We start from the raw sequence: 56,790 nt of genomic DNA on the forward strand, positions 1-56,790 counted from the left end.
GGGATGCCCGACGTGATCGTGCCGCGCAAGGCCGTGGGCGAGCTTCGCAAGCTGCTCGAAGAAGCGCTCGACGGCAACGTGCTGATCGACCTTTCAGCCAGCAAGATCCGCTTCACGCTGGGCGGTGAAGGCGGCGTGGTGCTGACCAGCAAGCTGATCGACGGGACTTTCCCCGATTACAGCCGCGTCATTCCGACCGCGAATGACAAGCTGCTGAAGGTCGATCCCAAGCTGTTCTTCTCCGGCGTCGACCGCGTGGCGACCATCGCCACCGAAAAGACCCGCGCGGTGAAGATCGGTCTGGATCAGGACCGCGTGACGCTGTCCGTGACCTCGCCCGACAACGGCACCGCCGCCGAGGAACTGGCCGCCGAATATCGGGCCGAAGGGCTGGAGATCGGCTTCAACGCCAATTACCTCAAGGACATCCTCGGCCAGATCGACAGCGACACGGTCGAACTGCACCTCGCCGATGCCGGCGCGCCGACGCTGATCCGCCAGACCGAGAATAGCCCGGCGCTTTATGTACTGATGCCGATGCGGGTGTGATCCCCGCCTCACACGGAGGGGAATGCCCATGAATGCCGTTCAGGTCCACGTCCGCAAGGACGCGCTTACCGATGCCGCGCTGGTGGAAGTGCAGCTTGCTCCGCTGGCCGATGGCGCGGTGCGGCTTGCGGTGGAGAGCTTCTCGGTCACCGCCAACAATATCACCTATGCGGTGGTGGGCGACGGGTTCAAATACTGGGATTTCTTCCCTGCGCCTGCCGGCCTGGGCATCGTGCCGATGTGGGGCCATGCGCAGGTGATCGAGAGCCGCCATCCCGATATTGCCGCAGGCGAGCGGGTCTATGGCTATCTGCCGATGGCGAGCCACCTTGATGTGCGGCCCGGCAAGGTCAGCCCCGGCGGCTTCATCGATACGACCGATTATCGCCAGCCGATGAGCCCGGTCTACAACAGCTACACCCGCCTTGCCGCCGATCCCGAGCACGATCCTGCGCGCGAGGCCGAACGTATGATCTTCGGCCCGCTGTTCCGTACCGGCTTCCTGATCGAATACTTCCTGCGCGGGGAAGGCTGGTTCGGCGCGGAGCAGCTGATCGTCACCAGCGCCTCGTCCAAGACCGCGATGGGGCTGGCGAGTGTGGCGCGGCAGAATTCTCCGGATGTGAAGCGCATCGGGCTGACATCAAAGGGCAATGTCGGGTTTGTCGAAGCAAGCGGGCTTTATGACGAAGTCGCCTGCTATGACGATCTTGAACGCCTGTCGGTGCTGCGCAGCGTCAGCGTCGATTTCGCGGGGAATGCCGAACTGCTGGCACGCCTGCACCGCCATTTCGACGCCGCGCTCGTGCACTCTGCGCTGGTGGGCGTCACCCATATCGAAGCGCGTTCGACGCTGGGCGGGGGCGAACCGCTGCCGGGGGCGAGGCCGCAGCTGTTCTTCGCGCCCGACCATGCGGTGGCCTTCTTCAAGGCGCATGGTGTCGAAGAGGGCGGCCAGCTGGTGGCGGCAGCGTGGCGCGAATTTCTCAAGGCTACCGAGGGGACCATCGCGATCGAGCGCCTTGCCGGGCTCGACGCGGCGCGCGGCGTGTTCCTCGAAATGCTGGCGGGCAAGGTCGATCCGGCCAGAGGGATCGTGATCGAACCTTAAGCAAAGGGCGGCGGATTACTCCGCCGCCTGCGCCAGCGCCGCCTGCTGCGGACCGCGGATCAGCCCGCCGGGGACGGCGCCGGTCCATTCCCCGTTGCGGAAGGTCACGACCCCGCTCTTGATCGTGCAGACATAGCCATCGGCCTTTTGCAGCAGCCGCTTGCCGCCTGCCGGAAGATCGAAGGCGAGCCACGGCTTGCCGAGCTTCAGGTTTTCCATGTCGATCACGTTCAGGTCGCCGAGATAACCCGGCGCGATCACCCCGCGATCATCGAGGCCATAGAGCCGCGCCGTATCGCGGCACTGGCGCTTGATCGCCTGCTCCAGCCCGATCCTTGCCCCGCGACGGCGCGACTTCACCCAGTGTTCGAGCATGAAGGTGGGCGAGGCCGCGTCGCAGATCGTGCCGCAATGCGCGCCGCCATCCGACAGCGAGTTCACCGTGTCGTCAGCGTGCTGGAGGGGGTGCAGGAAATCGAGATTGCCGTCGGCGTAGTTCAGGATCGGCAGGTAGATGAAGCCCTTGCCATTATCGCGGCACAGCAGGTCATAGGCATATTCCTGCGGTGCCACGCCGGCCGCCGCAGCGCGGGCGTTGATGCTGGCATCGGCGGCGGGTTCGTAATCGAAATCGGGGTCCATTTCATATTGCAGCGACCAGCCCATGCTGATCGCCATCACCACCCCGCCGATATCCTTGGGCGCATCGCTGTAATCATTGGGTTCGGCGAGAAGCTGTGCCTTGAAGGCGGGATCGAGCAGCTTGGCGCGCTGCTGTTCCCACGGCAGATCGGCAATCGCCATCCAGCCCGGGCGGAAGCGGAAAGGGTGGACGGTGCCCTGCCACGCCATCACGATCCCGTTCCCGCGCAGCGCGATCTGGGCAACGATGTTCGCGCCATTGTCGTTTTCGGCGCGCATCATGGCGATCTGTTCGTCAAGCGGCATTTCCTTGGCGATGGATTGCAGCGCGGCGAAGGTGACGGGGATCTTGGCCTCGCGGCTCAGCTTGCCCATCCATTCGAACTCGTTCCATTCGCGCTTGAGATCGCTCGCCATCTCGAACACGGCATGTCCGCCTGCCGCAGTGGCCCGGCCCATGGCCTTGCCGATCGCGATCAGTTCCTCGGGCGTGGCAGTGGTGCCGGGCACCAGCTCGCCATCGACCGACTTGTGCAGCACCGTGCGCGAGGTCGAGAAGCCGAGCGCGCCTGCACGCACGCCTTCCTCGACGATCCGGCTCATTTCGGCGATGTCTTCGGCGGTGGGGACCGCGCCGGGCTGTTCGCGGTCACCCAGCACATAGGCGCGCACCGCCCCGTGCGGCACATGGGTGCCGATATCCACCGTGCGGGGGAGCTTTTCCAGCGCATCGAGATATTCGGGGAAGGTTTCCCAGTCCCATGTCATCCCTTCGGCCAGCGCGGTGCCGGGGATATCCTCCACCCCTTCCATCAGGCTGATCAGCCATTCGTGGCGGTCGGGCTTGGCGGGCGCGAAGCCGACGCCGCAATTGCCCATCACCACCGTGGTGACGCCGTGCCAGCTCGACGGGGCCATTTCCTGATCCCAGGTGGCCTGCCCGTCATAATGGGTGTGGATGTCGACAAAGCCGGGGGTGACAATCTTGCCGGTGGCGTCGATTTCCTCGGTGGCGGTGCCGCTGACCTGACCCACGGCGGCGATGATCCCGCCTCTGATCGCAACGTCGCCGGTAAAGGCCGCAGCCCCGGTGCCGTCCACGATTGTTCCGCCCCGGATGATCAGGTCATATTGCGCCATTCTGTCTCTCCCTTATGGGAAGGGATGATGTCGCAAAGCGGGCGGGCCGACAAGGGGCCTGCGCCGGAACTGTCAATCAAGGGATGTGAAGATGGGTCGCAATCGGATGTGGCGCTGTGCTGTGCTGGGGTGGGCGATGCTGGCGAGCCCGCTTGCCGCGCAGGATCAGGGCGCGTGGCGGCTCGTGCCCGAAAGCGACCTTTCGGCGATGCTCGATTGCCTTGAGGCTGCGGGGCAGACGCTTGTTTCCGCTCACCGCGGCGGGCCGACGCCGGGCCTGCCCGAAAACGCGATCCCGACGATGGACGCGCTGCTTGCCGCGCAGCCTGCGATCATGGAGGTCGATGTCGGCAAGAGCGCCGACGGGGTGCATTTCCTGCTCCACGACGACCGGCTCGACCGCACCACCACCGGCACGGGCGAGGCCGCGGCGCAAAGCTGGGCGGCGCTCAGCCAGCTGCGGCTCAAGGACAATTGGGGCTGGGTCACCCCCTATGCGATTCCCACGCTGGCCGAGGCGCTGGCATGGGCGAGGGGGCGCACCGTGCTCCAGATCGATTTCAAGCGCTCGGCCGATTACGGCGCGGTCGTCGCCGCTGTGCGCGAGGCGGGGATGGCCGGCAGCGTGATCCTGATCGCCTATTCGGCCGAGCAGGCCGCCACGCTGCATCGCCTTGCGCCCGAAATGCTGCTTTCGGTCTCGGTCGATACTCTGGAGGATGTCGCCGCGTTGAAGGCGGCAGGCATCCCCGAAAACCGCATGCTGGCCTTCACCGGAACCCGCCTGCCGCGCCCCGAACTCTACCGCGAGCTGGACAAGGCCGATATCGAGGTGATCTTCGGCACGCTGGGCCGCCCGCCGCGCTCTCTCGATGCGGTGATCGACCGTTACGGCATGGACGAACGCTATGCCGAGCTTGGCAGGGAAGGCGTCGATGTGCTCGCCACCGACCGCCCGCGCGAGGCGGCTGCCGCGCTAGCGGAAGCCGGGCGCCTGCCCAAGCCGGGGCAGTGCGGGGTGAGCAGGGGCTGAGGGCGCTTTCGCCTCAGGTGGCGGCCATCAACAGGAAGCCGCCCGCCGCGGCTGCTCCCAGTATCCGCAGCACCGGCCACTTCAGCCCGAAGGCAAGGGCAATCGCCAATCCTGCCAGCAGGCCTGCCCGCCAGTCGAAGCTGGCAAGGTCAGGCCAGTAAAGGCGCAGCGGGCCAAGCTGGCGCTGACCGACCTGCGTGAACAGCACGTGCAGCGCGAACCACGCTGTCAGGTTGGCGATCACGCCGACCACCGCGGCGGTCACCGCTGCCAGCCCGCCCTTGAGGCGCACGGCGTGGCTCAACCGGTCGATCCATGGTGCAAAGGCGAAGATCCACAGGAAGCACGGCGCAAAGGTCACCCAGCTGGTCAGCCCGGCGCCCAGCAATCCTGCCACCATGGGCGAAAACGGCTCCGGCGCGCGGAAGGCGGCGAGATAGCCGACGAACTGGGTCACCAGAATCAGCGGACCCGGCGTTGTCTCCGCCAGCCCCAGACCATCGGCCATTTCACCCGGTTGCAGCCAGCCAAAGCCCTGCACCGCTTCCTGCGCCATATAGGCGAGCACCGCGTAGGCGCCGCCAAAGGTGACGATCGCCAGCTGCGAGAAGAACGCGCCGATGTCCCACAGCACATGGCTCCGGCCCAGCGTCACCGCGATCAGCAGCATCGGCGCGGCCCATACCGCACCCCAGATGGCAATCGCCACGATCGTGCTGCGCCACGGGCGTGCGGGCAGGGCCGTGTCTGCTGCGGCGGAGGTGATCCCCAGCAGTTCCGGACGTCCGGCTGCGACCAGCACGCCGATCACGCCAGACCCCAGCACGATCACCGGGAAGGGCAGGTCGAGCAGAAACAGCCCTGCAAAGGCTGCCGCGGCAAGGGCGCGTTTGAGGCCGGTGTCGAGCGCGCGGCCTGCGATCCGCAGCAGGGCCTGCACCACGATGGCCAGCACTGCGGCCTTGATCCCCAGGAACAGCGCCTCGACCCACGCAAGGTTGGCCGCCAGCGCATAGAGCGCCGACAGCGCCAGAATGATCAAAGCGCCGGGGATAATGAACAGCAGCCCTGCTGCCAGACCGCCCCGCCATCCGTGCAGGCGCCAGCCGATCCACGTCGCAAGCTGCTGCGCTTCGGGACCGGGCAGCAGGTGGCAGAAATTGAGCGCGTGCAGAAAGTCCGCTTCGGCGATCCAGCCGCGGTCGTCCACCAGTTCGCGGTGCATCAGCGCGATTTGCCCCGCCGGCCCGCCAAAGCTGAGCAAGCCGATGCGGGTGAAGGCGCGCAGCAGATCGGCAAAGGGGACCGGAGCAGGCGGCACGCTGGCCATCAACGCGCCTGCCTGCCGGAATTTACGCTGCCGCAGCCCGCCGGGCTTCCTTGTCTGTCGCAGGCGCGTCGAGGAACTCGCGGATCGCCGCCACGCTTTCGTCGGCATGGGTCAGCAGAAACAGGTGCCCGCCGCCTGCGAAGGTCAGCAGCCGCGAATTGGGGATCATCGCCTTCAGGATGCGGCCATTGATGACCGGCACGATCTGGTCGTCCTCGCCCATCATGATCAGCGTTTCCTTGGTCATGAAGGGCAGGGCCGGCAGGCTGGTCCAGCCCAGCATGCACATCAGCTGATACATGTAGCCGCGCGGGGAAGGGGGCTTGAGGCGGCCGATATGGCTGTCCTTCTGATGCTCGGCCCCGTCCTTGTCGACCCCGCCATACAGCGTGGCGAAGTGTTCGTTCATGAATTCGGGGTCGATATAGCGGCGCGGGTCGGCCATCTTGGTGAAGGCGGCGGGGTTGCCCGGCACCATCAGCATCCCCGGCGTGGTCGCGATCAGCGTCAGGCGGCGGGTGCGGCCGGGATGCTGGAGCGCGAAGTGCTGCGCCATCGCACCGCCCCACGAAACGCCCATCACGTCGACTTCTTCCAGACCGTATTTTCCCAGCAACTGGGCAGCGGTCCAGCTCATGGTGAAGGGGTTGTAGGGGATCAGCGGATCGGGTGATTCGCCGGTCCCCGGCATGTCGAACATGATGAAGCCGCGTTCCGGCAGCGCCGCGGCCAGCGGGGCCACGGCCTCGATGTTCGCGCCGATCCCGTTGAAGAACAGAACCGGCAGATGATCGGAGGGCATATCGAGCCGCCAGGCCGCAGTCCGTAGCGTCCTGCCGCCCACTTGCTCCATCGAGACGACCGCGTCGTCCATGGGATTGGTCACCTATTCACGTCCTTTCATACGCCCCGCCAAGGGGGCGGGTTGGGCGCGCACACCGATCCCATAGCGCGCGCGCCCACAAGCTTTTGCATCGGGCGTCCGGCCTTCCGGATGCCGCAATGCAGCATTGCTGTATCAGACTTCTTCGACGACGTAGAGTCCCGGTGCCGGATCGCTCGCAGGATAGCTCGCATTGCCGAGCGCAGCGGGTGCGGGCTTTGTCTTGCCCGAACGCTTCTGCACCCATTCCATCCACAGCGGCCACCAGCTGCCCTTGACCTCTTCGACCCCCTGCAACCATTCGTCGGCGGTGGCGGGGAGCTTGCCCGCCTTCTTCTGGACGAAATACTTGGCCTTGGGGTTGGTCGGCGGGTTGAGGATCGCCTGCATGTGCCCGCTCTGCGACAGGACGTAGGTCACGTCCTTCGATCCGAACAGCTGGGTGGAACGATAGGTCGCCTTCCACGGGGTGATGTGATCGGTCACCCCGCCAAGGATGAACAGATCGGCGGTCACCTTGGACAGATCGACCTTGTGGCCCGCCATTTCGACTTCGCCCTGCTTGGTGAAGGCGAGCGTTTCGAACAGGGTGAGGAAATCGCCCATCAGGCTGGAGGAGAGGTTGGTGGCGTCGGCATTCCAGAACAGCACGTCGAAGGCCGGCGGGTCCTGCCCCAGCAGGTAGTTGTTGATGACGTAATTCCAGATCAGGTCGTTCGGCCGCAGCCAGGCAAAGCCGCGCGCCAGATCGTCGGCCTTGATCACCCCCTGCTTCATTGCGCGCTGGCGGGCGAGCTGCATCCCGTTCTCGGAGACAAGCGAGCCGGCTTCGATATCGGTCGGTTTGGGGTGGAGCACGCAGACCATCAGCGTCAGCGTGCCGAGGATCGGATTGCCGGTCGCTGCCAGCTTGGATGCCAGCACCGATGCCGTCTGCCCGCCGGAACACCCCGCCGAGACATTGACCTTTTTCGATCCGGTGATCGAGGCGACCACTTCCAGCGCCTTTTCGCAGGCCGCGATATATTCGGCCATGCCCCACTTGCCCTGTTCCTTGGTGGGGTTGCGCCACGAAATCACGAAGGTCTGGATGCCGTTATCGACCTGCCATTTGACGACCGACTTATCGGGCGACAAGTCGTTGATATACATCTTGTTGATCTGCGGCGGGATGGTCAGCTGCGGGATTTCGTAGACCTCTTCGGTGGAAGGGGCATACTGGATCAGCTCCATCATCTCGTCGCGATAGACGACATTGCCCTTGGACGTGGCGACATTCTCGCCCAGCTTGAACGGCCGCTTGTCCACCTGGCTGACCATGCCCTTGTTGTGGACGATGTCGTTGTAAGCGTTCTGGAGCCCCTTGATGAGGCTCAGCCCGCCCGAATTGATGATCTGCTTCTGCGCGGTCGGATTGCCCGCCAGCGTGTTGGTGGGCGCGAGGCCATCCAGGATGATGTTGGCGATGAAGTTGGCGCGGTTGCGTTCCAGTTCGTCGAGTTCCAGTTCCTCAAGCCAGTTCTTCATGCCTTTCTGGACCGCGAGATAATATTGCGCGCCGGCGCGGAAGAACGGGTTGTATTGCCACGCCGGGTCCATGAACCGCTTGTCCTTGGGATCGGGTGCCAGTTCGCTCTTGCCGGTCAGAATTTTAACCATGTCCTGCGCCATGGCGGTGGAATGGCGGATGAAGCGGGAGGGATCGGAGGCGGTTTCGCGCAGCAGCAGCGCCACGGCGCTGACGAAGTCCTCGCGCGCGACCCCGATCAGCGGGCCAAGCGCATTGGTGGACTGGGCTGCTTCATTCTCGAGCTTCACTTCGCTGCGTGCCATTCAGATCCCCTTTTGTCTCCGGCGTCTTGCGGCCTGTCGCTTCAGCGATGCCGCGATTGCGCCTGTCGGGCAAGAATGCAGCCTCGCCTGCCAAGTTGCAAGCCATTGAGGGGGCCGATCGGCGGTAACCGGGCGCAACATTTTTGCCTCGGCGGTTAACGCTTTTCTTAGCGGTTCTGGCGCATCTGGTGATCCATGTCCGGGGAACCTGTCAGAAAATTTGCAACGCCGAATCCGCGCGTGCCTGGCGGCTTGCGCGAACTTCGCGGTATTTCAGGGGGAAAGCCGTCCGAATCCGACGTGCGTGGCCGTTCGGAACGGCGGCGTCCCGATCGCAACCGCCCCGATGACATCGCCAGCCTCAAACAGGCGGTCGAGGATTCGGCCAGCGAACATGGCTTCTTCCTGCCACGTCAGGCCGGCGCAATGTCGGTCTTCATGCTGGCAGGTTATGTCATCGCGGTGGGCGTTTCGCAGGGGCTTCCTTCCGTGACGACGAGCGTTGCGGCGCTTGCCTCTGCGGTGCTGTTCGCCTGCGGCTCGCTGTTCGCCGCGACCGAGCGGACCGCCGAGACCTCGCGGGCGCTGCGGTTCCTGATGGTTGTGGTCGCAATTGTCCTGCCGATGGCCTGTGCGGGCTTCGCCATGGCGAGCTGGGTCAGCGAAGGCCTGCCCTGGCAATGGGCGATTGCGACGCTGGTGTGCTTCAACGCCGCGGCCGCTGCGGTGTTCGAGGTGCGGATCATCTCGCTGTTCTGCGCCAAGCTGGCCAGCTGGGCCGGATTTGCGGTGATTGCACCGGGCCCGATCACGATCTTCGCGCTGGTCGGCGCCGCCATCACGCTCGCGCTGGTCGGCAGGCTGGAGTGGAAGGCTGCCGAGCGTCGCCGGATCGCCCGCGAGGCGCGGGAACGCGTGGCCGCGCGTGCCGAGGACATTTTGCGCAGCTTCGAGGAAACCGGGCAGGGCTGGTTCTGGGAAACCGATCGCCGTGGCCTTCTGACCTACATCTCGCCCAAGGCGGCAACGGTGCTGGGCAAGACCACCGACGAGGTCTGCGGCAGTCCGCTGAGCGAGATCGTCGATCCCACGGCTGGTGCGAACGATGCCGAACGCACGCTCGCCTTCCATCTTTCGGCCCGTTCGGCGTTTCAGGATGTCGAAGTGCGCGCTGCCACGAGCGGCGATGAACGCTGGTGGGCGCTGGCGGGCCGCCCGGTGTATGACAGCTACAAGAATTTCTGCGGTTTCCGCGGGCACGGCACCGACCTCACCGAAAAGCGGCGCAGCGAACAGCAGGTCTCGCGCCTTGCCCACTATGATTCGCTGACCGGCCTCGCCAACCGCGTGCAGATGAGCCAGGCGCTCGAACAGATCCTTGCCGCCCCGAGCGGGCGCGAGCGGGCCTGCGCGGTGCTGATGCTCGATCTCGACCGGTTCAAGCACGTCAATGATACGCTTGGCCACCCGGCGGGCGATGCCCTGCTCAAGCAGGTCGCGCAGCGGCTGGAGCGTTCGATCGGCCAGGCCGGGCGCTGCGGGCGTCTGGGCGGTGACGAATTCCAGGTGATCGTGCCGGGGCATCAGGACCGTGCGACCCTCGGCCACATGGCGCGGGACATCATCGCCTCGCTGTCGCAGCCCTATTCGATCGAGGGGCAAAGCGTGGTGATCGGCGCGTCGGTCGGGATCGCGCTGGCCCCCGAACATGGCAGCACCAGCGACGAGCTGATCCGCAATGTCGACCTTGCGCTCTACGCCGCCAAGGATGCCGGGCGCGGGGTGTTCCGCTTCTATGCCGAGGATCTCCACGCGGCTGCCGAAGAGCGCGCCGAGCTGGAGCAGGACCTGCGCGATGCCATCGCCAAGGGCGAGCTGGAGCTTTATTATCAGCCGGTCGTCTATGCCGCGACCGAGAAGATCGTCGGCTTCGAAGCGCTGATGCGCTGGAAGCATCCCAAGCGCGGCTGGCTTTCGCCCGCCAAGTTCGTGCCGATTGCCGAGGATGCGGGCCTGATCGACCGGATGGGGCAATGGGCGCTGCGCACGGCCTGCGCCGATCTGGCGCGCTGGCCATCCTCGATCCGCTGCGCGGTGAACGTCTCGGCGCTGCAATTTGCCAACCCCGAACTGCCCAACATCGTCGCCAATGCCCTGGCCCACAGCGGGGTTTCGCCATCGCGGCTGGAACTGGAAATCACCGAAAGCGTGTTTCTGAACGACAATGCCGGCACCGATGCGATGTTCAAGGCGCTCAAGCGGGTCGGCGTGCGTCTGGCGCTCGACGATTTCGGCACCGGCTATTCCTCGCTCGGCTATCTGAAAAAGGCGCCGTTCGACAAGATCAAGATCGACCGCAGCTTCGTGCAGGGTGCCACTGAAGAGGGCAGCCGCAACGGCGCGATCATCGCCTCGATCACCTCGCTCGCCGAAGCGCTGCATATGGATACCACCGCAGAAGGTGTGGAGACGCTCGACGAACTGGAACTGGTGCGCCTGCTGGGGTGCAGCCATGTGCAGGGCTATATCTACTTCAAGCCGATGAACGCCTCGGATGCGACCGCGCTGGTTTCGGGCGATCTCGTGGCCGAGGCAGACGGGCCGCAATCCGCCCGCGCGCCGCGCCAGAATCTGCTGCGCCGCGTGGTGGTGGTGCACAACGGCAACCGCCTCAACGCCACGCTGCGCAACATCTCCGAAAGCGGCGCGATGATCGAAGGCCTGTGGAACATGCCGGCCGGCAGCGCGGTGCGGATCGAGTTCGGCGGCGACAAGTCGGTGACCGCGCAAGTGCGCTGGTCGCGGGAGAACCGGGTCGGGATCGAATTCCACGCCCCGCTCAAGCGCCGGGCCGACGGGGCCTTCGCGGTTCTCAAGGGTGCACAGGCCCAGCCAGCGTCCGGCCATAGCTGGTAGCTCCCAAGAATTATCGTCGGCTTTAGCCCGCAATTTAGCATAAAAATAACCATCGGACTTTACCTCTGCTCAGGACCGGTGCGCTGCCATTGATGGTGCCAGCGACCGATGTCTGGAGGATGTGAACGAGATGTCCCTCAAGGGTCTCTTGTCATCTCGCGGCAGCGCCGCCTCGCGCATGCTGCGCAAGACCCCCGCCTCGGCCCTGTCCGATGGCGAGCGGCTTGCCATGCTTGACGAGCTGGAACAGTCCGGCCTCGGCTGGTTCTGGGCGAGCGATGCTGCAGGCAACCTGACCTACCTTTCCGGCGCGATCGCCGCGCGGCTCGATCTGGAACTCGGCGATCTGCTGGGCCAGCCGCTGAATGCGATCTTCACCGCCGCCGACCGCGAAGGGCGCGGCAAGTCGCTTTCGCTGATGCTGGGCGCGCACAAGGCATTTTCGGGGCTCGCGGTGCGGGCCGCGCGCAAGCCTGATGCCGGGGTGCTGCGGCTTGCCGGGCAACCGCTGTTCAAGCCCGACGGCACCTTTGCCGGCTTTCGCGGCACGGGCGCGGACATCACCGACGAATATCACCGCGAGGTCGAGACCGAGCGGCTGGCGCGCTATGATTCCCTCACCGGCCTCAGCAACCGCCATCGCATGGCGCACCAGCTTGAAGCCACGCTGACTGCCTTCAGGGCCGCGCGTCGCAGCTGCGCGGTGATGATGCTCGATCTCGACCGGTTCAAGCATGTCAACGACACGCTCGGCCATGCGGCGGGCGACGAATTGCTCAAGCAGGTTGCGAGCCGACTGCAGCGGGCGATCGACCGCGAGTGCGAGATCGGGCGTCTGGGCGGCGACGAATTCCAGGTGATCCTGCCCGATATCGACGATCGCGGGGTGCTGGGCGAGATCGCGATGAAAATCATTACGATGCTGCGCCAGCCCTATAGTCTGGAAGAGGGGCGCTGCGTGATCGGGGCGTCGGTCGGCATTGCGATTGCCCCGCATGACGGGGTGACACGGGACGATATCGTGCGGTCGGCAGACCTTGCGCTCTATGCCTCCAAGAACGGCGGGCGCGGTCAGTTCCGGTTCTATTCCGGCGAGCTCGAGAACGAAACGATCTTCCGCCGCCGGCTGGAGCAGGACCTTGGCCATGCGCTGAGCGAGAACCAGCTGTTCCTGCGCTTCGAGCCGATTGTCGATGCATCGAGCCAGGCGGTCTGCGCGCTTGAGGCGCATGTGTGCTGGAACCATGCCGAGCGCGGGATCATCGACGAGGAGGAATTCGTCCAGATCGTCGAAGGCTCGGCGCGGCTGGCCGATGTCGGCCGCTGGGCCATTACAGAGGCGTGCCAGCAGGCGGCGCAGTGGTCTGACAGCGTGCGGGTGGCGGTCAATGTCCCCGAGGCGCTGTTCCTGTCCGACGGCTTTACCGATCTGGTCGCGCAGGCCATCGATGCAGCGGGCATTGCGCCCGCGCGGCTCGAACTCGAAATCAGCGAGGCGGTGTTCCTTGGCGATGCCAGCCAGGTCGACCGCACGCTGGCAGCGCTGTTCAAGCTCGGCGTGCGGCTGACGCTCGATGAATTCGGCAGCGGCTATTCCTCGCTCGCCTATCTGCGGCGTGCGCCGTTCGACAGCATCAAGATCGACGAGAAGCTGATCGCCGAAGCCGAGCGGCACGACAGCCGCGAAATGGGGCTGGTGCGGGCGATTGTCGCGCTGGCCGGTGCCTTGCAGATGGACACCATCGCCAATGGCATCGAAAGTGCGCCGCTGATGGTCGCGCTGACCGAATGCGGGGTCCGCTATCTCGAAGGGCCGATTTTCAGCGAGCCAGTGGATTGCGACACCGTCGCGCAGGAAATGGCGGGCGGCACGTGGAAGATCGAACCCGGCTCCGAACGCACCCGCCGTGCCCGTCGCCGGACGGTGTTCCGCAAGATCCAGGTGATCCACGATGACTATGCCTACGAGGTCACCTTGCGCAACCTGTCCCGCACGGGCGCGCTGATCCAGGGGTTGGCCGATGTTCCCAAGGGCACGCAGTTCGTGGTCGATCTGGGCGGCGGACAGCTGGCCGTGGCGACGGTGATCCGCAGCAATGGCGATGTGCAGGGGCTGGAGTTCGAACAGTCGCTGATCGAAGACGGTTCGGGCGGCCTTTGCACCCGTAACCGCGTATCGCCCTACGCACTGGCGGCCGCAGGCTCCCCGCTGGCAGCGCTGGCTCCGGGCAGCTTTCACGCGATCGACCAGGCCGGAGCCATCCCCAAGTTTGGCTACGCGGTCCATCCTGCCTAGGTGTTGCGTTTTTCTCGAATGACTTTGAGGTGCGCCGACGCTAAGCGGCGGGAGCAATGACAGACCTCTCCAAAATCCGCAATTTCAGCATCATCGCCCACATCGATCACGGCAAGTCGACACTGGCTGACCGGCTGATCCAGTTCACCGGCGGCCTGACCGCGCGCGAGATGTCCGAGCAAGTCCTTGATAACATGGACATCGAGAAGGAGCGCGGGATCACCATCAAGGCGCAGACCGTCCGCCTCAACTACACCGCGAAGGATGGGCAAACCTACCAGCTCAACCTCATGGACACCCCCGGCCACGTCGACTTCGCCTATGAAGTCTCCCGCAGCCTCGCGGCCTGCGAAGGCGCGCTGCTGGTGGTCGATGCCGCGCAGGGCGTCGAGGCCCAGACGCTGGCCAACGTCTATCAATCCATCGAGCACGATCACGAAATCGTCCCCGTTATCAACAAGATCGACCTCCCCGCCGCCGAACCCGACAAGGTCAAGGCCGAGATCGAGGACATCATCGGGCTCGACGCATCGAACGCCGTCCTCGCCAGCGCCAAGTCCGGCATCGGCATCGAGGAAGTGCTCGAAGCCGTGGTCGAGCGCATTCCGCCGCCCAAGGGCCGGATCGACGCGCCGCTGACCGCCAGCCTCGTCGATTCCTGGTACGATCCCTATCTTGGCGTCGTCATCCTTGTGCGCGTGATCGACGGCAAGCTGACCAAAGGCCTCAACATCAAGTTCATGCAGGGCGGAACGCAACACCTTGTCGACCGCGTCGGCTGCTTCACGCCCAAGCGCACCGACCTCCAGGAACTGGGCCCGGGCGAAATCGGCTTTATCACGGCGCAGATCAAGGAAGTCGAACAGGCCCGCGTCGGCGACACCATCACCACGGTGAAGGGCGGAGCGAGCGAGGCGCTGCCGGGCTACAAGGAAGTGCAGCCGGTGGTGTTCTGCGGGCTGTTCCCGGTCGATGCCGCCGATTTCGAGAAGCTGCGCGAGAGCATCGCCAAGCTGCGGCTGAACGATGCCTCCTTCTCCTACGAGATGGAATCGAGCGCGGCACTGGGCTTCGGCTTCCGCTGCGGGTTCCTCGGGCTGTTGCACCTTGAAATCATTCAGGAACGCCTCAGCCGCGAATATGATCTCGATCTGATCACCACCGCGCCCTCGGTGGTCTATCGCGTCCACCTCGGCCATTCCAAAACGGAAGACGCCAAGGTGATCGACATCCACAACCCCGCCGACTGGCCGGATGTGAACCGCATCGAGATGATCGAGGAGCCGTGGATCAAGGCGGTGATCTACACCCCCGACGAATATCTCGGCAGCATCCTCAAGCTGTGTCAGGACCGCCGCGGCATCCAGACCGAACTCACTTATGTCGGCGGTCGCGCACAGGTGACCTACGAACTGCCGCTCAACGAAGTGGTGTTCGATTTCTACGACCGGCTGAAGTCGATCTCGCGCGGCTATGCCAGCTTCGATTACGAACAGATCGGCAGCCGCGAGGGTGACCTCGTGAAGATGAATATCCTCGTCAACAACGAGCCCGTCGACGCGCTGGCGCTGATCGTCCACCGCCACAACGCCGAAGAACGCGGCCGCGGGATGTGCGAACGCCTGAAAGACCTGATCCCGCGCCACCTGTTCAAGATCCCGATCCAGGCCGCGATCGGCGGCAAGGTGATCGCCCGCGAAACCATCGCTGCGCTGCGCAAGGACGTGACCGCGAAGTGTTACGGCGGCGACATTACGCGCAAGAAGAAGCTGCTGGAAAAGCAGAAGAAGGGGAAGGCCAGAATGAGAGAGTACGGGAACGTCTCTATTCCTCAGGAAGCCTTCATCGCCGCTCTACGCATGGGTGAAGAGTAACCTCTCTCATTCTGAGGATGCGAGAGTGAAGCCCCGCGAGAAAGCGAAGCTTACGATCGAGAGGCTGTAACTCCGGTCGGCGGGGCCGCGAAGCGGAACCCGTTCGACGTCATGGCCGCGGCTTTGCCGCGGCTGTCTTTTCTTCCATTCGGGCTGAGCCAGTGTCGCTGTGCGACAGCTTCGCTTCCGAAGCCTCGTTCTTCTTGCTCAAAGAAAGTGCAGTCCTTCGACAAGCTCAGGACGAACGGTTCTAAGTGGCGAACCTTCAATCCTCTCCTGAAGGGAAGGGGTACCACCTAAGGTGGTGGAGGGGCACGCCGACCTTCGCACACATTTTTCACGCGGCGACGCGGAGACGCGGAGAGATGGCAATTCTCTCCTTCCGCAGGCGGGAGAGGGATTGCACCTGCTTGACTTGATCGCCTACGCACAACAGAAAAGTCCGCATGGCTTTCGGCGTTTTCATGCACAAAGACGGGTCGGGCTATGCCGACATTCCCGAGGAGCGCTACCAGTTCCCCAAAATCTACCTCAGCCGCGCAAAACAAATGGTTGGTGACTGGATTGTGTATCGTGAGCCAGTCAAAATTGCACAATCCAAGGGCTTCTTCGCGGTTGCAAAGGTGGAGCGGATCATTCCAGATCCAGACCGAACCGATCATTTTCTAGCACTGATCGAAGAGGGAAGTTACCTCCCTTTCGAGCCTACAGTTCCCCATGTGGTCGACGGGCAGCCGGTTGAGAGGGATTTGGCGAATGCACAAGCAGCAGTGCGCCCGCTGTCCAATTCTGACTTCGCGCGCATCATCGCTCTGGGCCTACCGGATGAGCAAACACTCCCCCGCGTTGGCGACCCTGAGCCCTCAAACCGCGTGTTTGAAGAGCAAACGCCATTCGAAGTCGAGCGCCCACTTGTCCAATCACTCCTAAACCGCCCCTTCCGTGATCGCGCATTCCGTCGCGCTGTGCTCCACGCCTACGACGGACGCTGCGCAGTGACCGGTTGGCGCTTGGTAAACGGGGGAGGGAGGCTTGAAGCTGAGGCCGCCCATATTCGTCCAGTTGAGCATGGTGGACCGGACTCGATCCGCAATGGGCTTGCTCTTTCTGGCACTGCCCATTGGATGTTTGATCGAGGCTTGATTGGGGTGGCCGATAACTACGAAATCATCATTCACCGCAAAGTAAACGACCGAAGCGGCGTTGAAGCGATCATCAATCCCACCGGAAAGCTCATCGCGCCTACGAGGGAGGCGGACCACCCGCATCCGCAGTTCTTGACCTGGCACAGACGCTTTCACGCATTTGCCGCGTGAGGACGGCAAGCCTGGCTCGCCCCTCCACCATCCTGCGGATGGCCCCCTCCCCTCAAGGAGAGGATCATTCCTCCTCCGCCTCTCCGTCCCCGCCTCGTTCCTGAGGGGGAGGGGCCCGCAGTCGGGCAGATTTGGGCCGGGTAGGAAAATCCCGGAGTTTGTCTTGCGATGATTCATCGTGACATCGCGCGGTTAAGTCGTAAGACTATCGCGACTCACAAAAGCGGGGGCTTTTCAATGATCAGGGTGATGCTTGCCGTGCTGGCAGCTTTCGGCATGGCGATGCCGGCTGCGGCACAGAGGAATGACAAGCCGATCGTCGGCATTGCGCAGATGGAAGATCTGACCGGCGCGGCACAGGCGGACAACTTCATCGCCATGATCGAGACCGCGATCATCGGCAGCGGCAAGTTCCGGATCATCGAGCGCGCGCGGCTGGCGACGCTTCTCAAGGAACAGGGGCTGGGCCGCAGCGGCATGGTGACCACCAACACCAAGAAGAAGACCGGCGGGTTCGAAGGGGTCGATTACCTGATCTACGGCACGATCACCTCGATCTCGGCGGTGAACAAGTCGAACCTTGGCGACAATCTGCTGCGCGGGATGCTGGGCGGCGGGAGCCGCAACCCGCAGTCGGAATGCTTCAACACCAAGGTGCGGATGGAAGCCGATATCCGCATCACCGATACCAACACCGGCGAGGTGCGTTACGCCACGCGCATCAGCGAAGAGCAGCAGTCTGCGACCGTGTGCGGCAGCGGCAGCCAGATCGACAGCGCGGCGCTGCTGCGCGCTTCGGCGGACAAGATCGCCACCGGCCTCGTCACCACCATCTTCCCGATCCAGGTTGCCGCGATCCAGGGCGACGGGACGGTGATCCTCAACTACGGTGCCGGCGCGGTTGAGCGCGGGGACTTCCTGATGGTCTATGGCGAGGCGACCGAAATCCCCGATCCCTCGGGCACCGGCACGATCAAGATCGATGGCGAGAAGATCGGCGCGATCCAGATCACCGATGTGCAGACCTCGTTCTCCCGCGCACAGCAGGTGACGCCGTTTGCGGTGCCGCTCTCGGTCGGCACGGTGGCGCGGCCGGTCGAACCGGGGGTGGTCAAGGAAATGATGAAACCCACCAAGAAGAAGCGGTGAGCGCCATGGCCCGGAACACAACGCCGCTCGGCCTCGCCCTCGCTGCCGCGCTGGGCGGCCTGACGCTCGCCGCCGCACCTGCTGCCGCGCAGGACAAGGAGCGGGTCAACGTCGGCACCATCACCTCGACCCAGACTTGCGTCTATTTCCGCAACTATTCGGGCAGCCGGCTCGAATATGGCGAGGATTACTATGCCCGCGTCTGGGGTGCAGCCGCCGCCGCACGCTATTACGCCGCGCACACCACCTGGCGCAGCTGGGTGGTGAAGGACTGCCAGAGCAACTTCCAGACCCTGCGCGCCGCGGTTGAAGGCGCGCTCGCATCCTCCGGGCGGCTGACGACGGGGCGGGGCGGCTACACGCTCGACATCACCATCTCCGACATCGGCGAGACCGGCCCTGCGCGCAACGTGCCGGTGGACGATCCCAACGGCTACTGGACCAGCTGGGGCACCGCCAAGGCGACCGTCTCCTACGTGCTCAAGGATGCCGCTGGCCGCAATGTCGATGGCGGCGTGGTGACCAAGACGATCGAGATGTCGCGCACCATCGACACGCAGGATTTCACCATGCGCGTGTCGGAGCCGGGCGCTTCGGTCTATGACCTGATGCAGCGCGAGGTGGCGCAGATGCTGGCGCGCAAGGTCGCCTTCGGGATCGAGCCGCTGCGCGTCATCGCTGCCGAGGATGACCAGATCGAGCTGAACTACGGCGGCGCGCTGCTGCCCGTCGGCAGCATCATCGACGTGCGCCGCACGCAGGGCCTCGGCATGATCCGTTACCGCGTGGTTTCCGCCTCGGACCGCACCGCGACCGCCGAGGTCGATGGCGACAACGACACCTCCAGCATCGACGTCGGCAACCTCGCCACCTTCATCGAGGACGACAGCGACGCGGCGAGCGCACGGCGGTTCAAGCGGAAGCGGCTGCCTTAGAGGGCGGGGCACCCGCTATGCGTTTTCATCACAGGAATGCTGTGTTACCAAGGCATGGCATTGGGGGTGAATGATGCAGAAGCTCGGGCCTGAAGTCTTCGCCGCATTCGAGCATGACGCCGAGGCGCGCTTCATCGCGAAGCTCGGCAAGGTGCTGCGCGAGGCGGTCCCCGATCTCGCGTCCGAGCCGGAGCCTGCCTTTTCGGCGCAGGTCCGCCTGCTGGTCGAGGAAGCGCGCTCCTACGGCCTCACCACCGAACAGACCATCGGCGCCTTTGCCATCACCGCGGGGCTGCTGGGGACCGATTTCGTCGAGCAGAACCCGGCCGCCAAGGGCATCCTCACCAGCCACGAAGACGAGTTCCGCAAGGCCGAGCTGCTAGAGGAGTTCACCATCAAACTGTTCCGGATCCTGGAACAGTAAATGGGCTGGGGCACCGCCTTCAAGGTCGCCTTCAAGGTCGCATCGACGACGGCCAAGGTTGCGTACGACACCTACAAGGCGGTCACTTACGTTCAGGACAAGGTTGCCGACGCTGCCGTTGCGACGAAGGATGCGGTTGTTGCGGGCGCCGTGGCAACGAAAGACGCAGTGGTTGCCGGAGCAGTGGCGACCAAGGACGCCGCGGTCTGGGCCAAGGACAAGGCTGTCGAGGGGGCTATTGCTGCCAAGGATGCGGCGGTTGCGGGGGCGAAGGCGGTTGGCGCTGCGGTCGAATATGGCGTTGATGCCGCAAAGGTGGGGGCGATCAAGGTCCGGGAAGCGCAGGCAGCGTTCCAGCACGGGCGGAATAACCTCAGCCAATGCAAAGCAGGCAGCTCTGTTGAAGTCTGTCCGCATAAGGTGGCCGAATGTGCTGAACTGGCCGATGCGCGCAACAAGGCAATCTTGTCTGAAGACACATACAACACCAACCCGTCTCAGGCTGACAAGGATAAGCTTCTTGCAGAAACGGGTTATCGCAGGCTTGACCCCGTCAAGGATGCGCAAGAACTTAGGCAGCAGTTGGGCATCCAGAATCCCAAGGAGCTGCTTGCGCCAGATGGCACCGACTTCAGAGCGAATGTCTATGCCAAAGGCGTTGCGCCGAACGTAGAATATGTGGTGGGATACAGAGGCACCCAGACCGGGGCCGACTGGAAGCAGAACCTGATCCAAGGATCAGGTGGCCAAAGCGACTCCTATGATCGCGCCAAGCGATTGGCCAGCATCACCGATGCCCATGCCCAAAAAAATGGTCATGGCTTGTCATTTACCGGTCATTCGCTGGGCGGCGGCATGGCTTCGGCTGCTTCAGCGCATACGGGGCGCTCTGCAAGCACATTTAATGCCGCCGGTCTAAACGCTAACACGGTCGGGGGTAGCTATCCAAATCCTCCGGCACCGACCAAGGCATACTTCACACCGACCGATCCATTGTCAGCATTGCAGGATAATCGTGCACCATTGCTGGCTGGCATAACTGCCGGTGTTTCAGCAATTCCGCTGATCGGACCGATTTTGGCAAGGGGGCTTGGCGGCTGGGTCCTCGGCAATGAAATCGGCGGCACGCCCGTATTGCCCAAAGCCTATGGAGACCGTCGTCCACTACCGTATCCGCCCGGTCGGCATCCACCGGACTTGAGCCTCGACGGGTTTAAGGAAGCGCATGGCATGGGCCTTGTTGTCGAAGGGATTGACGCCCAGAGAAAGAAACTGGGTTGTCAGTGATGAAATGCGAAGCTCAGGGCCAAAAACCTGTTCCAGAATGGTTGCCGCGGTCCTCCTCGGTGCATTGCTGTCGGCAACCGCCTGTTCCCAGAATGCGAGTAACGGCATGACAACGATCCCCCGTGAGGCCTTTCCCGATCCGGTGGTGCATGCTGCCGCACAAGGAATAGCCGAAAAGGATTTTTTGGCGGCGCTTCATGCTGTGGCCGCACAGGGAAAGATCGATTACGTCGGGCCTGATGGCGACACCCTATTGCTGGTCGCCATCATGGCCAACAATCGTGACGCGGTGGAAGCGATTTTGCAGTTGGGGGCGAACCCGAATGTTCCGAAAGATCGCGCCCCAGTTGGTGTGGCGACATCGGTGGCTTCTTTCGAAATCGTGCAGGCGCTGGTTAAGGGTGGCGCTGACGTGAACGGAAAGGTGGAATCAGAGCCTGCAATCTGGCGTGCAGCCCTCAGTAATCGGCGCGATGTCGTTCAGTTGCTCCTCCAGGGCGGGGCGGCCATCGATGCTGTCAATGATGATGGTGAAACACCTGCGGTTGCGGCGGCTCAGGCCGGTCATTTTTCGATGGCCGGTGCATTGATCGCCAGTGGCTCTTCTCCGTTTGTTGTTCCTTCATCAGGAATGACACTGGGCTTCTGGACGCATCGTTCGCGGTTAGCGTCAACCAGTGAGGAAGGCCGTGCCCGTGACCGGCTCGTCCAGGCGTTGAAGGACCGCGGTCACCCGTGGCCGCCGCCCGGACCGGACGAGGTGCTTGCGATGAAGGCAGCGGGCCAGTGGCCCCCGCACCAATAAGCCCCAACAGCTTCACTTCCCATTCACGAACCCCCTCGCTATACCCCGCGCCATGACGCTCAAGCTTTTTACCCGCACCGCCTCCCGCCGTCTCATGGGCGCCGCGCTCGCCGCCGCCACGCTCGCCACGCTTGGTGCCTGTTCGGGCAGCACCGAGGGCAAGGACGTTGCCTATGTCGCGCGCGATGTCGAATCGCTCTATGCCGAGGCGCAGCGGCGGCTTGATCGGGGCAATACGCTTCAGGCCGCTGCGCTGTTCGACGAGGTCGAGCGCCAGCATCCCTATTCGCCCTGGGCGCGCCGGGCGCAGCTGATGAGCGCCTTCAGCTATTACATCGCCCGCGATTACAACAAGGCGATCCAGAACGCGCAGCGGTTCCTGTCGATCCATCCGGGCAACAAGGATGCGCCTTACGCCTATTACCTGATCGCGCTCAGCTATTACGAGCAGATCAGCGATGTGAACCGCGACCAGAAGATCACCGAGCAGGCGCAGACCGCGCTGCGCGAGGTCAATCGCCGCTTTCCCCAGACCGAATATGCCGCTGATGCGCGGCTCAAGCTCGATCTGGTGAACGATCACCTTGCGGGCAAGGAGATGGAGATCGGCCGCCATTACCAGCGCATGGGCCTGTGGCTCGCGGCCGATATGCGATTCCGCAACGTCGTGGAAAAGTTCGACACCACCAGCCACACGCCCGAGGCGCTCTATCGCCTGACCGAAAGCAGCCTTGCGCTCGGTGTCCCGAACGAAGCGGTGAAGTATGCCGCAGTGCTCGGCGCGAACTACCCCGGAACCGACTGGTACGAACGCGCCTACAAGCTGGTGGGCAAGCACGCAGAGGGCGTGACCGCTTCGTAACCGGCCTGCCGCAGCGCCATCGGCAGCAAGGCTGATGGCCGCTGGTCCCGCAGGGGACGCCACAATGCCCTCGGCGCAGCAAGGGAAATTGGAACACCATGACCGGTTTCGACATCGCGCAGGAACGCCGCATGGCCCGCCTGAAACGCCGCGTGCAGCGGTTGTTCGGGGCGTGGGGCGTGTTTTTCCGCGGCTTTCTGGAACATCCGGTGATGGTCGGCTCGATCATCCCCTCCTCGCGCTACACCATCCGCGCGATGCTTGCGCCGGTGGACTGGGACCAGTGCAGGCTGTTTGTCGAATATGGCCCCGGCGTCGGCACCTTCTGCCAGCCCGTGCTCGACCGGTTGCGGCGCGATGGCACGCTGATCGTGATCGACACCAACCCGCTGTTCATCGACTATCTGAGGCGCACCATCACCGACAGCCGCTTTATCGCGGTGCATGGCTCGGCCGAGGATGTCGAGGCGATTGTCCGCGCCCATGGCCATGAACAGGCCGATTATGTGCTGTCGGGACTGCCGTTCTCGACCTTGCCGGATGGCGTGGGCCTGCGCATTGCCGCAGCCACCCACCGGGTGATCCGGCCCGGCGGAGCGTTTCTGACCTACCAGTTCAGCAAGGTCGCCCGCGATCTCACCGCGCAGTTCTTCGACCGGGTGGATGACGGCTTCGAATGGCTCAACATTCTGCCCTGCCGCCTTGCGTGGGGCTGGAAGAAGAAGCAGTAAACCATCGTGGATTGCCCGCCGGTTGAGGCGTGACGCGGGCGGGCGTGTGCGCTATCTGTTCCGCCGCCTATGCTGACCCGCCTGTCGATCCGCAACATCGTCCTCATCGAAGCGCTCGATCTCGATTTCGCGCGCGGGCTGGGTGTGCTGACGGGTGAGACAGGGGCGGGCAAATCGATCCTGCTCGATGCGCTGGGCCTGATTCTGGGGGACCGCGCCGAAAGCAGCCTGGTGCGCGCTGGCGAGGACAAGGCGTCGGTCACCGCCAGTTTCGAATTCGCCGCGCTACCGCCCGCCATCGCCGCCGCGCTCGACGAGGCGGAGATCGCCATCGAGCCGGGCGAGCCGCTGATGATCCGGCGGCAGGTCAAGGCGGACGGGGGCTCCAAGGCCTTCATCAATGATCAGCCCGCCAGCGTCGCCCTGCTGCGCGAACTCGCGCCCGCGCTGGTCGAATTGCACGGCCAGCACGATGATCGCGGGCTGGTGAACCCGCGCGGGCATCGCCTGCTGCTCGATCGCTATGCCGGCACCGATGTCGCGGGGCTTGAGCGGGCCTATGCCGCATGGGCGCGGGCCGAGGCGCAGCTGGCCGAGGCGCGCGATGCGGTGGAGCAGGCCAAGGCCGATCAGGACCTGCTGATCGCCCATCTGGCCGAGCTTTCCGCGCTCGAACCGCAGGCGGGCGAGGAAGCGCGCCTCGCGCTGACCCGGGCCGATATGCAGAAGGGCGAAAAGCTCTCCGCCGATCTCGAAGCGCTGCGCCACCTGTGGGACGGATCGGACTCGCCGCTGGCCTCGCTCAGGGTGGCGGCGCGCAAGCTGGACCGGATCGCCGAACAGCACCCGCTGCTCACCGAGGCGCTCGCCGCGCTTGACCGGGCAGTGATCGAGGCGAGCGAGGCGGAGGACAAGCTGCGCCTTGCCGCCGAGGCGCTGGTGCATGATCCGCACGAGTTGGAGCGCGCCGAAACCCGCCTGTTCGAACTGCGCGCCGCCGCCCGCAAGCACCGCTGCGAGGTCGATGACCTGCCCGATCTTGCGCGCACGATGCGCAGCCGGCTCGACGCGATCGAGGGCGGGGAGGCGCAACTCGATGCGCTGGAGGCCGCCGCGAGGGAGGCGCGCAAGGCCTATGTCACTGCGGCCGAGGCGGCCCACGCAGCGCGGCTGGCAGGCGCGGCAAAGCTCGACGCGGCGGTCGCGGCAGAGCTGGCGCCGCTGAAGCTGGATGCGGCAAAGTTCCGCACTGCGGTCACCCCGCTGCCGGAAGACCGCTGGAACGCGGCAGGCATGGATGCGGTGGAGTTCCTCATCTCCACCAACCCCGGCGCGGATTTTGCGCCTTTGAACAAGATCGCGAGCGGCGGGGAATTGTCGCGCTTCATCCTCGCCCTGAAGGTCGCGCTGGCGGAGAAGGGCGGGGCCGCGACGATCATTTTCGACGAGATCGACCGCGGCGTGGGCGGGGCGGTTGCCTCTGCCATCGGCGAGCGGCTGGCGCGGCTGGCATCGCGCGAAGGGCAATTGCTGGCGGTGACGCACAGCCCGCAGGTCGCGGCGCGGGGCGGTCAGCACTACTTCATCGCCAAGGCTTCGACCGGCACGGTGACGCGCACCAGCGTGGTGCTGCTCGACCATGCCGGGCGGCAGGAGGAAATCGCCCGGATGCTGTCGGGCGCCGAAGTGACGCCCGAGGCGCGCGCCCAGGCGGACCGGCTGCTGGAGGGGGTGTGAGAGTCTTTCTCCCGCTGGGCCTTCTTGCTGTGGTCGCCTGCACTCCTGCCAAGCCTGCACCCGAGGAGGCGTCTCCCATGGCCCAGCCCAATCATGCCACCTACGGCACCGATGCCAACCTCGCCGCGTCCGCTCCGCAAGCGATCCTGCGCTATGCCGATCATCCACGCGGGTTTGCCGAACTCAGGCTCCCCGAAGGTGCCAAAGAAGGAGGGGGCCCGTTCCCGCTGGCGGTTATCTATCATGGCGGATGCTGGAAGACCGGCATCGCCTCGCAGGCCTACATGGCCCCGCTCGCCACGCGCTGGCAGGAACTCGGCATCGCCACGCTCAATGTCGATTACCGCGAGGTCGGCGATGGCGGCGGTTGGCCGGGGTCGTTCGAGGACTGGGTGGCTTCGGCGAGGCTGATTGACGAAGTTGCGGCGCGTTATCCCATTGACCGCTCCCGTGTCACGCTGGTCGGCCATTCGGCAGGCGCGCTTCCGGCGCAGTGGCTTGCCCGCGCTGACGGGGCCGACGGGCCGTTGGGCGTGCGTGCGGCCACGGCGGTGGCAGGGGCGATCGTGCTCGACGGGCCGGGCGATGTCGGGGCCGAGCGGGCGGCGTTCGATGCGCTGTGCCAGTTTTCCGCTGTCGATCCCTTTATCGGCGGCGAGCCCCAGCGATTCCCCGAACGCTACACCGCGATTTCGCCCTCGACCATTGCCCCGCAGCTGGCGCAGTTGCTGTTCGTGCAGGCGAGGCTGCCGTCGCCGTCCACTGTCACGCTGCAAGCGCTCGGGCGGGGCGGGGCGCGGGTCAGCGTGCGCGAAAATCCGGGCGCGAGCCATTTTGCCATCATCACCCCCGGCAACCCCCTCTACACCGCGAACGAGCCGGCGATGCTGGCTGTGCTGAAGGGCGAATGAGTTTTTCCATGACCGACGTTGCCTCTCTTTCCGAAGCCGAAGCCGCCAACGAGCTGATGCGGCTGGCCCGCGCCATCGCCAAGCATGACCGGCTCTACCACGCCGAGGATTCGCCGGAGATTTCCGACGCCGAGTATGATGCGCTGGTGCGCCGCAATGCCGCGCTGGAGGAGGCCTTCCCGCACCTCGTCCGCGAGGACAGCCCGTCGCGCAAGGTCGGCCATGCGGTCGCGGCCTCGCCGCTGGGAAAGGTCACGCACGAGGTTCGGATGATGAGCCTCGACAATGCCTTCAGCCCTGAGGAGGTCGAGGAGTGGCTGGCGCGGATGCGGCGCTTCCTCAACCTGCCCGAAGGTGAGCTGCTGGCGTTGACGGCCGAGGACAAGATCGACGGGCTGTCGTGCAGCCTGCGTTACGAAAACGGCAAGCTGGTGCGCGCTGCCACCCGCGGTGACGGACAGGTGGGCGAGGATGTGACGGCGAACGTGCAGTTCATCGATGACATTCCCAAAGACCTCCGTTCGTCTCGAGCGCAGTCGAGAGACCTGTTCGGCGACGGCGTCTCGACTACGCTCGACGCGAACGGGACCTGGGATGGCCCCGCCATCTTCGAGGTGCGCGGGGAGGTCTATATGGAAAAACAGTCCTTTACCGCACTCAATGCTGCGCAGCATGAAGCAGGCGGCAAGCTGTTTGCCAACCCGCGGAATGCGGCGGCGGGATCGCTCCGGCAAAAGGATGCGGGCGTCACCGCCAGGCGCCCGCTGCGGTTCTGGGCGCACGGCTGGGGCGCGGCTTCCGCCGTGCCGGGGGCGACCCAGACCGAGGTGGTCGAGGCCTTGCGGGAATGGGGTTTCCCGGTCTCGCCGCTGTTCACCCGCATCGAGGGCGGCGCGGCTGAGCTGGTCGCGCATTTCGATGCCATTGGGCGGGCGCGGCCGGGCCTCGCCTATGATATTGACGGGGTGGTCTACAAGCTTGACCGGCTCGACTGGCAGGAGCGGCTGGGCTTCGTTGCCAAGGCCCCGCGCTGGGCGCTGGCACACAAGTTCCCCGCCGAACGCGCCGAGACAGTGGTGGAGGCGATCGATATTCAGGTCGGCCGCACCGGCAAGCTGACGCCGGTGGGCAGGCTCGCGCCGGTGCTGGTCGGCGGGGTGACGGTGACCAACGTCACGCTCCACAACCGCGACGAGATTGCGCGGCTCGGCCTTCGCGTCGGGGACCGTGTGGTGATCCAGCGTGCGGGCGACGTGATCCCGCAGGTGGTCGAGAACCTTACGCGGGAGGAGGAGCGGCCTGCATTCCCGTTCCCCGATCACTGCCCCGAATGCGGCAGCGAGGCGGTGGCCGAGGAAGGCGAGGTCGATGTGCGCTGCACCGGCGGCCTCATCTGCCCCGCACAGCGCACCCAGCGGCTGGAACACTTCGTCAGCCGCAAGGCGCTCGATATCGAGGGGTTGGGGGAGAAGACGATCGCCCAGTTCTTCGCGCTTGGCTGGCTGGAGAGTCCGGCGGATATCTTCCGCCTGCGCCAGCGGCGGAGCGATATCCTCGGGCTTGAAGGTTGGCAGGACAAGTCTGTGGACAACCTGTTGGCCGCGATCGAAGCCAAGCGCACGCCCGATGCCGCACGGCTGCTGTTCGCGCTCGGCATCCGCCACGTGGGCGAGGTGACGGCGCGCGATCTGATGAAGCACCTCCACGAGCTTCCGGCGCTGCGGGCGCTGGCCGAACGTGCCTATGCGGGCGATAGCGATGCTATCGGCGAGATCACCGCCATCGACGGCATCGGGCCTTCGGTGGTCGAGGCGCTCGGCGATTTCTTCCACGAACCGCACAATGTCGCCGTGTGGGAGGACCTGCTCGGCGAGGTCACCCCGCCGCGTTACGAGGTCAAGACCATCGCCAGCCGCGTGGCGGGCAAGACCGTTGTGTTCACCGGCAAGCTGGAGACCATGAGCCGCGACGAGGCCAAGGCGCAGGCCGAACGGCTGGGCGCGAAGGCGGCGGGCAGCGTGTCGGCGAAAACCGATCTGCTGGTCGCCGGGCCGGGGGCAGGGTCCAAGCTGAAGAAGGCTGCCGAGCTCGGGATCGAGACGATGGACGAGGCCGGGTGGGCGGCGATTGTGGCCGAGGCGCTGGGGGGTTCGGGGGGCGGCGGTTGATGGACCTGCTGCGCGAACTCCATCCGCAGGCGGTGCGCATTGGCGCGCTGCTGCGGGAGCGGGGCGAGAAGGTCGCAGTCGCCGACGGGGCGACCGGCGGCCTCATCGCGGCGAGCCTGCTGACGGTGCCGGGCGCGCTCGATTTCTTCGTGGGCGGCGGGGTGGTTTATTCCTTCCGCGCCCGCGACGTTTTGTTCGCGCTCCCGCGGGAGGCCTACAAGGGGATGCGCGGGGCCTCGGAGGATTATGCGCTGCTTCAGGCTCGCGCCATCGCTGCCAATTTCGCAGGGGATTGGGGGCTGGCCGAAAGCGGCTCGGTTGGCGGATCGACGCATCCCAGCGGCGCGCCTGCGGGCCGCAGCGTCGCGGCGCTGGCCGGCCCTGCGGGGGAGCACACCCGCATGATCGAAACCGCCAGCGACGATCGCATTGCCAACATGGCCGCCTTCACCCGCAACGCGCTGGCACTGCTTGAGGATGCGCTCTCGACCTAGCGCATCCGCCGTCGCCGCAGCCACAGGATCGCCCAGTCGCCGCGCTGGAGCCTTGCGGCCATGCGGAAACCGGCGAGACGCATGGCGCGCTTGACAGCTTCCTCCTGCTCGCCCGCCAGCAATCCGGCCAGCAACAGACTGCCGCCCGGCACCACGGCCTTGCCGAAATCGGGCGCAAGTTCGACCAGCGGCCCTGCAAGAATATTGGCGATCAGCAGGTCGTAAGGCCCGCGCACACGCAGCAGCGGATCGTCCATCCCGTCCGCCACGATCATCACCGCCTCGCCCGGCTTGGGGCCGAGTGCGATGCCGTTGAGCGCGGCGTTCTCCTCGACCACCGGCACGCAGACCGGATCGATATCGGTCAGCGTGACAGCCGCACGCGGCCACAGGGCGAGGGCGGCAAAGCCGAGCAGGCCCGTGCCGGTGCCGATATCGGCGATGTTGCGCGCCACCATCCCGCTCGCCCTCATGTGGCCGAGCATTTCCAGACAGCCCGCAGTGGTGCGATGCTGGCCGGTGCCAAACGCCTGGCTGGCGGGGATGATGAAGTCGATCGCGTCCGGATCGGCCGGATAGTCCGGCGTGTGCACATGGAAGGCCCCTGCACGGATCGGCGCGACATTGTGCTGGCTCAGCGTCACCCAGTCGGCAGGCGGCAGTTCCTCGATGGTGATCGCGGGGGCCTTCCCTGCGAACAGCCCGGCGAGCGCGGCTTTCTCTGCCTTGCCGGGCTTCCTTGGGAACCAGCCTTCCAGCACCCAGTCATCCGGGCGGTCCTCGGCCACCTCGCGCCCGGCGATGACGAGTTCGTAATCCCAGTCGTCGATGGCGTCATGCGCCAGCAGCGCCGCCTGCACTTGCGGCTTGGGGGCGTGGAGCGACAGCTTCCACGTGGTGTTACCGGACAAAGCTGGCTCCGTTGGCGTCGATCACTGCGCCGGTCATGCTGGCGGGCGCGTCGAGCGCGCAGAAGGTGATGATGCTGGCGATCTCGTCCGGCGTGGCCACCCGTCCAAGCGGAATGTCGGCCAGCAGCCCCGGCCCGCCGCGGCTGGCGAGGTAATCGCCCGCCATGCTGGTATCGGTAAAGCCGGGGGTGACGGCAAAGCTCAAAATCCCGTCCTTTGCATAGGCGCGGGCGATGGTCTTGTGCATCCCGATCATCCCGCTTTTGGCCGCGGCATAGTGCCAGTGCGCGGGGGAATCGCCGCGATAGGCGGCGCGGCTCGCCACGTGCACCAGCCGTCCGGCAAAGCCGCGCTGTTGCCAGTGCAGCACCGCCAGCCGCGACAATTGCGCCGCCGCGGTGAGGTTGACCCGGAGCGTATCCTCCCACGCATCGAGCCATTCGATGTCCGAACGGTCGAGCCGGTTGGCCTCGAACCGCCCGGCATTGTTGACCACCACATCGATTTCGCCGCCCGCCAGTTCCAGCGCCGCTTCCCACAGCGATTGCGCGGCGAGCGGATTGCCGAAATCGGCGGCAATGATCGGGGCTGCGCCCTCTGACGGGGCTTGCGGGCGGGTGGCATGGCCGATCACCGGCACGCCGCGCGCGCCCAGTGCCTCAAGCGCCGCCCTGCCAATTCCGCGGCTTGATCCGGTTACAAGAATGTGTCCCATGCAATCGCCTATCCAGAAATTTGCAAGCTGTGTCCACTGCTCGCCGCTTGCCTCGCACGGCAAGGACGCTAAGTGGAGTGGCTCTGACAGGGACCAGACGGGATCACAATGAACCAAAGACCGCTTTCTCCCCATTTGCAGGTGTGGCGCTGGGGGCCGCACATGCTGATTTCGATCCTTCACCGCGCCACGGGCGACGGGATGGCACTGGTCGGCCTTGCCGTGCTGGTGTGGTGGCTGGGGGCGCTGGCCAGCGGGCCGGAAGCCTATGGCACCTTCCAGTCGATCATGGGGTCGCCGCTGGGCATGGTGGTGCTGGTCGGCCTGTCGTGGGCGTTCTTCACCCACATGATGAGCGGGCTTCGCCACTTCGTGCTGGATATCGGCGCGGGTTACGAGCTGAAGACCAACCGCATGTGGTCGATCGCATCACCGATCATCGCTGTTGTTCTCACCGCGGGCTTCTGGGCCCTGATGCTGCTGGCTTGAGGGAGCGGAACCATGGGTAACGGAACTTCCATCGGCCGCGTGCGCGGTCTTGGTTCGGCGCATGAAGGCGCGCATCACTGGCTGGTGCAGCGCACCACCGCGATCGGCAATCTGGTGCTGATGAGCTGGCTTTTGGTCAGCTTCGTCATGCTCGGCGATTTCGGCCATGCCAGCGTTTCGAAGTGGCTCTCGCAGCCGGTCTCGGCGGTGCCGATGATGCTGCTGGTGATCAGCCTGTTCTGGCACGCACGGCTCGGCCTGCAGGTGGTGATCGAGGATTACGTCCACGACACCGGCAGCAAATTCGCCGCGCTTGCGGCACTCAATCTTGCAACTATCGGCGGCGGCGCTTTCGCGATTTTCAGCGTTGCCGCACTCGCATTCGGAGGTCAGGCCTGATGGCTACCGCAGAAGCAAGCGCACCCGGCCTCAAGGGCGCTTACAAGATTATCGATCACACCTATGACGTCGTTGTGGTGGGCGCCGGCGGATCGGGCCTGCGTGCCACCATGGGTTCGGCCGAAGCGGGCCTGCGCACGGCCTGCATCACCAAGGTCTTCCCGACCCGTTCGCACACGGTCGCAGCGCAGGGCGGGATCGCCGCCAGCCTCGGCAACAACTCGCCCGACCACTGGACCTGGCACATGTACGACACCGTCAAGGGGTCGGACTGGCTGGGCGATCAGGACGCGATCGAATATCTCGCGCGCGAGGCGCCTGCGGCGGTCTATGAGCTGGAGCACGCGGGCGTGCCCTTCAGCCGCAATGCCGATGGCACGATCTACCAGCGCCCCTTCGGCGGCCACATGCAGAACATGGGCGCCGGCCCGCCGGTGCAGCGCACCTGCGCCGCTGCCGACCGCACCGGCCACGCGATGCTGCACGCGCTCTACCAGCAGTCGCTGAAGTATGATGCGGACTTCTTCATCGAGTATTTCGCGCTCGATCTGATCATGTCGGATGAAGGCGGCGAGAAGAAGTGCGTCGGCGTGATGGCGATGTGCCTTGATGACGGCACGATCCACCGCTTCCGCGCCCAGTCGGTGGTGCTGGCGACCGGCGGTTATGGCCGCTGCTACTACACTGCCACCTCGGCCCACACCTGCACCGGCGACGGCGGCGGGATGGTGCTGCGCGCCGGGCTGCCGCTGCAGGACATGGAGTTCGTGCAGTTCCACCCGACCGGCATCTACGGCGCGGGCGTGCTGATCACGGAAGGCGCGCGCGGCGAGGGTGGCTATCTCACCAACTCGGAAGGCGAGCGCTTCATGGAGCGTTACGCGCCCTCCGCGAAGGATCTGGCAAGCCGCGACGTGGTGAGCCGCTCGATGGCGCTCGAAATGCGCGAAGGGCGCGGGGTCGGGCCGGAGGGCGATCACATCTACCTCCACCTCGATCACATCGATCCCAATGTGCTGGCCCAGCGCCTGCCCGGCATCACCGAAAGCGGCAAGATCTTCGCCGGCGTCGATCTCACCCGCCAGCCGCTGCCCGTCACCCCGACGGTGCATTACAACATGGGCGGCATTCCGTGTAACTATCACGGGCAGGTCGTCACCATGGGGCCGGACGGCAACCCCGATCACGTGATCCCCGGCCTTTATGCCGTGGGCGAGGCGGCGTGCGTTTCGGTGCACGGGGCCAACCGCCTCGGCTCGAACTCGCTGATCGACCTCGTGGTGTTCGGCCGTGCGACCGGCCACCACCTGCGCGACAATCTGAAGCCCAATGCCAAGCAGCCCGAACTGCCCGCCGACAGTGCGGATTTCGCGCTGACCCGTCTGGATCACTTCCGCTATGCGCAAGGCGGATCGCCCACCGCGCAGATCCGCGCGGAAATGCAGAAGGCGATGCAGAAGCACTGCGCCGTGTTCCGCGACCAGAAGCTGATGGACGAAGGCGTGGCCAAGCTGGCCGAGCAGAACAAGCGGATGGAAGACATCCACGTCACCGACAAGTCGCTGATCTGGAACAGCGACCTGATCGAGACGCTGGAACTCGACAACCTCATGTCGCAGGCCAACGTGACCATGGCGAGCGCCGCCAACCGCAAGGAAAGCCGCGGCGCCCACGCGCACGAGGACTACCCCGATCGCAACGATGCCGAGTGGATGAAGCACACCATCGCCTGGTTCGACGGCTGGGGCGGTCGCGGCTCGAACAGCCGGATCGATTACCGTCCGGTCCACGAATACACGCTGACCGACGACATCAAGTACATCGAGCCCAAGGCGCGGGTGTATTGATGGGTGCGGCGCCCCCTCTCGGGAAGAGAGGGGGCGCCGGTCACGGGTTATTCGCAGGCGGCAATCAGCTTTTCCAAGGTATCGACTTTTCGCTCTTTGGGATCAATCTTGTCGAAGCCGGCAACGACTGCATTTATGCATTCTGGCCGGCTCTTCACTGATTGCGTTTCGCGATTTGCGATGCCTTCAGACAGGCTTTGCGCCGCGACTCCTGTCGAGAAGCTTTTGCCGAGTTTGAGGCTTGCACCAGTGTCCGCACCGGCCTTTCCGTCGACTTTGCCACTGAATGTCCCGAAGACCGAAAGCGCGTCGTTTCTACCCAACGATGAACCGTTCTGCTGCGGGATCAACTTAAGAAATTCACCGGTCAGGTTCTTGAGTTTGTCCTTGTCCTGATTCAGCGTTTCGCGTGTCGCTTCAACCGCTTCGCTAGCGGCGGAACTTTCGCCTTTGCTCCTTTGGAGTTCGTCTTCAATTTGCTTCTTCTTAATAATCCGTTCGGCTTCCGAAAATTCGGCTCCCTCATCATTCTGCGTTGTCGATAACCGCTCAAATTCTTTCTTTGCCTCTTCGGCCACGCTCACGTCTGATCGCGCCTTCGCCTCGCGCGACAAAGCAGCGGAGTAACTGTTCGCAGTTCTAACCATCTTGTCACTGAGTGCATTCGCATCGTCGGCCAATTGCTTGATCCTGCTCTTGTCATTTTCGGTCAGCGATTCACTTCGACCCGTGATTATTGCAATGTCTTTGAGATGTTTGGCGCAAACTTTCATCATCTCCAAGGACTCACCTTTGCATGTCCGAGCCACTGCGACCGGGACATAGGCGGCATCGGTTGCATCAAACCCAATCATCAGTTTAGCCCCGGGCGTCTCGGCAGAGCCGCTCTCGACGTTGACGCCAACTTTCACTGTCGACACATAAACCAGTGGCACCTGATCGACCGAGGAGCATCCGGCCAGTGCCACCGATGCTGCTCCCAAAACCGTCACAATAAAACTCTGTTTCATTTCGACCCCCCTGTGCTGCAAATCTGTCCTTCCGGGACCACCCCGGCGAGTATGGCGGCGAGTTCGCTGACCGTTGCCGCGTCCGGTTCGAACAGGACGATGCGGCATTCGTCTGCGCTGCCCAGCGCCACGACTGTTTCGTCCGCATAGCCCAGCGTCACACCGTTGCGGCCCGGAACCAGGCCGAGGCCGCGGCTGCGATAGGCGATCATCGCGTCCCCGGCTTCGGGCGCGATTGTCAGCACGCCGGGATAGACGCGGGTGACCTGAGCCGGGCCGTCGATCCTGACGATGGTGCAGCCCGACAGCCCGACAGCGCCGATCACGCCCGCAAGCGCCCAGGCGGCCCGTCGCCATTGGCCAGTAAGCTGCATTGCCGATTGCCCCCAATCGCCTTGCCGCGAGTATGGGAAAACCCGCGGACAGGCTGATGATGACTTGGAATGATCGGGATTGATTGTAAATAAAGGACATTATTGGCAGTAATCCTGCCAGCAAGCGGCGCGTGCCGGGCATTGTCCCTCGCAATATCCCGCTTGACCGCCATCTGCCGCCGCGTCACCTTGCCACCCGATGAACAGGGGCCGGATCATCATTGCGCTGCTGGCGGCTGTGGCCGCCGCCCCTGCGCTTCCCCAGCCGGCCTCCAGCCCCAATCAGCCCCCGCCGCACACCGCGCCTTTCCCCGATCTCGGCAGCGGGGAGGGGCGGGCCGAGCGGCGCAAGTCCTACGAACTCAGCCCCGAATTGCAGCGCGGGTTCAGCGCCGCGCAGGTGCGCGAACAGCAGCGCCGGCTCGATGCCGCGCTCGCCGCGCTGCCGCGCCAGACGCCGGGGACGTCTGAGGCCTATGTCCTCACCATCGCGCTCGACAGCGACCCCGTCTTCGCGCGCGAGGCGCGGGAGGCGGCGCGGGTGCTGGGGGCGCGTTACAATGCGAAAGGCCGCACGCTCACGCTGGCCGGGCCGGACGGGACGCGTGACGATCATCCCCACGGATCGATCACCGCGCTGCTGCTGGCGATCAGCCATATCGGCAGCCTGATCGACCCTGCCGAGGATGCGCTGGTGCTCTATACCACCAGCCACGGCATGGATATGGGCCTTGCCTATCACTACGGCGATAGCGGCTATGGCATCCTCAGCCCCGCCAGTCTGAAAGCGGCGCTGGAAGAGGCGGGCATCCGGCGGCGGGTGTTGATCATCTCGGCGTGCTATTCGGGGGTGTTCGTGCCCGCGCTCGCCAGCCCCGACACCGCGATCCTGACCGCCGCTGCCAGCACGCGCACATCCTTCGGCTGCGTGGCGGAGAATGACTGGACCTTCTTTGGCGATGCCCTGATCAACCGCGCGCTGCGCCAGCCGGTCGCGCTGGAAGAGGCGGCGCGGATGGCCGGGCGATCGGTGGCCGAATGGGAGACGCAGGCGCGCTACCTCGCCTCGCTGCCGCAGGTCAGCATCGGACCGGAGGTGGGCACCTGGCTCCCCGCGCTGGAGGCGGGCAAGCCGCGTATCGCCAGCGCACCGGTGGGGCGCCCCGCCTTCGACCAAACGATGCTTACGGCGCCGGCGCCGGTGCGCGCCGGGCAGAAATGATCTTCACCGGCCTGGCGATCATCTCGCCCTTCATTGCGCCTTCGCCCGCGTCGGGATCACGCGGCGCGGCGTGGATCGCGGCGACCACATCCATCCCTTCGGTGACATAGCCGAACATCGCATAGCCGTTGCGCCAGGCGGGATTGTCCGATTTGGGATCGGCATCGAAACCGGTCTGATCCTCGATCATGATGAAGAAATCACCGTCGGCGGTGCCCGGCCCCAGCATCGCCATCGACACGCCGCCATGGGTGTGGGTGAGGCCGGTGACATTGGTTGGTTCATGCGGGATCGGCGCGCGCACCTTCTTCGGATCGCCGCGCGGCCCGCCCTGCAACAAGCCGTTGGGCTGGCGGTCGGCCGGGAAATGGACGGCGCGGTAGAACTCCGTCCCGTCGAGCCGTTTTTCATCGACATACCGCAGGAAATTGCCCGCGGTGACCGGTGCCTTTTCGGTTTCGAGCGCAATGGTGATCGGGCCGAGGCTGGTGGTGATCACCACGCTGACGCTGGCGGCATCGGGGAAAGGACGCTTGCCCGGACGCGAGGTGGGGGCTGCGGCATAGGCTTCGGGCTCGGTCGGGGCTTCGGGCGGCGGCGGGCCCTTGATCTCGAACTTCATCACCAGCGTGCGCTGGCAGCCTTTGCCGGGCTTCGTCTCGCAATTGCGGAAATTGTCGTCCGAGACGAGGTAAAGGAACGTGCGCCCCTGATCCTCGCGCACCGCCAGCCCTTCGAAATTGTCGAGCGTCAGCGGCGGGGCAAGCACGGCGAGGGTCTTGGCATCGGCGTTGGGGGCAAGCGCGACGATGGCGGCGCGATTGCCTTCGCCGGGGTTGAAGCTGCGGAACAGCACGTAGCAGGTGCCATCGGCCTTGCAGGCGGCATCGGTCGGCACGCCGCCCGCTTCGGCGATGCCTTCGGGCGCGGGAAGGTGGAAGCGGGGGGCGCCAAAGGCCGTGGCAAGCAGGCAATTGGGGCGCGCCGGATCGACCCATTCGCCGCAGGCCAGCAGTGTGTTGTCGCTGGCCGCCATGGTTTCGAGACCGCGATTGGGTTCAGCCGAGGCGACCAGTGCAACCATCGCCGCAACATCGCTCCGCCCGGCCGGATCGACCGCACTGCCGCCAGGTTCGGCATATTGCCAGATGCGGTGTTCCTGTTCGAAGGCGATCAGCCATTCGCCGGTCGGCAGACGGGTGAGCGCTTCGGCATCGCCGCGGGTCTTGGCCCCCAGCTTTGCGCCTTTCACATCGCGCAGATCGCCGATCGTGACCGAGGAGATATCGACCATCCTGAGGCCCACATCCTCGGGCGTCAGGATCAGCCAGCGCCCGTCATCGGCGACGGCATGGAGCGCGCCGTCGTGCCATTCAAGGCTGGAAATCCCTCCGATTCCGGCCTTGTCGGGCGCGATCTCCACCCCGCCGCGAAAGATCAGCTCGCCCGCCTCGAAATCGGGCTGCCCTTCGGCCAGTTCGACCGGAGAGGTCAGCGGCAGGAATTCCTCCTGCGCGGCAGCGGGTGCGGGCAGTGCCAGCGCCAGCGATGCGCAAGGAAGGGCGAGGGCGAAAGGGGAAAATGCGCGCAGCCATGTCATTCATCCGGGTGTATCGCCACTTCGACGAAGCGCAAGCCGGAGCGACTGCCGTTCATCGGGGAGCAATGTTTACAGCCGTAGTCGTCGTGACTACAGATGTAATCACAGGCAAGGGAGACGCAGCGTGCCCCCGTCCGATGACAATTCCGGCATGGCCCCGGCCGAACGCATCACCGATGCCGAACACGCCGTGATGGAAGCCTTGTGGAACCGCCCGCGCCAGACCGCTGCCGAGGTGTGCGACACCGTCTGCACCGAACGCGGGTGGAGCCTTGCCACTGTCAAGACGCTGCTCTCGCGGCTGGTGCAGAAGGGCGCGCTGGCGGCCGAGCCTGACGGGCGGCGGTTCCTCTACACCCCGCTGCTGGCCCGCGACGACTATGTCGGCGGCGAATCGCGGCGGCTGCTCGATCGCCTGTTCGGCGGCAATGCCGCTTCGCTGGTGGCGCATCTTGCGGAAAGCGAGGCCTTGACCGCTGATGATCTGGCCGAGATCGAGGCGCTGCTGAAAGGGCTGAAGCCGTGAGCGCGGTTCTGATCGAAACGCTGGTCTGGACCGGCGCGCTGATCGCGGCGGTGCTGGTGCTGCGTCGCCCGGTGGCGAAAAGCTTCGGGCCGCAGGCGGCCTATGCGCTGTGGGCCTTGCCCGCGCTGCGGCTGGTGCTGCCGCCGGTGATCCTTCCTGCATGGATGGCCCCGCCAGAGCCAGCGCCCGCGCCCGCGCCTGATCGCGCCGCGCTGGCAGAGACTGCTTTGCCCCCTGGCGATGCCGCGGGGCTGGCCACAATGACCGCCCCGGCGCCGCTGCCCGCCGCCGAACCCGTTTTCGACGCCGCGCTCGATTGGGCGCAGCTGGGAGAGGCCTTGCTGCTGGTGTGGCTGGCCGGGGCCGGGGTGTTCCTGTGGCGGCGCTTTGCAGCCTATTTCGACCTGCGCGACATGCTGCTGGCCGAAGGGCGCGAGGTCGGGCGGGTGCGGCTGCGGCGCGGAGCGATCCGGCTGGTGGAAACGTCTGCGACAGCCGCGCCGCTCGCCTTCGGGGTGATCGACCGCGTGATCGCCTTGCCGCCCGGCTTCATGGCGCTGGCTGACCGGCAGGCCCGCGATCTGGCGCTGGCGCATGAACTGGCGCACCACCGGGGCGGCGATCTGCTGGTCAATGTGCTGGTGCAGCCGCTGTTCGCGCTGCACTGGTTCAATCCGCTGGGCCGCTATGGCTGGCTGGCGCTGCGCCGCGATCAGGAAGCGGCGTGCGATTCCCGCGTGCTGGCAGACCGCCCCGCGCAGGAGCGTGCCGCCTATGCTGCGCTGATCACCCGATTTGCCACCGCCCCGGCGCTGTCCGGCGGCGCGGCCCTGTCAGCGCCGATGGCCTGTCCGGTGCTGGGCGAGAAATCCATCATTCACCGTCTGAGGAGCCTGTCGATGTCCGATCTTTCCCCCCGTCGCCGCATGGCGGGCCGTGCGCTGCTGGGCGCGGGCCTGCTGGCCCTGCCGCTGACCGCGTCGATCAGCTACGCCGCGAGCGAGGCAGCCCGCACAGAGGCTCCCGCGCCGCCTGCACCCCCTGCGCCTCCGGCTCCGCCCGCCGCGCCCGATGCGCCCGTGCCTCCGCCGCCGCCCGCGCCGCCCGAAGCGCCCGCCATCGAAGCGATCATCGCAGTCGATCCCGATGGCGCTGCCGGGGACGACAATACCGAGGTGATCGAACAGGTGATCCGCACCGAGGATGGCAAGGAAAAGCGCGTGCGGATGGTGTTCCGCGGCAAGCCCGAAGCCTTCCACTGGCATGACAAGGCCCGCGAAGGCGCTGCCGCCGGCGAGCGGGAGAGGCACGAGGCGATGCGCAAGTCGCTCGAAGTCGCGCTGGCCGAGGCGGAGAAGGCACGCGCCGATGCACCGCGCATTGTCCGTCTGACGCGGATCGAGGCCGATGCCGCCCGCGGCGCGGCGCCCCGCGTGATCATGATGGACAAGTGCGACGGCGAGCCGACCGAGACCATCACCGGCAGGGATGGCAAGAAGGTCATGCTGTTCTGCAAATCCCGCGTGATCGGATCGGCGCTGCAAGGCCTGGAGGAAGCCCGCGCCGAGATCGCAAAGGACGCCGACATCCCTGAAGATGCCCGCAAGCAGGTGCTCGAAACGCTCGACCGGCAGATCGCGCGCTGGAAGGCCACTGAGGGCTGATACCAAGGCGCGATGAGCTTGACTCATCACGCCTCGGTTAAGCCCGTGCGGCGCCTGAGCATTTCCAGCGCGTGATGCGTCAGCATCTTAGCGCGCTGGTATGAGGCAGCCTATCTTTCGGCAGGCTTGGGGCGGGCCGGATAGGCGCAGCCGCGGCCCAGCCCCCAGCCTTTGAGGAAGGCACGCCGCGCCATGCCGGCGGTGTAGGCGGCGCGCATGGCGCGGTCATTGCTGGCTGCGCCTGTCACCTCGCGCACGATCCCGCGAAACGGGATGATCGAGCCGACGATGCTCTGCCCGATCCGGCCCTCGCTGATGCGGTCTTTCCCGTCGCCTTCGGCAATGTCGTAATCCGCGCCCAGCACGCTATCGAGCGCCGCGATTTCGGTGACGAGGGCATTGCAGCGCTTGAGCCCTTCGGTGGCATAGGGGGCAGCGGCAGCCTTTTGCAGCACCTCGGGAATGTCGCGGGCGTCGATATTGAGATCGCGCAGCGGGGTCTTGGCCACTTCCTTCACATCGGGTTCGGGCATTACCTGCGCCGCGGCGGGCGCACCCGCCGATGCAAGGGGCAGGGCGAGCGCGCCAAGCGGAGCAAGGAACCGGCGCGCCAACATCATTCGAAGAAGACGTTGCAGGCCGACAGGCTGCGGCTTTCCAGACCCAACCGCAGCGCATCCATGCGCTGGCGGCTGGTGCCGTGGGTGAAGCTTTCGGGATTGACCCGCTGGCCGGCGTTGCGCTGCAAGGTATCGTCACCAATGGCGCTGGCGGCCTTCAGACCTTCTTCGAGATCGCCCGGCTCTATCAGGTTGCGGTTCTGGCTGGCCCACATCCCGGCATAGCAATCGGCCTGCAACTCCATTGCCACCTGCAACCGGTTGGCGGCGGCGGGATTGCGTTGCTGCGCCTCGCGCACCTTGGGCGACAGGCCGGTGATGGTCTGGATGTGGTGGCCATATTCATGCGCCAGCACATAAAGCCGCGCAAAATCGCCGCCGGTTCCCGCCATCTGCGCCAGCTGGTCGTAGAAGCTGGTGTCGATATAGATGCCCTTGTCTGCCGGGCAGTAGAACGGCCCCACCGCCGATGTCGCACTGCCGCAGCCTTGCGTGGTCACGCGGCCATCGCGGTAGAGATCGAGCACCGGCTGTTCGAAGGGAATGTTGCTGCGCGCAAAGGCGGCTTCCCAGGTGGTGTTGAGGCTGGTGAGCGCGTTGCAGGCTTCGGTGGCATAGGCGCTGGTGGCGCAGACCTGTTCCTCGGTGAGGTCATTCCCGCCGCCTGCCTGCACCGGCCCGGCCTGCTGCTGCACGCCTTGCACCATGCCGATGGTCTGCATCGGATCGAGCCCGAACACCACCGCCCCGATCAGCGCGATCACCAGCGTGCCGCAGCCGATCCCGCCGGCCCGGCCAACCCCGCCGCCACCACCGGCGCTGCTGGAGCGGACCTTGATGTTGCCCGTGTCGAACGGCCCCAAGCGCATAAGCAATCCTCCCTTTCGCGCCCGCGATGAGCAATTTGCTGGACAGCCGCAATCGCTGCGGCAAAAGCTGGCGCGACTGGCCCGAACGTGCAGGAGTTGCGGCAAATGCTCAAGGAAAAGCGTGCACTTGTCACCGGCTCGACATCGGGAATCGGGCTGGCAATCGCACGCGCCTTTGCCGCCGAAGGGGCAGAGGTCATCCTCAACGGGTTGGGCGATCCCGACGAGATCGCCGCTTTGTGCGATGAACTGGGGGCAACCTATCACGGCGCCAACCTGATGAAACCCGACGAAATCGCAGCAATGATGGCGGCGGTCGGCCCGGTCGATATTCTCGTCAACAATGCCGGGATGCAGCACGTCGCCCCGGTCGAGGAGTTTCCGCCCGAAAAGTGGGATGCGATCATCGCGCTCAACCTTTCGGCTGCGTTCCATACGACCCGCCTCGCGGTGCCGGGGATGAAGGCCAAGGGCTGGGGCCGGATCATCGCCACGGCCAGCGCGCATTCGCTCACCGCCTCCCCGTTCAAGAGCGCCTATGTCGCGGCCAAGCACGCGATGGCGGGCTTCACCAAGACCATCGCGCTGGAACTGGCGACCCACGGGATCACCGCCAATTGCATCTCGCCCGGCTATGTCTGGACGCCGCTGGTGGAAAACCAGATCCCCGACACCATGGCCGCACGCGGGATGACCCGCGAGCAGGTGATGAACGACGTGCTGCTTGCCAAGCAGCCGACCAAGAGCTTTGTCCTGCCCGAAGATGTCGCCGCGATGGCGCTGTTCCTGTGCGGCGATGCGGCGCGCAACATTACCGGCGCGAATTATTCGATCGACGGGGGCTGGACCGCGGAATGAGCGCCGCCCGCTTCAGGCTGCTGGTTGTCCTGCTGGCGAGCCTGTGGCTGGCTGCCTGTGCCCGCCCGCCGGTCGAAAGCGCGCAGGTCAGTGACCGCGATGCCATCGCGGCGCGGATGATGGCCGATATCGAAGTGCTCGCCAGCGACGGCTTTGGCGGGCGCAAGCCGGGCACGCCGGGCGAAGAGGCGACGCTCGCCTTCCTCGAACAGCGCATGGGCGGAATCGGGCTGGTTTCGGGAACGGGCGATCCGGGCTCCTACTGGCGAATGCCGGTCGATCTGGTGTCGACCCGTGCGCTGTCCGGCCAGCTGACCCTGACACAGGGCCGCAACAGCGTGATCGTGCCCGAAAGCGATGCGGCGGTGTTCACCCCGCGCCGCCGTGCGCTGGCCACCAGCGGCCCGGCGACGGGCGTTCCGGTGGTGTTTGTCGGCAAGGGTGACGGGCTGGTGCTGTCCGATGACAGGGCGGGGGCGGTGGCGGTGATGCTGGCCGATCCCGGCCGCGACACCGCACGGCGCGCAGCACTGTTCGATCAGCGCGCAACGGCCGTGGTCACCGTCGTTCCCGACGAGGCAGCGATTGCCCGCCTGCGCCGCAGCGGATCGCGCGAACGCGTGCGCCTCGCCAGCGAGGACCGCGATACGCTGTCGGCCTATGTCACCGATGCCGCGATGGCCGGTGTGATGGGCGAGGCCCGCTGGGCGCGGCTGAAGGCCGATGCCGAAGCGGCGGATTTCTCCCCGATCGAGATCAACCTCGCGATCACGCTCGAAGCATCGGCAGAACGGCGCGAGTTCACCAGCTACAATCTGGTCGGCAAGATCCCCGGCAGCACGCCTGAGGCAGGCGCGGTGCTGCTGCTCGGCCATTGGGATCATCTGGGCGAATGCGGTGCTGCCGATGCCGAAGACCGCATCTGCAACGGGGCGGCGGACAATGCCAGCGGGATCGCCGCGATGCTGGAGCTGGCGCAGCGGCTGAAATCAGGCCCGGTGCCGGGACGCGACATCTACGTGCTCGCCACCACGGCAGAGGAATCCGGCCTGCTCGGCGCACGCGCCTTTGCGCAGGATCCGCCACTGGAATTGTCGCGGATCGTGGCCGCGTTCAATTTCGATATGGTCGCGGTTGCTCCGGCGGGCAGCGCGCTGGGCTTCATCGGGCAGGGCTCGACCCCGCTCGACAGCGTGATCATCGACCACGTGGCGAAGGGCGGACGCACGTTGGGCGATGCGGCGCTCGCTGCCAGCTTTGTCCAGCGGCAGGATGGCGCGGCGCTGCTCAATGCGGGCGTGCCCACGGTGCTGCTGTCGAGCAGCTATGGCACCCGCGAGATCCTGCAACCCTTCCTCTCCAGCCGCTATCACCGGCCATCCGATACGGCGGCGGCGCTCGATCTGTCGGGCGCGGTGGAGGATCTGCTGCTGCACGAAGGCCTGATCCGGATGATCGCCGATCCGGCGCGTTACCAGCCGCCCGAGCCTGTCCTGCAAAGCGAAGAGGCTGCACCCTAGCGCTGGCGCACATCTGCGGTTACATGGGCCGCCACGATTCTCCGGCACAGGAGAACCCTCTCTCATTCTCGCGAAAGTGGCGCCCATGGATATCCCGCTCGGTCTGACCTTCGATGACGTTCTGCTCCGCCCGGCGGAAAGCAGCGTCTTGCCGAGCATGGCGGATACCTCCACCCGCCTGACCCGCGACATCGCGCTCAATATCCCGGTGCTCTCCTCGGCGATGGACACCGTGACCGAGGCGGACATGGCGATCGCCATGGCGCAGCTGGGCGGCATCGGCGTGCTGCACCGCAATCTCGATATCGACGCGCAGTGTGCCGCTGTGCGGGCGGTGAAGCGCTATGAAAGCGGCATGGTGGTGAACCCCATCACCATTCACCCCGACGCCACGCTGGGCGAGGCGCAGGCGCTGATGCAGGCCAACCGGATCAGCGGGATTCCGGTGGTTGACGCAGGTGGCAAGCTGGTCGGCATCCTCACCAACCGCGACGTGCGCTTTGCCGAAAATCCCCTGCAGCCCGTGCGCGAGCTGATGACGACCGAGAATCTGGCCACCGTTCCGCTTGGCACCGGGCAGGAAGAGGCGCGCCGTCTGCTCCATGCCCGCCGGATCGAAAAGCTGCTGGTGGTCGATGATGCCTTCCACTGCATCGGCCTCATCACGGTCAAGGACATTGAAAAGGCGGTGAACTACCCCCACGCCACCAAGGACGGCACGGGCCGCCTGCGCGTGGCGGCGGCGACCACGGTGGGCGATGCCGGCTTTGCCCGCACCGAAGCGCTGGTCGAGGCGGAAGTCGACGTGATCGTGATCGACACCGCCCACGGCCACAACATCGAAGTCGCCCGCGCGGTCGAGCGGGTGAAGAAGCTCTCCAACGCGGTGCAGGTGATCGCGGGCAATGTCGCCACCGCCGAGGCGACGCGCGCGCTCGTCGATGCCGGGGCCGATGCGGTCAAGGTCGGGATCGGGCCGGGCTCGATCTGCACCACCCGCGTTGTCGCGGGAGTGGGCGTGCCGCAGCTGACCGCGATCATGGAAAGCGCGGCCGAAGCTGCCAAGTCGGGCGTGCCGGTGATCGCCGATGGCGGCCTGCGCACAAGCGGTGACGCGGCCAAGGCGCTGGCGGCAGGCGCTTCCAGCGTAATGATCGGATCGATGCTCGCCGGCACCACCGAAAGCCCGGGCGAGGTGTTCCTCTATCAGGGCCGCAGCTACAAGGCCTATCGCGGCATGGGCTCTGTCGGCGCGATGGCGCGCGGCTCGGCTGATCGTTATTTCCAGCAGGACGTTTCGGCGATGAAGCTGGTGCCCGAAGGGATCGAGGGCCAGGTGCCGTTCAAGGGCCCTGCCGCCGATGTCGTCCACCAGCTGGTGGGCGGGATCAAGGCGGCGATGGGCTACACCGGCTCTGCCACCATCACCGACCTGCAACAGCGTGCGCAATTCGTGCGCATCACCAATGCGGGCCTTTCGGAAAGCCACGTGCACGATGTCGCGATCACCCGCGAGGCTCCCAATTACCCGACGCGCTGAGGCCTCGATATGACACCCGCCGCTAGAATACAGGCGGCGATCGAGCTGCTCGACGCGATCATCCCTGCCGCCCGCAGCAAGGGCGCGCCGGCTGACCGGATCATTGCCGATTATTTCCGCGCCCGCCGCTATGCCGGATCGAAAGACCGGCGGGCGGTGCGCGATCTGGTCTATCAGGCGATCCGCCTGTGCGGGCCGGTGCCCGAAAGCGGGCGGGCGGCGATGCTGGCGGTGGCCGGGCAGGACGAAGCCATTGCGGGCCTGTTCGATGGCTCGCCCCATGGCCCCGCGCCGAAGGGCGATGGCGAAGAGGCGGCGAAAACCGGCCTTGCGCCCAAGTGGCTGGCCGCGCTGCTGCGCAATTCCGGCCTTGGCGGGCGCGAGATTGCCGCGCTGCTGGGCCGCGCTCCGCTCGATGTGCGGGTCAATGCCTTGAAGGCCGACCGCGCGGGGATCGACCTGCCCGAAACGGGCGAGCCGCTCGCCTGCGCGCAGGGGCTGCGGTTCCCCTCCGGCACGCCGGTCGAACAGTGGGACGCCTATACCCAAGGCCTGATCGAAGTGCAGGATCTCGGCAGCCAGCTGATTGTCGAGGCGCTGCCGGTGGCGCCGGGCGATACGATCATCGATCTGTGCGCCGGCGGCGGGGGCAAGACGCTGGCGCTGGCCGCAAGGCTGGGCAATGCCGCAAGCCTGATCGCTGCCGATACCGACAAGCGCCGCCTCGGCAACCTTGCCCCGCGTGCCGCCCGCGCCGGTGCGGCGATCGATCAGGTCGTGCTGCTCGATCCGGGCCGCGAGATGCAGGCGCTCGCACCGTGGCAGGGCAAAGCCGATCACGTGCTGGTCGATGCGCCGTGCTCTGGCAGCGGGACATGGCGGCGCAGCCCCGAAGGGCGCTGGCGACTCGATCCGGCAGAGCTTGCGCGGCTGAACCAGTTGCAGGACCACGTGCTCGATCTGGCAGCGCAGCTGGTGCGGCCCGGCGGCAGCATCGGCTTCGTCACCTGCTCGGTGCTCGATGCCGAAGGGGCGGACCGCGTGGCGGCCTTCCTCGTGCGCCATCCCGGCTGGCAGGCAGAGCCGCTTTCCCTGCCATCGGGACGGGAGCGCGGGGGCGGAATCCGGCTCGATCCGCTCCACGACGGCACGGATGGTTTTTTCATCGCCTGCTTGCGTTCACCATGATAGCTTCGCATGATATGACCCAGCCCATCGGTTTCCGGTCTCATGCACTGAAGGAGCTTCTGATGCGTTTTGCAGCCCCTGCTGCCGCTCTGTCCCTGTGTCTGGCCATGTCGGCGAGCGTGCTGAACGCAGGCGCCGGCGCAACCCCCGATCCGCGGGCCGCCGCGCTGATTGCGCAAGGGCGTGCGGCGTTGAACGCGGGCGAGACGCAGGCGGCGGTCGATGCCTTCGAAGCGGCGCTGGCGGTTGATCCGTCCTACACCCCGATCTTCATCGATCTGGGCGAGGCTGCGCGCCAGAGCGGGCTTCAGGGCAAGGCGATCCGTTACTACCGCGAGGCGCTGGAGCGTGATCCGGGCAATTTCGCCGCGATTTCGGGCGAGGGCGCGGCGCTGGTGGAAAAGGGCGCGCTGGAAAAGGCCAAGCGCAATCTGGCCAAGCTGCAAAGCCTGTGCGGCGATCGCTGCCCCGAAACCGTTGCCCTGCAAAGCACCATCGCCCGCGGGCCTGCCGCAAGGCTGGCGGCAGACACGGCGGAAGGCGCGCCGGTCAGCAACTGACAGGCGTCAGATCAGCGGCAGGAATTCTGCCACCAGCTCCTCGTAAACCGCCCGCTTGAAGGGCACGATCAGCTCCGGCAGCAGCCTCGGCTCGATCCAGCGCCATGCGTGGAACTCGGGCGGATCGTGCGCTTCAAGGTTGATGTCGCTATCCTGCCCGAGGAACCGGCCGAGGAACCAGTATTGTTCCTGCCCGCGATACTTGCCCTTCCACACCCGGCCCAGCAGCTCGGGCGGCAGATCGTAGAGGAACGGGCGCGATCCCTGCGCGATGATCTCGACCATGTGGGCCGCGACGCCGATCTCCTCTTCCAGCTCGCGCAGGGCGGCGCTGCGCACGTCCTCGCCCTTGTCGATCCCGCCCTGCGGCATCTGCCAGAAGCCGTGGGCCGAGGCATCGATCCGCTCGCCGACGAACACGAGGCCTTCGCGGTTGACGAGCATGAAGCCCGCGCAGGGGCGGTAGGGGAGGCTGTCGGGGTTCATGCGGGGTTCGCCAGCATGAACTGCATCGCGGCGATGATCCGTTCAAGATCGCGCTGGGTCGAAGGTACCATCTGCCTGAGGTTGGTGAAGGAATGCGTCACCCCGCGCATTTCGAGGAACACGCAGTCGCGGCCCGCATCCACCAGCGCCTTGGCATAGGCGCGGCCCGAATCGCGGATCGGATCGAGACCGGCGGTGACGACGATGGTGGGGGGAGCGCCCGTGTGATCGCCCAGAATCGGAAAGCCCCGCGGGTCGGCGCGGTCGGCGCCATAGGCGGCATCGAAAAAGGCCATGGTTTCGGCGGTCAGCAGATAGCCCTCGGAGAAGGCGGCCATGCTCTGCGAACCAATGGCGTCGGCCACCAGCGGGAAGACGGGGACTTGCAGCACCACGGGGACGGCGGCGGGGTTGGCGGCGAGCAATTGCCCGACGACCACCGTGGCATTGCCGCCCGCGCTGTCGCCGATGGTGATGATGCCGCTGGCGCTGCGGCCCAGTTCGGCGGGGCTTCCTGCCACCCAGCGCGTCGCGGCTTCGCAATCGAGGATCGCGGCGGGGAAGGGGGCTTCCGGCGCGAGCGCGTAATGCACCGCCACCAGCGGCAGATCGATCAGCGCGGCGATCTCGGTGCACAGCGCGTGATGGGTATCGAGATCGCCGATCACGAAGCCACCGCCGTGGTAGAAGACGATCACCGGCGAGGGTTCGGTGCGGCTCTCGCGTGCGTCATAAAGGCGCAGCGGAATGTCGCCGCCGGGGCCGGGACAGGCGAGATCGCGGATCACGGGGAGGGCGCGGGCCGGACGGTCGGCGATGCCATGCATCTTCACATAGGAATCACGCGCTTCGGCCAGCGTCATGTCGGCCATCTTCGGCCCGTTCACCTGCGCCATCATGTCGAGGAAGGCCTTCATGTCGGGGCGGATATAGGGCGCGTCGGTCATTGCTGGTTTTCTCCCGTGTCTGTTGGCGGTGCGATAGGCGCTGGCTGCGCGGATTTCCACTCGCTTGATTGAGGGTGGCGCGCTAACCGGCAAAGCGATGGACAATCTGACACATAGCCTTGTCGGCGCGGTGCTGGGGCAGGCGGGGCTGAAGCGCACCACGGGCCTTGCGATGCCGGCGCTGATCATCGGCGCGAACCTGCCGGACGTGGATGCGGCATGCTTCTTCTGGCTGGAGGGCACCGAGCACCTTGGCTTCCGCAGAGGCATCACCCACGGACCGCCCGCGCTGGTGTTGCTGCCGCTGATATTGGCGGGGATGCTGTGGGCGTTTGACCGCTGGCAGACCAAGCGCGGCACGCGGCCCGAAGCGCGGCTGCCGGTGCGGTTTGGCTGGCTCTACGCGATGGCGTTTATCGGCTGCCTGAGCCACCCCTTCTTCGACTGGCTCAACGTCTACGGCATCCGGCTGCTGGAGCCGTTCTCCTCGCAATGGTTTTATGGGGATACGCTGTTCATCATCGACCCGTGGCTTTGGGCGATGCTGATTGCGAGCGTCTGGATGTCGCGGCGGCGGGAGAAGGCGGGGGCGGAGTGGATGCGGCCCGCGCGGGTGGGGATTGCTGCGGTGCTCGCCTATATCGGGGTGAATAGCTGGATTTCATTCGTTAAGGCTGAACCAGTCGACGCTTCGGCTCAAGTGATCAGTAGTCCGCTGCCAGTTCTTTCGTTTGCTAGAGAGCAGCTCTCCGGGAGCAACGGCGTTTGGTTTTACTGGGACGATTCTGCACAGAACTGGATACCAATCCAGCGCTCTACAACCCAATGCAAGCTCCCCGACCTGACCGAGGCCCGCCGCACCAATTCCCAACTCGACGCCTTCCTGTTCTGGTCGCGCGCGCCCTTTGCGACGCGGGCGGCTGACGGCTCGGTGATCCTCTACGATGCCCGCTTCTACGATCCGCGCGCGCGGGACCGGTTCTCGGTCGCCTTGCCGGATGTGCGGTGTGAGGAACTTACCCAGCCCTAATTCGTCATTGCGAGCGAAGCGAAGCAATCCATGGACCGCACTCTTCGTCCATGGATTGCCGCGGGGACTGCGTCCCCTCGCAATGACGACGGATTGAAAGACCATCATGACCCAAATCGTCTGGCTGCGGCGCGATCTGCGCTTGGCTGATAACCCTGCGCTCTATCACGCCGCCAAGGCTGGCCCCGTCATCGCGGTCTATGTCCTCGATGACGAAAGCCCCAGGCACCACGCCTATGGCGGGGCCTCGCGCTGGTGGCTGCATCACTCGCTGGCGAGCCTTGCCAAGAGCCTCGAAGCCAAGGGCAGCAAGCTGATCCTGCGGCGCGGGGAGGCTGTGGCGGAGCTGACCAAGCTGGCGCAGGAAACGGGCGCGAGCACCATCCACGCCAACTGCCATTACGAACCCTGGTGGCGCAATGCCGAGCGCAAGCTGGCCAAGAGCCTCGACCTCAAACTCTACCACGGCAATTACCTGATGCCGCCGGGCAGCATCACCACCGGCACCGGGGGGCAGTACAAGATCTACACCCCTTTCAGCCGCGCCGTGCGGGCCGAATTCCCGCCGCGCACCGAAGTCCCCGCGCCCGAGCGTCTCGAAGCCCCGGCGACATGGCCTGCCTCCGACGATCTGGCGTCTTGGAACCTCCTCCCCACCAAGCCCGACTGGGCCGGGGGAATGCGCGATTTCTGGGAGGTGGGCGAGGATGCCGCCCACGCGCGCCTCGCCGCATGGGAAGCGGACGTCGACGACTATGACGACAAGCGCAACCTGCCGAGCGTGGACAAGGTCTCGCGCCTCTCGCCGCACCTGCATTTCGGGGAAATCTCGCCGATCCAGATCTGGCACCGCTTCAAGGACCGCCGCTCGAAGGGTTGGGAGACCTTCGAGGGCGAGCTGATCTGGCGCGACTATTCGCAGAATGCGATCCTGCAATTCCCCAAATACGCGACGCAAAACTACCGCGAGGATTTCGACCGCTTTCCCTGGCGCGATCCCGCGACCGATCCGGCGGCCGCGCGTGACCTGAAGGCATGGCAGCAGGGCCGCACCGGTTACCCGATCGTCGATGCCGGAATGCGTCAGCTGTGGCAGACCGGGTGGATGCACAACCGCGTGCGGATGATCACCGCCAGCTTCCTCATCAAGCACCTGCTGATCGACTGGCGCGAGGGGGAGAAGTGGTTCTGGGATACGCTGTGCGATGCCGACTACGCCTCCAACGCCACCAACTGGCAGTGGACCGCAGGGACGGGGGTGGATTCCAATATGTTCAGCCGGATCATGGCACCGCTCAGCCAGTCGGAGAAGTTCGACGCCGCGCGCTACATCCGCACCTATGTTCCGGAATTGAAGGGGCTGGAGGAGCCTTACGTCCACGATCCCGAGGAATTCGGGCGGCGGCCTGCGGGCTACCCCCGCAAGATCGTGCCGCACAAGGCGGCGCGCGAACGGGCGCTGGCGGCGCTCAAGGCGATGAAGGACGCCTGAGGGGCTTGCCCACAAGCCCCGCGCCCGCCTAAGCCTGATGCCGAGACAATAACACGGGAGAGAGTGATGCGCGGGATCGGAACCTTGGCTGCGAGCGCGGCGTTGGCGGCACTTCTGGCGGCAGCGTCCGGACCGGCTGCGGCGCAGGAGCCGCTTGCCGTCAGGCTGGCGCCGGAGGGTGAAGTCACGCTGACCCAGCCTCCGGCGCGTGACCAGTCGGACCTTCAGGTGCTGTTCTGGAGCGACGAACAGCGCAGCCAGCGCTTCCGGGCGATGGAGCAGTGGTTCGCCGGACACGAAGTCCCCGCGCCGGTCTCCACCCGCCCGCTGGAAAAGGGCACACCGCTCAGCCCCGCGCTTCAGGCCGAGATCACCGCGCTGATGAAGGCCACCGGCACCGCAGGTGTAATGGTGCTGGCCGATGGCAAGGTGGTGCACGAGGAATATGGTCTCGGGATGGGGCCGAAGGACCGCTGGACCAGCTTTTCGGTCGCCAAGAGCTTCACCTCGACCCTGCTGGGCGCGGCGGTGAAGGATGGCAAGATCGCCAGCATGGATGATCCGGTGGTGAAATATATCCCCGGCTTGGCAGGTAGCGCCTATGACGGCGTCACCGTGCGCCAGCTTGCCACCATGACCAGCGGGGTGCGCTGGAACGAGGATTACACCGATCCCAACAGCGATGTGGCGCAGATGAACCGCTTTGTGGTCGAATACGGCGCGGATGCGATCGTCGCCCAGATGAAGGCGCTCCCGCGCGAGGCGGAGCCGGGGACCAAGTGGGTCTACAAGACCGGCGAGACCAATCTGATCGGCTTGCTGGTGGAAAATGCGGTCGGCATGTCGCTCGCCGAATATGCCCAGCACCACATTGTTGCCGCTGCCGGGTTCGAGGGCGGGCTGTTCTGGATGGTCGATCCGCGCGGCGGCAATATCGGCGGGTGCTGCCTCTCGATCCGGCTGTCAGACTATGCGCGCATGGGCCAGTTTGCGCTCGAAGGCGGCGGGGCCGAGGTGCCGCTGGACTGGTTTGCCGAGGCGACCGACAGTGCGGTCGATTTCGGCGACAGCGGCTTTGGCTATGGCTACCAGTGGTGGACCTATCCGCAGGGCACCTATGGCGCGCAGGGAATCTTCGGGCAGGGGATCACGATCTTCCCCGAACAGAAGGTGGTGTTCGCCTATATCGGAAACTGGGCCACCGCGAGCGGCGGGCCGGAACGCGGGCAGTTCCTCGACCTCGCCCGCAAGGTTGCCGCCAGCGTCGAAAAGTAGGACAGGTTTGCGGGGATCTAGACCCGTTTAGACCCCCTCTAGACCCCTTTTAGACCACTTTCAGGCCTGATTTCGCCGATGTTTCACGTGAAACATCGCCTCTGGGGGCGTGGTCAGATCACCTGCCGGTAAACGCCGACATTGCTGTAGCGTTGCAGGATGTTGTCGTGGACGATCGGGCTCAGCAATTCGCTGAAGGCACAGCCGACGATGCAGTTGTCCCACCACACCACCTCGGCCTGAAGCGCCTCCAGCCCCGGCAGGGTCAGCCAGCACAGCTGGCCTTCGTGCATGCGGTTGATCGAGGCGGCGGAAAAGCCCGAGATCGAAAGATCGTGGACCACGCTCTGGAACGCACGGCCGCCCGATGCCCGCAAGGTCGCGGGGATCGTCAGCCGGGTGCGCGGGGCGCAGCGATCTTCCTGCGCAGCCTTGCGATAGGTGTCTGAATCATGCGGCATCGCTGTCAACCCTGTCTCGGAAACCTGCGGTCTTTCGATAATCTGGTCCGCATGCGCCTATGCAGACCAAATCCCTAAAGGCAGATTTCAACCAAAGGTTAACGCGGTGCTAGGGACGATTGCCGGTCAGTCGATCCGTTCGCGGTGGAGATTGTCAAACCCCTGAACCAGCAGGGCAACCAACCGCTCGGCCACGACTTCGGGGGCCTTGACCGTCTGCGGGTCTTCGCCCGGATAGGCACGGGCGCGCATCTCGGTGCGGGTCGCGCCGGGATCGATGATCGCCACCCGCAGCGGGCTCAGACGCTCGACCTCGGCGGCATAGGTCGCCAGCAGGTTTTCAAACGCCGCCTTGGTCGATCCGTATGCGCCCCAATAGGGACGCGGCGCCGCACCGACCGAGCTGGTGAGGCCGATGATCCGCCCGGCCTCGGCACGGCGCAGCATCTGGTCGAACCCGGCGATCAGCGCCTGCGTGGCGACCACATTGGTCAGCAGCGCCTGGTTGAACTGCTTGGGCTCGATCTGCGAGGCCGGGGTCAGTTCGGGCAGATAGGCCGCCGCGAGCACCATGATGTCGAGCGTCTGCCAGCGGCCGGCGATGGCTTCGGCCAGCCGGGTCACGGCGTCAGGCTCGGTCAGATCGATCGGGGCAATGGTCGAAGTGCCGCCAGCTGCGTGGATGTCATCCTCCACCGCCTCCAGCGCCTTCACCTTGCGGGCGACGAGGATGACGTGCGCACCGGCGGCGGCAAGCGCCTTGGCGGTGGCAGCGCCGATGCCGCGGCTGGCGCCGGTGACAAGCGCGGTGCGCCCGGAAAGCGGTTTACTGGTGTCGGTCATGATCTGTCAGGCAGCCTTGGGGTCGGCAAAGGGAAGCTCGGCAGCCTTTTGTTCGGCCAGCGCGAGGTCGGTCAGCGAGGTGGGATAATCGCCGGTGAAGCAGGCATCGCAGAACTGCGGGCAGGCGGCATTGCGCCCCTGCGAGCCGACGGCGCGATAGAGGCCATCAATCGAGATGAAGGCGAGGCTGTCGGCCTTGATGAATTCGCGCATCGGCTCCAGCTCCATGCGCGCGGCGAGCAGCTTGGAACGTTCGGGGGTGTCGACCCCGTAGAAGCAGGAATGCGCGGTCGGCGGGCTGGCGACGCGGAAGTGGACCTCGGCAGCGCCCGCCTCGCGCATCATCTCGACGATCTTGAGGCTGGTGGTGCCGCGCACGATCGAATCGTCGATCAGCACGATCCGCTTGCCTTCGACCAGCGAGCGGTTGGCGTTGTGCTTGCGCTTGACGCTCGAATGGCGGACGCTGTCGGACGGCTGGATGAAGGTGCGCCCGACATAGTGCGAGCGGATGATGCCAAGCTCGAACGGCACGCCCGAGGCTTGCGCAAAACCGATCGCGGCCGGCACGCCGCTGTCGGGCACGGGCACGACCAGATCGGCCTCTGCCGGAGCCTCGAGCGCCAGCTGCATCCCGATCGCCTTGCGGGTTTCATAGACGCTGCGGCCTGCAAACACGCTGTCGGGGCGGCTGAAATAGACGTGTTCGAAAATGCAGGGGCGCGGCGCGGGGCTGCCGAAGGGGCGGACCGAGCGGATCTCGCCCGAGAAATCGACCAACACCAGTTCGCCCGGCTCAACCTCGCGGATCACCTCGGCGCCGACGACATCGAAGGCGACCGTTTCCGAGGCGAACAGGATCGCCTCGCCCATGCGGCCCATCACCAGCGGACGGATGCCGAGCGGATCGCGGCAGGCGATCATGCCTTCGGGCGTCATCACGATCAGCGCATAGGCACCCTCGACCAGCCGCAGCGCGTCCACCAGCCGGTCGGCGATGGTAGGGTAACGGCTGGTGGCGACGAGGTGGATGATCACTTCGGTGTCCGAGGTCGACTGGAAGATCGACCCCTTGTTCACCAGATCGGCGCGCAGCATCATCGCGTTCGAGATATTGCCGTTATGCGCCACGGCAAAGCCGCCGCTCGCCAGATCGGCATAGAGCGGCTGGACGTTCCTGAGGCCCGATCCGCCGGTGGTTGAATAGCGAACGTGGCCCGCTGCCATGTGGCCCGGCAGCCCGGCGATGGCATCGGGCGAGGAGAAGTTTTCCGCCACATGGCCAAGCCCGCGGCGCGAATAGAATTCCTTGCCGTCCCAGCTGACGATTCCTGCTGCTTCCTGGCCGCGATGCTGGAGCGCATGCAGGCCCAGCGCGGTCGCCGCAGAGGCGTCAGAGGCGTTGATCGCGCCGAAAATACCGCATTCTTCCCGCAGCTTGTCGCCATCGGCGTCAAGGAAGGGGTGAGTCACATTGATGGGTGTCATCGGCATCACCAGACCTGTTCGCGGGATCACCGCCGGAGCGCACCGCCCCAATGGCGATGTGACGGATCAATTACAAGGAAAAGCGCACCCGCGATGCCCGCCTTTTTGCTGACCGGCGTGTGACATCAGGTTGCTGCGGGGGACAGGATTGTGCGCGGGATTGCGACCGTGCCGCCTGCGCACTACAGGCATTGTTCACACAACAGGCAGCACTGACCCTCTCATGCTTTCCCCGTTCGAATGGATGATCGCCAAACGCTACCTCTGGCCCGGCAAGGGGGAGGCGTTCATCGCGCTGGTGGCCGGTATTTCGGTCGGCGTGGTGATGCTCTCGGTCGCGCTGTTGATGGTGGTGATGAGCGTGATGAACGGCTTTCGCGCGGAACTGCTCGACAAGATCGTGGGGCTGAACGGCCATGCCATCGTGCAGGCTTACGGCGGGCGGCTGGATAACTGGCAGAGCGTGCTGGCGAACCTTGAGCGTACGCCCGGCGTCACCTCGGCCTCGCCGCTGATCGAACAGCCGCTGCTGACCAGCTACAATGGCCGGGTCGAGGCGGTGTTCGTGCGCGGCCAGACCGACGAGGACATCAGGGACCTCGGCGAAAAGGTGATCCTCGGCGATATCGGCAGCCTCTACCAGCCTTCGGCGCAGGGCGCGGCGGGCAAGGTCGCGATCGGATCGCGACTGGCGCAGAACATCGGGGCGCGGGTGGGCGACACCATCACGATCATCAATCCGCAGGGCCGTGCGACACCCTTCGGCACCTCGATCCGCCAGATCGGCTACGAAGTCGGCGCGATCTTCGAAGTGGGCATCTATGACTACGACGAAAAGTTCGTGGTGCTCCCCATCAAGGACGCACAGACCCTGCTGCTGATGGGCGATTCCATCGGCATGATCGAAGTCACCGTGGAAGACCCCGACCGGGTGGGCGAAATCCTCAAGCCCGTGGCCGACCGGCTGTCAGGGCGGGCGGTGATTGCCGACTGGAAGACAATCAACTCCGCCCTGTTCGAAGCGCTTCAGGTGGAGCGGGTGGCGATGTTCTTCGCATTGAGCTTCATGGTGCTGGTGGCGGCGTTCAACATCCTGTCGAGCCTGGTGATGCTGGTGCGCGCGAAGACCCGCGACATCGCGATCATGCGCACGATGGGGGCAACACGGCGATCCTTGCTCAAGATCTTTGTCACCACCGGCACCACCGTGGGCGCAATCGGCACCTTTGCCGGGCTGGTGCTGGGGTCGATCGTGCTGTTCTTCCGCGAGCCGATTGTCAGCTTCATCGCCTTTACCACCGGCCAGCAGATCTGGGATCCGCAGGTGCGTTTCCTCTCCACCCTGCCTTCGCGCACCGATCCGTGGGAAATCGCGGGCATCGTGACGCTGGCGCTGGTGATGAGCTTCCTTGCCACGCTCTATCCGGCGTTCAAGGCGGCCAATACCGATCCGGTGCAGGTGCTGCGTTATGAATAGTGCCGCCGCCGCCCAATCTCCAATCGTCAGCCTGAAGGGCCTGAAGCGCGCGTTCGAGCAGGGGGGCACGCGCATCGAGGTGCTGCGCGGGGTCGATCTCGAGATCATGCCGGGCGAGATCGTCGCGCTGCTCGGCCCCTCTGGCTCGGGCAAATCGACCATGCTGCAAGCGGTCGGCCTGCTCGAAGGCGGGTTCGAAGGCTCGATCAGCATCGCGGGGGAACGGGCCGAAGACCTCGCCAGCGATGAACGCACCCGGCTGCGGCGCGAGCATCTGGGCTTTGTCTACCAGTTCCACCATCTGCTGCCCGATTTCGACGCGCGCGAGAATGTGGTGATGCCGCAGATGATCCGCGGCGTTCCCCGCGCCGAAGCCGAAGCGCGGGCAGACAGCCTGCTGGAAAGCCTCGGCCTTGGCCACCGCCTGACTCACCGGCCCAGCCAGCTTTCGGGCGGCGAACAGCAGCGCGTGGCGGTCGCCCGCGCGCTTGCCAACCGGCCGACGCTGGTGCTGGCTGACGAGCCGACCGGCAATCTCGACGAGAAAACCTCCGATGCTGTGCTCGGCCAGTTCCTCGGCCTCGTGCGGGGCGAGGGCAGCGCCGCGCTGGTGGCGACCCATAACGAACGCCTCGCCGCGCGCATGGACCGCGTGGTGCGCCTCAAGGATGGTGTGCTGATCAACGGGTTTTGAAGAAGGAACCGGGCCTATGACGACGATTGCCGACTTCACCGTAACCACCAACCGCGGCGAAAGCCTCGACCTGAAGGACAAGCTTGGCACGGTGCTGCTGGTGGTCAACACCGCCAGCAAATGCGGTTTTACCCCGCAGTATGACGGGCTGGAAAAGCTCTACCAGCAATACAAGGATCGCGGGTTCGAGGTACTGGGCTTCCCCTGCAACCAGTTCGGCGCGCAGGAGCCGGGCAATGCCGACGAGATTGCCGAGTTC

At 65.5% G+C, this 56,790-nt stretch carries 51 protein-coding genes (2 of these 51 cut by a window edge); 35 read left to right on the forward strand and 16 right to left on the reverse strand.

Features of this window, described 5'->3' with window-relative positions:
- Both dnaN and ACU0AG_RS03900 read left to right on the forward strand, forming a co-directional pair.
- A protein-coding gene (gene dnaN, locus ACU0AG_RS03895) for a DNA polymerase III subunit beta (RefSeq protein ID WP_482780949.1) crosses the window boundary here: on the forward strand, positions 1-549 show its 3' end. It extends 579 nt beyond the left edge of the window; only the last 549 of its 1,128 coding nucleotides appear in the window; its start codon lies beyond the left edge, outside the window; its stop codon occupies positions 547-549.
- 28 nt (positions 550-577) lie between these two features.
- Positions 578-1,660 carry a DUF2855 family protein gene (locus ACU0AG_RS03900; protein ID WP_482780950.1) on the forward strand — a complete coding sequence of 361 codons (1,083 nt, stop codon included), beginning with the start codon at positions 578-580 and terminating at the stop codon, positions 1,658-1,660.
- Between the two features lie 15 nt (positions 1,661-1,675).
- Here the strand turns inward: ACU0AG_RS03900 and ACU0AG_RS03905 are convergent, their stop codons facing one another.
- Positions 1,676-3,442: an N-acyl-D-amino-acid deacylase family protein gene (locus tag ACU0AG_RS03905; RefSeq protein ID WP_482780951.1), complete on the reverse strand. Its 1,767-nt coding sequence runs from the start codon at positions 3,440-3,442 to the stop codon at positions 1,676-1,678.
- A 91-nt stretch (positions 3,443-3,533) separates the two neighbouring features.
- On the opposite strand from ACU0AG_RS03905, the gene ACU0AG_RS03910 reads away from it, so the two are divergent.
- Complete coding sequence (locus ACU0AG_RS03910) at positions 3,534-4,475, forward strand: glycerophosphodiester phosphodiesterase family protein (RefSeq protein ID WP_482780952.1); 942 nt, start codon at positions 3,534-3,536, stop codon at positions 4,473-4,475.
- A 13-nt stretch (positions 4,476-4,488) separates the two neighbouring features.
- On the opposite strand, the gene chrA is transcribed toward ACU0AG_RS03910, so the two are convergent.
- The 3 genes from chrA to ACU0AG_RS03925 all read right to left on the reverse strand — a co-directional run bounded on the left by chrA (position 4,489) and on the right by ACU0AG_RS03925 (position 8,521).
- Entirely contained in the window at positions 4,489-5,805 is a 1,317-nt protein-coding gene (gene chrA, locus ACU0AG_RS03915; protein WP_482780953.1) for a chromate efflux transporter, read from the reverse strand.
- 22 nt (positions 5,806-5,827) lie between these two features.
- Complete coding sequence (locus tag ACU0AG_RS03920; protein WP_482780954.1) at positions 5,828-6,691, reverse strand: alpha/beta fold hydrolase; 864 nt, start codon at positions 6,689-6,691, stop codon at positions 5,828-5,830.
- A gap of 132 nt (positions 6,692-6,823) precedes the next feature.
- Entirely contained in the window at positions 6,824-8,521 is a 1,698-nt protein-coding gene (locus tag ACU0AG_RS03925) for a PHA/PHB synthase family protein (RefSeq protein WP_482780955.1), read from the reverse strand.
- Between the two features lie 300 nt (positions 8,522-8,821).
- Between ACU0AG_RS03925 and ACU0AG_RS03930 the strand changes: the two genes are divergently transcribed.
- From ACU0AG_RS03930 to ACU0AG_RS04000, 15 genes are all read left to right on the forward strand, one after another.
- The gene (locus ACU0AG_RS03930; RefSeq protein ID WP_482780956.1) at positions 8,822-11,437 is read left to right on the forward strand and encodes an EAL domain-containing protein; all 2,616 of its coding nucleotides are present in this window, start codon (positions 8,822-8,824) and stop codon (positions 11,435-11,437) included.
- A 130-nt stretch (positions 11,438-11,567) separates the two neighbouring features.
- Positions 11,568-13,733 (forward strand): putative bifunctional diguanylate cyclase/phosphodiesterase, encoded by a 2,166-nt coding sequence (locus ACU0AG_RS03935; RefSeq protein ID WP_482780957.1) that lies wholly within the window; start codon positions 11,568-11,570, stop codon positions 13,731-13,733.
- A 56-nt stretch (positions 13,734-13,789) separates the two neighbouring features.
- Complete coding sequence (lepA, locus tag ACU0AG_RS03940) at positions 13,790-15,607, forward strand: translation elongation factor 4 (RefSeq protein WP_482780958.1); 1,818 nt, start codon at positions 13,790-13,792, stop codon at positions 15,605-15,607.
- A gap of 446 nt (positions 15,608-16,053) precedes the next feature.
- Positions 16,054-16,923 (forward strand): HNH endonuclease, encoded by an 870-nt coding sequence (locus ACU0AG_RS03945; protein WP_482780959.1) that lies wholly within the window; start codon positions 16,054-16,056, stop codon positions 16,921-16,923.
- Between the two features lie 237 nt (positions 16,924-17,160).
- Positions 17,161-18,072: a CsgG/HfaB family protein gene (locus ACU0AG_RS03950; protein ID WP_482780960.1), complete on the forward strand. Its 912-nt coding sequence runs from the start codon at positions 17,161-17,163 to the stop codon at positions 18,070-18,072.
- Between the two features lie 5 nt (positions 18,073-18,077).
- Positions 18,078-19,007: a hypothetical protein gene (locus tag ACU0AG_RS03955; RefSeq protein WP_482780961.1), complete on the forward strand. Its 930-nt coding sequence runs from the start codon at positions 18,078-18,080 to the stop codon at positions 19,005-19,007.
- 70 nt (positions 19,008-19,077) lie between these two features.
- Entirely contained in the window at positions 19,078-19,431 is a 354-nt protein-coding gene (locus ACU0AG_RS03960) for a hypothetical protein (RefSeq protein ID WP_482780962.1), read from the forward strand.
- Entirely contained in the window at positions 19,432-20,718 is a 1,287-nt protein-coding gene (locus ACU0AG_RS03965) for a Tle-like phospholipase domain-containing protein (RefSeq protein WP_482780963.1), read from the forward strand.
- The gene (locus ACU0AG_RS03970) at positions 20,657-21,523 is read left to right on the forward strand and encodes an ankyrin repeat domain-containing protein (protein ID WP_482780964.1); all 867 of its coding nucleotides are present in this window, start codon (positions 20,657-20,659) and stop codon (positions 21,521-21,523) included. Before ACU0AG_RS03965 ends, ACU0AG_RS03970 begins: the two co-directional genes overlap by 62 nt.
- Before the next feature lie 52 nt (positions 21,524-21,575).
- Positions 21,576-22,385, forward strand: coding sequence for an outer membrane protein assembly factor BamD (locus ACU0AG_RS03975; protein WP_482780965.1), 810 nt, complete (start codon positions 21,576-21,578; stop codon positions 22,383-22,385).
- 98 nt (positions 22,386-22,483) lie between these two features.
- Positions 22,484-23,116, forward strand: a complete 633-nt coding sequence (locus tag ACU0AG_RS03980; protein WP_482780966.1) for a class I SAM-dependent methyltransferase — start codon at positions 22,484-22,486, stop codon at positions 23,114-23,116.
- A 69-nt stretch (positions 23,117-23,185) separates the two neighbouring features.
- Positions 23,186-24,853: a DNA repair protein RecN gene (gene recN, locus ACU0AG_RS03985; protein WP_482780967.1), complete on the forward strand. Its 1,668-nt coding sequence runs from the start codon at positions 23,186-23,188 to the stop codon at positions 24,851-24,853.
- 77 nt (positions 24,854-24,930) lie between these two features.
- Positions 24,931-25,764, forward strand: a complete 834-nt coding sequence (locus ACU0AG_RS03990; protein ID WP_482780968.1) for an alpha/beta hydrolase family protein — start codon at positions 24,931-24,933, stop codon at positions 25,762-25,764.
- An 8-nt stretch (positions 25,765-25,772) separates the two neighbouring features.
- Entirely contained in the window at positions 25,773-27,932 is a 2,160-nt protein-coding gene (ligA, locus tag ACU0AG_RS03995; RefSeq protein ID WP_482780969.1) for an NAD-dependent DNA ligase LigA, read from the forward strand.
- Positions 27,932-28,426: a CinA family protein gene (locus ACU0AG_RS04000; protein ID WP_482780970.1), complete on the forward strand. Its 495-nt coding sequence runs from the start codon at positions 27,932-27,934 to the stop codon at positions 28,424-28,426. Before ligA ends, ACU0AG_RS04000 begins: the two co-directional genes overlap by 1 nt.
- On the opposite strand, the gene ACU0AG_RS04005 is transcribed toward ACU0AG_RS04000, so the two are convergent.
- Positions 28,423-29,337, reverse strand: a complete 915-nt coding sequence (locus ACU0AG_RS04005; RefSeq protein WP_482780971.1) for a 50S ribosomal protein L11 methyltransferase — start codon at positions 29,335-29,337, stop codon at positions 28,423-28,425. The genes ACU0AG_RS04000 and ACU0AG_RS04005 overlap by 4 nt on opposite strands.
- Complete coding sequence (locus ACU0AG_RS04010; protein ID WP_482780972.1) at positions 29,327-30,052, reverse strand: SDR family NAD(P)-dependent oxidoreductase; 726 nt, start codon at positions 30,050-30,052, stop codon at positions 29,327-29,329. The genes ACU0AG_RS04005 and ACU0AG_RS04010 overlap by 11 nt, the downstream gene beginning before the upstream one ends.
- A gap of 108 nt (positions 30,053-30,160) precedes the next feature.
- Between ACU0AG_RS04010 and sdhC the strand changes: the two genes are divergently transcribed.
- Genes sdhC through sdhA form a run of 3 tightly spaced genes read left to right on the forward strand, consistent with a single transcriptional unit; the run spans position 30,161 to position 32,787 of the window.
- Positions 30,161-30,541, forward strand: coding sequence for a succinate dehydrogenase, cytochrome b556 subunit (gene sdhC, locus ACU0AG_RS04015; RefSeq protein ID WP_482780973.1), 381 nt, complete (start codon positions 30,161-30,163; stop codon positions 30,539-30,541).
- A gap of 12 nt (positions 30,542-30,553) precedes the next feature.
- Entirely contained in the window at positions 30,554-30,940 is a 387-nt protein-coding gene (gene sdhD, locus ACU0AG_RS04020; protein WP_482780974.1) for a succinate dehydrogenase, hydrophobic membrane anchor protein, read from the forward strand.
- Positions 30,940-32,787, forward strand: coding sequence for a succinate dehydrogenase flavoprotein subunit (gene sdhA / locus ACU0AG_RS04025; protein ID WP_482780975.1), 1,848 nt, complete (start codon positions 30,940-30,942; stop codon positions 32,785-32,787). Before sdhD ends, sdhA begins: the two co-directional genes overlap by 1 nt.
- Positions 32,788-32,834: 47 nt before the next feature.
- On the opposite strand, the gene ACU0AG_RS04030 is transcribed toward sdhA, so the two are convergent.
- Positions 32,835-33,797, reverse strand: a complete 963-nt coding sequence (locus tag ACU0AG_RS04030) for a hypothetical protein (protein WP_482780976.1) — start codon at positions 33,795-33,797, stop codon at positions 32,835-32,837.
- Positions 33,794-34,171, reverse strand: a complete 378-nt coding sequence (locus tag ACU0AG_RS04035) for a hypothetical protein (protein ID WP_482780977.1) — start codon at positions 34,169-34,171, stop codon at positions 33,794-33,796. The genes ACU0AG_RS04030 and ACU0AG_RS04035 overlap by 4 nt, the downstream gene beginning before the upstream one ends.
- 199 nt (positions 34,172-34,370) lie before the next feature.
- On the opposite strand from ACU0AG_RS04035, the gene ACU0AG_RS04040 reads away from it, so the two are divergent.
- Positions 34,371-35,393, forward strand: coding sequence for a C13 family peptidase (locus tag ACU0AG_RS04040; protein ID WP_482780978.1), 1,023 nt, complete (start codon positions 34,371-34,373; stop codon positions 35,391-35,393).
- Here ACU0AG_RS04040 and ACU0AG_RS04045 read toward each other — a convergent pair.
- Positions 35,356-36,993, reverse strand: a complete 1,638-nt coding sequence (locus ACU0AG_RS04045; RefSeq protein ID WP_482780979.1) for an esterase-like activity of phytase family protein — start codon at positions 36,991-36,993, stop codon at positions 35,356-35,358. The two genes, ACU0AG_RS04040 and ACU0AG_RS04045, sit on opposite strands and share 38 nt — an antisense overlap.
- A gap of 151 nt (positions 36,994-37,144) precedes the next feature.
- On the opposite strand from ACU0AG_RS04045, the gene ACU0AG_RS04050 reads away from it, so the two are divergent.
- Positions 37,145-37,519: a BlaI/MecI/CopY family transcriptional regulator gene (locus ACU0AG_RS04050; RefSeq protein ID WP_482781393.1), complete on the forward strand. Its 375-nt coding sequence runs from the start codon at positions 37,145-37,147 to the stop codon at positions 37,517-37,519.
- Positions 37,516-39,183: a M56 family metallopeptidase gene (locus ACU0AG_RS04055; RefSeq protein WP_482780980.1), complete on the forward strand. Its 1,668-nt coding sequence runs from the start codon at positions 37,516-37,518 to the stop codon at positions 39,181-39,183. The genes ACU0AG_RS04050 and ACU0AG_RS04055 overlap by 4 nt, the downstream gene beginning before the upstream one ends.
- Positions 39,184-39,293: 110 nt before the next feature.
- Here ACU0AG_RS04055 and ACU0AG_RS04060 read toward each other — a convergent pair whose 3' ends face one another.
- Both ACU0AG_RS04060 and ypfJ read right to left on the reverse strand, forming a co-directional pair.
- A complete protein-coding gene (locus tag ACU0AG_RS04060) occupies positions 39,294-39,803 on the reverse strand; it encodes a hypothetical protein (RefSeq protein WP_482780981.1) in 510 nt (169 codons plus the stop codon).
- Positions 39,800-40,672 carry a KPN_02809 family neutral zinc metallopeptidase gene (gene ypfJ, locus ACU0AG_RS04065; RefSeq protein WP_482780982.1) on the reverse strand — a complete coding sequence of 291 codons (873 nt, stop codon included), beginning with the start codon at positions 40,670-40,672 and terminating at the stop codon, positions 39,800-39,802. Before ypfJ ends, ACU0AG_RS04060 begins: the two co-directional genes overlap by 4 nt.
- 105 nt (positions 40,673-40,777) lie before the next feature.
- Here ypfJ and ACU0AG_RS04070 point away from each other — a divergent pair, with 105 nt between their 5' ends.
- The 5 genes from ACU0AG_RS04070 (at position 40,778) to ACU0AG_RS04090 (ending at position 46,338) form a co-directional block, all read left to right on the forward strand.
- On the forward strand, positions 40,778-41,530 hold the full coding sequence (locus ACU0AG_RS04070; protein WP_482780983.1) for a 3-hydroxybutyrate dehydrogenase: 753 nt from the start codon (positions 40,778-40,780) through the stop codon (positions 41,528-41,530).
- On the forward strand, positions 41,527-43,050 hold the full coding sequence (locus tag ACU0AG_RS04075) for a M20/M25/M40 family metallo-hydrolase (RefSeq protein WP_482780984.1): 1,524 nt from the start codon (positions 41,527-41,529) through the stop codon (positions 43,048-43,050). The genes ACU0AG_RS04070 and ACU0AG_RS04075 overlap by 4 nt, the downstream gene beginning before the upstream one ends.
- 85 nt (positions 43,051-43,135) lie before the next feature.
- Positions 43,136-44,590: an IMP dehydrogenase gene (gene guaB, locus ACU0AG_RS04080; protein WP_482780985.1), complete on the forward strand. Its 1,455-nt coding sequence runs from the start codon at positions 43,136-43,138 to the stop codon at positions 44,588-44,590.
- Between the two features lie 9 nt (positions 44,591-44,599).
- Positions 44,600-45,778, forward strand: a complete 1,179-nt coding sequence (locus ACU0AG_RS04085; protein WP_482780986.1) for an RsmB/NOP family class I SAM-dependent RNA methyltransferase — start codon at positions 44,600-44,602, stop codon at positions 45,776-45,778.
- Positions 45,779-45,840: 62 nt separating this feature from the next.
- Positions 45,841-46,338 (forward strand): tetratricopeptide repeat protein, encoded by a 498-nt coding sequence (locus ACU0AG_RS04090; protein WP_482780987.1) that lies wholly within the window; start codon positions 45,841-45,843, stop codon positions 46,336-46,338.
- A 6-nt stretch (positions 46,339-46,344) separates the two neighbouring features.
- On the opposite strand, the gene ACU0AG_RS04095 is transcribed toward ACU0AG_RS04090, so the two are convergent.
- Together ACU0AG_RS04095 and ACU0AG_RS04100 are read right to left on the reverse strand one after the other, a co-directional pair.
- Positions 46,345-46,824 (reverse strand): RNA pyrophosphohydrolase, encoded by a 480-nt coding sequence (locus ACU0AG_RS04095; RefSeq protein WP_482780988.1) that lies wholly within the window; start codon positions 46,822-46,824, stop codon positions 46,345-46,347.
- Positions 46,821-47,771, reverse strand: coding sequence for an alpha/beta hydrolase (locus tag ACU0AG_RS04100; protein WP_482780989.1), 951 nt, complete (start codon positions 47,769-47,771; stop codon positions 46,821-46,823). The genes ACU0AG_RS04095 and ACU0AG_RS04100 overlap by 4 nt, the downstream gene beginning before the upstream one ends.
- 97 nt (positions 47,772-47,868) lie before the next feature.
- On the opposite strand from ACU0AG_RS04100, the gene ACU0AG_RS04105 reads away from it, so the two are divergent.
- The 3 genes from ACU0AG_RS04105 to ACU0AG_RS04115 all read left to right on the forward strand — a co-directional run bounded on the left by ACU0AG_RS04105 (position 47,869) and on the right by ACU0AG_RS04115 (position 51,568).
- Positions 47,869-48,801, forward strand: coding sequence for a metal-dependent hydrolase (locus ACU0AG_RS04105; protein ID WP_482780990.1), 933 nt, complete (start codon positions 47,869-47,871; stop codon positions 48,799-48,801).
- Positions 48,802-48,907: 106 nt separating this feature from the next.
- Complete coding sequence (locus ACU0AG_RS04110) at positions 48,908-50,293, forward strand: cryptochrome/photolyase family protein (RefSeq protein ID WP_482780991.1); 1,386 nt, start codon at positions 48,908-48,910, stop codon at positions 50,291-50,293.
- A 66-nt stretch (positions 50,294-50,359) separates the two neighbouring features.
- Positions 50,360-51,568 carry a serine hydrolase domain-containing protein gene (locus ACU0AG_RS04115; protein WP_482780992.1) on the forward strand — a complete coding sequence of 403 codons (1,209 nt, stop codon included), beginning with the start codon at positions 50,360-50,362 and terminating at the stop codon, positions 51,566-51,568.
- A 113-nt stretch (positions 51,569-51,681) separates the two neighbouring features.
- On the opposite strand, the gene ACU0AG_RS04120 is transcribed toward ACU0AG_RS04115, so the two are convergent.
- The 3 genes from ACU0AG_RS04120 to purF form a co-directional block, all read right to left on the reverse strand.
- The gene (locus ACU0AG_RS04120) at positions 51,682-52,029 is read right to left on the reverse strand and encodes a PilZ domain-containing protein (RefSeq protein WP_482780993.1); all 348 of its coding nucleotides are present in this window, start codon (positions 52,027-52,029) and stop codon (positions 51,682-51,684) included.
- A 126-nt stretch (positions 52,030-52,155) separates the two neighbouring features.
- Positions 52,156-52,872, reverse strand: coding sequence for an SDR family NAD(P)-dependent oxidoreductase (locus tag ACU0AG_RS04125; protein WP_482780994.1), 717 nt, complete (start codon positions 52,870-52,872; stop codon positions 52,156-52,158).
- Positions 52,873-52,878: 6 nt separating this feature from the next.
- Positions 52,879-54,366 (reverse strand): amidophosphoribosyltransferase, encoded by a 1,488-nt coding sequence (gene purF, locus ACU0AG_RS04130; RefSeq protein WP_482780995.1) that lies wholly within the window; start codon positions 54,364-54,366, stop codon positions 52,879-52,881.
- A 217-nt stretch (positions 54,367-54,583) separates the two neighbouring features.
- On the opposite strand from purF, the gene ACU0AG_RS04135 reads away from it, so the two are divergent.
- The 3 genes in view from ACU0AG_RS04135 to ACU0AG_RS04145 are tightly spaced (at most 16 nt apart) and all read left to right on the forward strand, a layout consistent with a single transcriptional unit that may run on beyond the window.
- The gene (locus ACU0AG_RS04135; protein WP_482780996.1) at positions 54,584-55,837 is read left to right on the forward strand and encodes a lipoprotein-releasing ABC transporter permease subunit; all 1,254 of its coding nucleotides are present in this window, start codon (positions 54,584-54,586) and stop codon (positions 55,835-55,837) included.
- Positions 55,830-56,531: an ABC transporter ATP-binding protein gene (locus ACU0AG_RS04140; protein WP_482780997.1), complete on the forward strand. Its 702-nt coding sequence runs from the start codon at positions 55,830-55,832 to the stop codon at positions 56,529-56,531. The genes ACU0AG_RS04135 and ACU0AG_RS04140 overlap by 8 nt, the downstream gene beginning before the upstream one ends.
- A gap of 16 nt (positions 56,532-56,547) precedes the next feature.
- Positions 56,548-56,790, forward strand: partial view of a glutathione peroxidase gene (locus ACU0AG_RS04145; protein WP_482780998.1) — the 5' portion only. Its footprint extends 237 nt past the window's final position; only the first 243 of its 480 coding nucleotides appear in the window; the start codon lies at positions 56,548-56,550; the stop codon falls past the right edge of the window.

The organism is Erythrobacter sp. RANMB8 (genome assembly GCF_056848235.1).

Bases quoted from the DNA above. Each gene is read 5' to 3' on its own strand.
- ACU0AG_RS03980 (WP_482780966.1), top strand. From the start codon at position 22,484: ATGACCGGTTTCGACATCGCGCAGGAACGCCGCATGGCCCGCCTGAAA.
- ACU0AG_RS04040 (WP_482780978.1), top strand. From the start codon at position 34,371: ATGAACAGGGGCCGGATCATCATTGCGCTGCTGGCGGCTGTGGCCGCC.
- ACU0AG_RS04075 (WP_482780984.1), top strand. From the start codon at position 41,527: ATGAGCGCCGCCCGCTTCAGGCTGCTGGTTGTCCTGCTGGCGAGCCTG.
- ACU0AG_RS03925 (WP_482780955.1), bottom strand. From the start codon at position 8,521: ATGGCACGCAGCGAAGTGAAGCTCGAGAATGAAGCAGCCCAGTCCACC.
- ACU0AG_RS04070 (WP_482780983.1), top strand. From the start codon at position 40,778: ATGCTCAAGGAAAAGCGTGCACTTGTCACCGGCTCGACATCGGGAATC.
- chrA (WP_482780953.1), bottom strand. From the start codon at position 5,805: ATGGCCAGCGTGCCGCCTGCTCCGGTCCCCTTTGCCGATCTGCTGCGC.
- ACU0AG_RS03910 (WP_482780952.1), top strand. From the start codon at position 3,534: ATGGGTCGCAATCGGATGTGGCGCTGTGCTGTGCTGGGGTGGGCGATG.
- ACU0AG_RS04000 (WP_482780970.1), top strand. From the start codon at position 27,932: ATGGACCTGCTGCGCGAACTCCATCCGCAGGCGGTGCGCATTGGCGCG.
- ACU0AG_RS04030 (WP_482780976.1), bottom strand. From the start codon at position 33,797: ATGAAACAGAGTTTTATTGTGACGGTTTTGGGAGCAGCATCGGTGGCA.
- ACU0AG_RS04105 (WP_482780990.1), top strand. From the start codon at position 47,869: ATGGACAATCTGACACATAGCCTTGTCGGCGCGGTGCTGGGGCAGGCG.
- ACU0AG_RS03945 (WP_482780959.1), top strand. From the start codon at position 16,054: ATGGCTTTCGGCGTTTTCATGCACAAAGACGGGTCGGGCTATGCCGAC.
- ligA (WP_482780969.1), top strand. From the start codon at position 25,773: ATGACCGACGTTGCCTCTCTTTCCGAAGCCGAAGCCGCCAACGAGCTG.
- ACU0AG_RS04050 (WP_482781393.1), top strand. From the start codon at position 37,145: ATGGCCCCGGCCGAACGCATCACCGATGCCGAACACGCCGTGATGGAA.
- ypfJ (WP_482780982.1), bottom strand. From the start codon at position 40,672: ATGCGCTTGGGGCCGTTCGACACGGGCAACATCAAGGTCCGCTCCAGC.
- sdhD (WP_482780974.1), top strand. From the start codon at position 30,554: ATGGGTAACGGAACTTCCATCGGCCGCGTGCGCGGTCTTGGTTCGGCG.
- ACU0AG_RS04140 (WP_482780997.1), top strand. From the start codon at position 55,830: ATGAATAGTGCCGCCGCCGCCCAATCTCCAATCGTCAGCCTGAAGGGC.
- ACU0AG_RS04035 (WP_482780977.1), bottom strand. From the start codon at position 34,171: ATGCAGCTTACTGGCCAATGGCGACGGGCCGCCTGGGCGCTTGCGGGC.
- ACU0AG_RS04100 (WP_482780989.1), bottom strand. From the start codon at position 47,771: ATGACCGACGCGCCCTATATCCGCCCCGACATGAAGGCCTTCCTCGAC.
- ACU0AG_RS04045 (WP_482780979.1), bottom strand. From the start codon at position 36,993: ATGACATGGCTGCGCGCATTTTCCCCTTTCGCCCTCGCCCTTCCTTGC.
- ACU0AG_RS03975 (WP_482780965.1), top strand. From the start codon at position 21,576: ATGACGCTCAAGCTTTTTACCCGCACCGCCTCCCGCCGTCTCATGGGC.
- ACU0AG_RS03905 (WP_482780951.1), bottom strand. From the start codon at position 3,442: ATGGCGCAATATGACCTGATCATCCGGGGCGGAACAATCGTGGACGGC.
- guaB (WP_482780985.1), top strand. From the start codon at position 43,136: ATGGATATCCCGCTCGGTCTGACCTTCGATGACGTTCTGCTCCGCCCG.
- sdhC (WP_482780973.1), top strand. From the start codon at position 30,161: ATGAACCAAAGACCGCTTTCTCCCCATTTGCAGGTGTGGCGCTGGGGG.
- lepA (WP_482780958.1), top strand. From the start codon at position 13,790: ATGACAGACCTCTCCAAAATCCGCAATTTCAGCATCATCGCCCACATC.
- ACU0AG_RS03990 (WP_482780968.1), top strand. From the start codon at position 24,931: ATGGCCCAGCCCAATCATGCCACCTACGGCACCGATGCCAACCTCGCC.
- ACU0AG_RS03970 (WP_482780964.1), top strand. From the start codon at position 20,657: ATGGCATGGGCCTTGTTGTCGAAGGGATTGACGCCCAGAGAAAGAAAC.
- ACU0AG_RS03965 (WP_482780963.1), top strand. From the start codon at position 19,432: ATGGGCTGGGGCACCGCCTTCAAGGTCGCCTTCAAGGTCGCATCGACG.
- purF (WP_482780995.1), bottom strand. From the start codon at position 54,366: ATGCCGATGACACCCATCAATGTGACTCACCCCTTCCTTGACGCCGAT.
- ACU0AG_RS04060 (WP_482780981.1), bottom strand. From the start codon at position 39,803: ATGATGTTGGCGCGCCGGTTCCTTGCTCCGCTTGGCGCGCTCGCCCTG.
- ACU0AG_RS03960 (WP_482780962.1), top strand. From the start codon at position 19,078: ATGATGCAGAAGCTCGGGCCTGAAGTCTTCGCCGCATTCGAGCATGAC.
- ACU0AG_RS04085 (WP_482780986.1), top strand. From the start codon at position 44,600: ATGACACCCGCCGCTAGAATACAGGCGGCGATCGAGCTGCTCGACGCG.
- ACU0AG_RS03935 (WP_482780957.1), top strand. From the start codon at position 11,568: ATGTCCCTCAAGGGTCTCTTGTCATCTCGCGGCAGCGCCGCCTCGCGC.
- ACU0AG_RS04115 (WP_482780992.1), top strand. From the start codon at position 50,360: ATGCGCGGGATCGGAACCTTGGCTGCGAGCGCGGCGTTGGCGGCACTT.
- ACU0AG_RS04090 (WP_482780987.1), top strand. From the start codon at position 45,841: ATGCGTTTTGCAGCCCCTGCTGCCGCTCTGTCCCTGTGTCTGGCCATG.
- ACU0AG_RS03950 (WP_482780960.1), top strand. From the start codon at position 17,161: ATGATCAGGGTGATGCTTGCCGTGCTGGCAGCTTTCGGCATGGCGATG.
- ACU0AG_RS04095 (WP_482780988.1), bottom strand. From the start codon at position 46,824: ATGAACCCCGACAGCCTCCCCTACCGCCCCTGCGCGGGCTTCATGCTC.
- ACU0AG_RS04135 (WP_482780996.1), top strand. From the start codon at position 54,584: ATGCTTTCCCCGTTCGAATGGATGATCGCCAAACGCTACCTCTGGCCC.
- ACU0AG_RS04120 (WP_482780993.1), bottom strand. From the start codon at position 52,029: ATGCCGCATGATTCAGACACCTATCGCAAGGCTGCGCAGGAAGATCGC.
- ACU0AG_RS03955 (WP_482780961.1), top strand. From the start codon at position 18,078: ATGGCCCGGAACACAACGCCGCTCGGCCTCGCCCTCGCTGCCGCGCTG.
- sdhA (WP_482780975.1), top strand. From the start codon at position 30,940: ATGGCTACCGCAGAAGCAAGCGCACCCGGCCTCAAGGGCGCTTACAAG.
- ACU0AG_RS04110 (WP_482780991.1), top strand. From the start codon at position 48,908: ATGACCCAAATCGTCTGGCTGCGGCGCGATCTGCGCTTGGCTGATAAC.
- ACU0AG_RS04125 (WP_482780994.1), bottom strand. From the start codon at position 52,872: ATGACCGACACCAGTAAACCGCTTTCCGGGCGCACCGCGCTTGTCACC.
- ACU0AG_RS04010 (WP_482780972.1), bottom strand. From the start codon at position 30,052: ATGGGACACATTCTTGTAACCGGATCAAGCCGCGGAATTGGCAGGGCG.
- ACU0AG_RS03900 (WP_482780950.1), top strand. From the start codon at position 578: ATGAATGCCGTTCAGGTCCACGTCCGCAAGGACGCGCTTACCGATGCC.
- recN (WP_482780967.1), top strand. From the start codon at position 23,186: ATGCTGACCCGCCTGTCGATCCGCAACATCGTCCTCATCGAAGCGCTC.